Here is a 54,952-nt window from a genome sequence, read left to right on the forward strand (position 1 = left end):
GGGGGGGGGGGGGGGCTCCCCCCGGGCGCGGGGGCCCGGGGGGGGGGCGCGCCGGCGCCCCCCCCCCCCCCGCGACAGCACCTCCACGCTTGCTAAAGTGGAGGCACACCTCCACTGTAGCGGAGGCGTACCTCCGGTTCAACCGACCCGCCCCGGGAGGCAGCCATGACGCCCCAGCCGTTCCCCGTCAGCGACATCGTGGCGTCCCGGCGGCCGCACCGGAAGGACGCCGCCCGCAACTACGACGCCCTCCTGGCCGCCGCACGCGAGGCCTTCGCCGAGCACGGCGCGGAGGCGTCTTTGGAGGACATCGCCCGGCGCGCGGGCGTCGGCATCGGCACGCTCTACCGGAACTTCCCCACCCGCCGCGACCTGTTCGAGTGCGTCTACGCAGACGAGGTGAACGAGCTGTGCCGGGTCGCCGACGAGGCGGCCGGCCTTGAGCCATGGGAGGCGCTCAACACCTGGCTGAACCGCTTCGCGGGCTACATGGTCACCAAACGGGCCGTCCGTGAGGCCCTCAACGACGACTCGGAGATCTTCCAGGCCTGCCGGGAGTCGATGTACGCGGCGGGCGGCCCGCTGTTCGAGCGGGCGCAGCACGCCGGCGAGGCGCGCGGGGACATGACCTTCGTCGACCTGCTGCGGATGGTCGCGGGGATCACCGCGACGGCCTTCGACGACGAGGCCCAGCGGGGGCGGGTGCTGTCCATCGCCCTGGACGGAGTGCGCGCGGTGCGCTGATCGGTCGCTCCCGGTCCGTGATCAGGGGTCGTGAGCAACTCCCCCGCTGCCGCTCCTGCCGCCGCGCGTCACCGCTCCGAGCCCCGGAGCGACCGATCAACACGGTGGAACCCGCTCCCAGCCGGCCCGGCGGCGGCGAGGCCACCGTCCCCTGGCGCGGTCTCCCGCCCGGCTGAGACCGAGAGGACAAGGCCCCACGCCGAGCTCAGCTCGTCGGGCTGCCACCAGGCGATGCAGGCCGCCATGCTCACCGATCGCATCAGTGAGCCGGCGCGGTCGAGGGAGTTCGTCGTGTTCGGCGGTTCGGTGCTGCCCGACCCGATGGGCCCCGGTCATCGGAGAGTTCACCATGACCGATGTCGTCACCGTTTCCAGCCACCTGCGCATTCCCGACGTGCGCACCTACATGTCGGTCGAGGCGGCCAAGGACGTATCGACCCCCGACACCCCGGTGCCGGCCGCGGCCGACGAGCACGGTCGGTCCGCGCAGACCTTCCTCGTCGATGCCGTCGTGCGCTCCGGCGGCAGCGAACGGCGCGCTGTGGCGAGGGGCCGGGACATCTACGCCGTCACCGCGCCACTGGCAGTGGAGGCGGGCCGGCGGGCCTTGCAGCCGTGCTTTGAGAACTCCCAGCCCCGCCCACCGCGGGTTCCTTGTCTGGCCCGGAGCCGGCGTGTGGGGCCGCCTGCCCACCGCGGGTTCCTTGTCTGGCCCGGAGCCGGCGTGTGGGGCCGCCTGCACGAGGCCGTGCTCCACCGCCTCGACGATGTCGACCTCGTCGACGTCTCTCGCGCTGTCCTCGACACGTTCCATGTCAGGGCGCTTCGAACCCGCGCACAGGGATTCGGAGTGAGTGCGGCGATCACCTCGCACGGGTTTCCGGCGAGCGGTGGACCGGCTCGAAGGTCGCACTATTACAGGATGTAGCGTTTCGCGACGCAGAGTGAATTTCGTCAATTCACCCCGATCCAAGAGCGCTCCTATGTGACCTTGCGAGCACGGTCGCCAATTTTCGATGCCGGCCTGGCGAGCTTTCGGGTGCCGTCTTTTCTGTGAACGTCGAATTCGGCGTGAGCCGCTCGCATGGTCGCTGCTACGTGATCGCGTAGATCGGAGCGGCGTCTGGAGAACGGGGGCAACCTGCGGGCCCCGACATGCCGCCCGGCTCGTATTTGCGCGCTCGGCAAGGCCATACAGCGCCCTGAATCGGACAACAGTTACAAGTGCCTTATTAGTGATAAGTGACACATAAGTGAGAAGTCGCACAGGGGCAAGTACTTGTTCTGCGAATGGCCCTGAGGTGGGATCGCACTAGCCGTCAAGTGGAGTCTCACCTTGCAAGGGGATTGGATGCGCAGAGTTCGCGCACCGCACCGCATCGCGGCCACAGTGGCCGGGGTTGCCGCCGCGGGGATCGCCACCCTCACCGATGTCGCACCGATGCCATCTGTCATGTCCGGTTCCTCGGTCGCCGTACCCATGCATTCGGTACAAGGAGCCAAAGCCGTGCCGGCGGTGGCCGGGCAGCGATCGGAGAACATGACCCACAGCTTGCTGACCACCGAGCAGTGCCAGGCGAAGTGGCGGATCTCCTGTTACACCCCGACCCAGTACCGGCAGGCGTACAACCTCAACCCGTTGTACCGGGCGGGAATCACCGGCAAGGGGCGCACGATCGTGATCGTGGACTCCTTCGGCTCGCCGACCATCCAGCATGACCTGGATGTCTACAGCAATCGGTTCGGTATGAAGAACACCCACGTCGACGTGGTCAAGTGGGGCAACGTCCCGCGCTTCGACCCCGCCGACCCCGCCCAGCTCAGCTGGGCCAAGGAGAGCACCCTTGACGTGGAGATGGCACACGCCGTCGCCCCGGACGCGCACATCGTCCTGGTGGAGGCCGGGGTCCCGGGCGGGGACGGCATCGCCGGCCTGCGAGAGATGATGGACGCCGAGAAGTCGCTCATCGACCGTGGTGTGGGCGATGTGATCAGCCAGAGTTTCGGCGCGACGGAGAACAACTTCCCCGGCTTCCGCAGCGGTGACTTCTCCAGCATTCAGAACCTGCGGGACGCCTTCAAGGACGCCGCCAGGCACGATGTGACCGTCCTCGCCTCCTCCGGCGACGGTGGAGCCACCAACGCCACCGCGAACGTCAAATCCAATTACCCGTACAAGGTCAACGCCTGGCCGTCCTCCGACCCGCTGGCCGTCTCGGTCGGCGGCACCCAGCTGCACTTGGACGCCAAGGGCGACCGCGTCGCGCCGGACAGTGTCTACAACGACAACGGCGCGAGCGGCGGCGGCCTGTCCCATGTCTTCGCCCGTCCCCCGTACCAGAACGGGGTCGAGCAGGTGGTGGGCGACCGCCGCGGCACCCCCGACGTTTCGATGTCCGCCGCGATGAACGGCGGCACATGGATGTACTCCAGCTACAACCCGAAGCAGGTCGGCTGGGAGGTCTGCGTCGGCACCAGCGAGGCCACCCCGCTCTTCGCGGGCATCGTGGCCCTGGCCGACCAGGTCGCCGGGCACCGGCTCGGTGACATCCACCAGGCGCTGTACTCGCTGTTCACCCAGTCCTCGTGGAAGCCCTCCACCGGGATCCTGGATGTGAAGGACGGCACGAACAACAGCTACGCGGGAGTCACCGGCTACACCGCGGTGAAGGGCTACGACATGGCGACCGGCGTCGGCACGATCGACGCGGCCCGCTTCGTCCCGGCCCTCGCCGAGGAGGGCTGAGAGCATTCCCGTCCCCGAGGGGCGGACGCCTGCCAACAGACCGCCGGGCCGTGCGCCGGGACGGCGGCATCCGGTTCCTACTTCTTGTGCTGCCGACGCACCATCTCGGCGATCCAGGTGGGCGCGAACGGAGACGTGCAGCCCGGAGAAGCCGGGTAGTCCTTGAGCACCTCCAGGCGCTCACCGATGGCGACAGCACGGGTGCGATGCTCGGCGTGCTCGATCCCGATCTGAGCCAGGCAGTGGTTCATCGCCCACTGCAAGCGATCCGGGGCGTCTTTCATCTCCGTCTCGATGACGTCGAGCAGTCCTGCGAGATCGAGGCCATCGGGCTTCTTCGCCACGCGCTCAGCGGTCAGCGCCCAGCCGGCACTCGCGACCACGGGATCCGGATCGGCGGACCAGGCCAGGCGCAGCTCTTCGGAGTGCGCGTTCTTCCTCACCACGTAATTCACGAGCCAGTCGTGCACCTTCGAGGAGCGTGCCTCGCGCACCATGACGTCCAACTCCTCCCGCTCGAACGCCTTCGGGCGGCAGATCAGGATCGCCAGCAGTCTCGCCGCGGTTTCACCTGTCTCCCAGAGCCGGCACGCGAGTTCATGCTGCGTCTTCAGCCGCTTCGCGAGCGCGCGCAGCTTGCCGAGGTTCACACCATGATCGTCACCGTGTTTCTCGTTCACCGCGCGCAACTTCGGGTCCTCGAGCTCGGCCAGCTCGGCCATCACCTCGCCCACCGTCGTCTCGGCCACCTCAGCCTCCCACGCTCGGCCACTCGACCTTCAGTGAGACGAACCTACCGGTCACCGGACTTCAATGAGATTGATCAGCCTTCACCGAGACGGGACAACACTGTCCTGTGCCACCGAACCTTGAGTGTGTGCCAACGAAATGTGAGTGGCGCGGGCCGCTCGCTGAGATTCGTGGGGAGGATGTCGAGAACGGGCCACCGGCTCCGTCCCAGGGACATCAGCGGCCACCACCGGCCGCCCGCGGAAGAAGGAGAAACCAGCATGGCGATTCAGCGGATGGACAACGTCGGCATCGTCGTCGAGGACATGGATGCCGCCGTCGCGTTCTTCCTGGAACTCGGTATGGAACTGGAGGGCAGGGCGGAGGTCGAGGGTCTCGTCGCCGACCAGTGCACCGGACTCGACGGCGTCCGCTGTGACATCGCGATGCTCCGGACCCCGGACGGTCACAGCCGGCTCGAGCTGGCGAAGTACCGCAGCCCCGCGGCGATCAGCGCCGGGCCGCGCAACAGGCCGCACAACATTCTCGGCACGCACCGCGTCATGTTCGCCGTCGACGACATCGAGGACACCGTTGCCCGCCTGCGCACTCACGGCGCCGAACTCGTCGGCGAGCTGGCACAGTACGAGGACAGCTACCGGCTCTGCTACGTCCGCGGCCCCGAGGGCATCATCGTCGGACTGGCCGAGCAGCTCAGCTGAAGGCCGGCGGGAATCCGGTGCACCCGCAAGCCGTCCGGCCACCACCCTGGACGACCAGATCTCCGTGCCACCCAAACTTCGTTGGCACACGCTCAAGCTTCGATGGCACAGGACAAACACCGGCTCCCTGGATTGCGGTCTTCCACTCCAACCCTGCAATCGAACGCTATACGACCTGCCGTCTGACCTGGCCCGTCTCCGCACTCTGGAGACCTGGCTTGCCCTCACCCCCGACCGGGTACGGCGGCAGACCGCTGAGGTCGAACGCGCGAACAGCAGCGCCGGCCTGGTGAGCAGGCCCGGCCGCCGATACCCGACCGGCTCCTGCGAAAGCAGCCTCGACCGCAGTTCGAGCCCGTCCTGAAGCCGATTCCGCGTGCCCCGCCCCGGGGCGGGCGGGCCCCGTACCCGGCCCAACCGGATGCGCGTGGACAAGGCGTATGCCTCCCGGAAGAACGGCTCCTTCCTGCGCCGACGCGGGATCCGCTGCGCCATTCCGGACGAGGACGATCACGTCCACAATCGCAAGAAACTTCGCTCGAACGGCGGTCGGCCGCCGAAGTTCGACAGGACCGGCTACCGCGAGCGGCACGCGGTCGAGTGCGGTATCAGCCGCCCCCAAGACGCACTGGGCCGTGGCCACGAGGTAGGACGAACTCGCGGTCCGCTACGAGGCGACCGTTCTCGTCGCGGCCATCAACGAATGACTGTGACCGTCGCCGTCCCCGCGGCACGAAAAGCGTCAGCGGTGGCTCAGAACGTTGACCACGCGGCCATTGGGGTCACGAACGAAGAACCGCCGTACTCCCCACTCCTCGTCCTGCAAGGGGTGAACGATCTCCGCGCCGCTGTCCCGCATGACCGCGTAAGCCGCCTCCACGTCGTCGACTTCGACGCTCATATCGGGGGTGACCGGGGCGGTTTTGTCGCTGGTCATAACGCTGACCTGTGCCGTCGGACTGGACGGCGAGGCAAGCGTCGTGATCCAGCCGAGATTCATGACTTCCTCGAAGCCCAGCAGGCCATAGAACTCCCGGCTCTCCTGCGCGGCCTCTGACTGGATGATGGGCATGACACGGCGAACGGCCATCGACGACTCCGGATGAGAACAGACACGGACGCTGGACTCTCCAGGGGTACTACGGCCCGCCCGTCGCCGCACACACTTGCGCAACAAGCCCTGGCGCCAACAGCATGGCGGGCCACGCCACCTGTCGGTGTGGTTCTTTTGTGCGTTTGTTCGGCTGGTGGCCGAGACCGTCCACGATGACCTGGTGGCCGGTGATGATCAGGACACGAAGACCAGGTCCTCTGAGGCCAGATGCAAAGAACCCGTTGCAAGCATTCCTTTGCATCGCTACCTTTGTAAGCATGAACGAGCCCCAGCCGTCACACGTCCGCAACCTCGATGCCCGATCTCTGCGCGGACTCGCACACCCACTGCGCATGCGGCTGCTGGACGCGCTGCGCTTCGGCGGTCCAGCCACCGCTTCTCAACTCGCCGAAAAGCTGGGTGAGTCAAGCGGTGCGACCAGCTACCACCTGCGGCAGCTCGCCCTTCACGGCTTCATCGAGGACGCCCCCGAGCGCGGCAAGGGCCGGGAACGGTGGTGGAAGGCGGTCCACAAGGGCCTTCGCTTCGACGACGCACTGCTCACGGACGCCAACCCCGATGTGCGCGGGGCTGCCGACATGTACCTCCACGAGATCGCCACCACCCAGACCCGGGACCTGTCGACCTGGCTCGGCAACCGCCATGCATGGCCGGAGGAGTGGAACCGCACCTGGGACATGAGCAGCGCGACACTGCGGCTGACGCCCGAACTGACCCGGGAACTCGTCGAAAAGATGCACGCGCTCGTCGACACCTTCCGCGACCGGGCCGCCGACGAGGACGACGCCAACACCGCCCAGGTACGCATCCACACACACGCGTTCCCCCTCACCACGGAATGAAAGGCCACAGCCCGATGCGCCCCGAGATCCACCTCGCCCTGCACCATGTACGCGCCGCCGAGCTCCGTACCGAAGCCGAGGCCTACCATCTCGCCGTAGCGGCCCGGAGTCCCCGGGACCTGCGTACCCGTCTCGGCTGGACCCTCGTGGAAGTCGGCCTGCGGCTGGCCGCCGCCCCCAAGGCGGCAGCCGCCATCCCCTAGCGCCATACGCGACCGCCGCTCCCGTGGGTCCGACGACAGGACCCGGCACCCGGGACGGCTGCAGGTCAATGGTGGCCACAAGGTCCCGGCTGCGGTCCGGCCACCGGCGGCCCTGCCTGGAACGCGGAGGCCGGCCCGTGCGACAGGCATCGTTGACGTCGCCGCTCCGGCAGCCGCTCGCCCACCTCGGCTTGGCCGGCCGCAGCGACCAACTGTTCACTCCAGGACCTTGGCGGCGCCCGAGGTCTGCCTGACGCGCCAGGTCGCGATCACGACGAACAGGCAGGCGCAGCCGTGGGTGGGGCCCACCCGAAGGCCGCGCGATCCGGGACGAGCACCCGCACCCTGATCCGGCGCTTCCGCGAACAGACCGGCACGACCCCGCTCCAGTGGCTCCACCGGGCCCGCATCCGCCAGGCACAGCACCTGCTGGAAACCACGGAGGACTCCGTGGAGCGCATCGGCGGCCAAGTCGGCTTCGGTTCGCCCACCACATTCCGCGACCGCTTCAAACGCACCACCGGCGTCAGCCCGCAGACCTACCGACGCACCTTCAGCTGAACCGACGTCGGCCGTGGCGCAGCGGCCTTCTTGCGCTCCGCGGTTCTCCGGAGGGGTGTCGGCCCATCGGCCCGTGCGGGCCGGATCGTGACGGCCTGTCTCGCAGCTGCGTAAGCCGCGAGCACGGCTTACGCAGCTGTACCGCCTCGACGCCGGCCTGCCGTGGCCCCGACGTGAAAGCGTGTCACCTGCCGGAGCTGAGCCAGTGGTGCAGGGCTTCGTGCACGCTGTCCGGCAGTGCACTGAGCGTCTCGATCGCTTCCCGGTCTCCTGGCCAGGGGGCGATTCCGGCCGTGGTCAGCGCCGCGTACAGGTTCAGGCGCCGCAAGTCGCGAGGATCGATGCGGCAGGCAATGCGGTCTGCGGGGTTGGGCGGCGCCAGCAGGAAGTCATCCGCCGGGGCATGCTCCCACGCTCGATCGGTCGATGCGGTGATGGTCTGCATGATCTCGCTCCGTTCTGCCGTGTGCTTCGTTCGCACGCCTCGCGTCCCTTGGGGCCGAGTGTGCTGTGTGCTTGGTTCGCCACGGACCGGTAGCGAAGAACCCAAGCGTCGCCAGAGGGGCACGATTCAGGCGCCACCGACACGTCCGGCTCGTCGGCGGCGGCCCCTGGCCGAGAGTTCACCGCGCCGGCGGGTTGCCTCTTGCCTGCCGGCACACGCACTCAGCGGTTTGCCGGCATCGGGCACGAAAGCGGAAACACACACATGCTCTCCTGCGGGGTGTGGGCGCAACCCTTCCTCGGCCGCAGAGCGTCAGCAGGGGTTACGCGAAGGCGGTGACGGCCGGATGACCGTGCACCACACCCTCCCCGCCGACACGGCAAGTACGCGCAATACACGAGCGATGTTACAGATCGCCCATAATTCTGCGACTCTCACCTGCATACTCCATCAATGCGCGAAATCCGCCTTTGATGCCCCATCGGGCCACACCACCGCCACGAACACCGCTCCTCGCCCCGAGCCCACCACCCGGCCGACACCCGAAAGTGAGTAACAACCACCCGCTCCACCCACGATGACGGCGACAGCAGCGCCGCAAGCTCATCGGGACTCGGGCTCGGCACCCGAGGTACCGTGCGAGGCGGCCCTCAGAAGGTGAACGTCACTACCGTGGGGGTGCGGGTGCGCAGCAGGTCGAAGGGGCCGTAGGTGAATTCGCTGCGGCCGTCGGCCGGGTCGGTGTGGGAGAGGCAGTCGTTCTCGCCGTCCCAGCTCCAGCTCTCATGGGCGCCGTCGGAGCCCACGCGCGCGCTCGAGCGGGCGATTCTCCGCGTCCCAGGTGAGGCGAGTCGTGGCGTCGAGAGGGTCGATGACGGCGATGATCTGACCGTGCCGGTTGGCGCGATAGACGGTGGCGTTCCCGAGGGAGTCGGTGCAGTGGCGGCGGTGGCGCCGCTCTCGTCCGGATCGGCGTACACGATGCGGGAATTGAGGATGTCGTCGATGCCGCGGGTCGCGGTCACCCGGCGCTGGGCGTCGTACTCGTAGGCGAACGTCGCGTCGTTGGAGTCGCGCCGGCTGGCGATGCGGTGCGCGTGATCGTAGGTCAGGTGCAGCGGGGAATCGACCGCGTTGCGTATGGAGGTCAGGTCGTCACCGGTCTCGTCGTAGGCGAAGGCGCGCAGTGTGCACGAGGTGTTGGACCTCTGCCGCGCCGAGGGGATGACACACGGGGTGCTGAACGGCACCCTGATCGCCTGCGACCGGCCGGCCGGGGCCCGGGAGAACGGCAAACGACCTGTGGTTCTCCCAGAAACACAAGAGATACGGCGGCAACATTCAGTTCCTGGCCGCGCCGGAGGGCACCCCGCTGTGGGTCTCCGGTGCCGAGCCGGGCTCCACCCCGGACATCACCGCGGCCCGTATCCACGTGCTGCCCGCGCTGTACAGGGCCGCCGCCGATGGGCTTCCCACGCTCGCCGACAAGGGCTGCATCGGCACCGGCATCGGCATTCACGCGCCGGTCCGCCGCCCCAAAGGCCGCTGAGAGACCGCCCTGGACCGAGGAACCCGCGCCACGAATGCGCTGATCAGACACGTGAGGGCACGCGGCGATCACCTTGGCCAGTTGCCCGGCGTGGGCGTCCTGCGACGGCTTGGGGGCCCGGTCGTAGGGGAGGTCGTCCGTGTGTCAGCGGTGTGTGGTGGGCAGGGTGCGAGCTGAGTGCGGGTCTCTTGGCGCTCAGCTGTAGTAGGCGATCTTCTCGTCGAGGACCTCCATGGCCTGGCACAGCGCTGCCATCCGCTGCTCCAGGGCAGCACGGCGGTCGCGCAGGAAGGCGACCCGGTCCCGCGGAGGGTGCTCGGCGCGCAGCATGACGACGAATTCCCGCAGGTCCGCGATGCCGAGGCCCGCTTCGCGGAAGCACGTGACCAGGCCGATCCAGAACAGGTCGTCTTCGGTGTACTGCCTGCGCCCGCCGGCCGAGCGCCGGATCGGGCCGATGAGCCCTTCGCGCTCGTAGTGGCGCAGTGTGTCGATGGAGACGCCGGTGCGGTCGGCGGCTGTTGCCGGGGTGAGGGTGGTCATGGGGCTCCTTGGTAACCGTCGCTACCGCGCTTCGGCGAAGCGCGCCAGGTGCTCGTCGCTGAGCCGCACACGGCGTGCGGCGAGTGCCTCCTCGATCTGCTCCACCCGGCTTGCGCCGACGATGGGATCGATCCCCTGCCGCATCAGCCATGCGAGGACGACCTGGTTCCGCGTGGCCGAGAGCTCACCGGCGACGTCGTCCAGGACCGCGAGCACCCGACGGGTCCCGGGGTGATCATAGGCGTGCGGAAGCGGCTTGTCCGTGCGCACATAGGAACCCCACATCAGCGAGCTGTACGACCACACGGTGAGTCCCTCCGACCACGCGAGGTCCAGGTCCTCGGCGGTGAGCATGCGGTGGCCGGCTTCTGGGACGGGGGTGAACGGACGCGGCTGGACGAGTGAGTGGCGCAGTTGCAGGGCCGTCCACGGTTCCACGCGTTGCTCCCGCGCGAGCGACCGGGCACGCTCGACGCGCCAGGCGGCATGGTTTGCCGCCCCGGCCCGCAGGGCCACTCCCTTCGCTACCAGCTCGCCGAAGGCGCCGACCGTCTCCTCCAGCGGCACGGTGCGGTCCTCCGCATGGGCCCAGAGAAGATCGACGTGTTCGACTCCCAGACGTCCCAGGCTCTCCTCCACGCCGGCGTGGACGGCGGGGGCGGAGAGTCCTTCGGCGCTTTCCGGCCAGGAGTGCGGGACCAGCGGGTTCTGCCGGACCTTGGTCGCGATCCGCACCACGTCGCGCACACCCGGACGGTCCCGGAGCCACGCGCCGATGAGGCGCTCGCTGGCGCCGCCGACGCCACGGGGGTCGGTCCAGAAGGAGTAGCAGTTCGCGGTGTCGAGCCAGACACCGCCGCCGGCAACGAAAGAGTCAAGGACCGCGAAGGCCTGGTCAGGGTCGACGCGGGTGCCGAAGTCCATCGTCCCGAGGACGATCTGGTGGTCGGTGATGTTCATGCCACCCATGCTCGGATCTGGAGCGCGCTCCAGGTCAAGAGCAGTTGCGGCAGACGGTCCCGACCCCGACGCCGCGTGCGACGGACGCGCCTCGCGTGCGACGGACACGTGCAGATCAGGTGGCCGACGGAGCTCCGGAGCCGGCGACAACAGGAATGCTTTCCGTGCTGCTGGTGACAGGACGGGCAGGCGCAAGCAAGCCTGTCGGCACTCACATGGCTCCCCACGGCCGGCGTCACGTTCCCCGCCCACCTGTTCGAGCTGATCGTCTCGAGGAGTAGGCGGGTGTTCTGCGCGGCCGTGCACCTCGGAGGGCTACACCGACGGCAGGAGCGCCAGTGCCTCTTTTGCGTTGTGCTCGGCGATGCCCTGCATGAACGCCCGGTCGGGGAAGTCACCGTCGAGGAGACACAGTGGACCGGCCACCAGCGACAGACGCATCGCGAGCATATAGAGGTCGAGCCGCTGCGGATCGAGACCGGGCCGGGCCAGAGCTGCGTACCGCTCACCGAAGCGGAGTTGGAGGAAGACGTGCTCCCATTCGACGTCGAAGTACATCAGGCCCTCGATGTCGATCAGGACGGGGTGCCCGTCGGCGTCTGCCAGGACGTGGTCGGGTCCGAGTTCTCCGTGGATCAGTCCGTATTCCGTGCGAGGACTCACCCGATCGGCCAGTTCCTGTAGAAGGTCACGCAATGCAGCGTCAGCTGCCGCGATGCGGCGGTCGCGCCCCGCCGCCTCCTCAAGGTCCCGCAGGGCGCGGTCGAGGACCCGCCGCTCACAGGAAACCGCGGACATTCGTGGGGACGAAGGCCGTGGGGGCGGCCCGCCTGCGCCCCTTGGAGGAACCGACGCGGGCGGTTGAGGCGGGAGTGTGGATCGGGTGCTCGCACCGGGGTGCCGGTGTCGGTGGTTCGGTGCTCAGGCATCTGCTGGACCAAGCCCGCGCAGATGGCTTCGCGATGGTGTTCGTGAGCACGGGGCCGAATAACAAGGCTGTTCACCGCCTGATCGAGGGCCTCGGTGTTGATCTCGTCCACAACGACGACGCGGTCACCGCTTGGGTGAACCTCGCTGAAGCGCAGAGCAGCTGACTGATGAAGCCCGACCCTGGTCACCGTCCGGGGCGGCAGGACGGGAGCCGTACGCTTTTCCGGAAAGCCGGGGCAACACGGTGTTCACCGTGTTGAGACGATCAGTCCCGCGGTGCTTCGCGGGAAGCGGACTGTCCGTTCCTGCGGGAGGTCCGGGAGTGGGGCAGCGGGCTAGGACGTCTTTCAGGCCCGCTCGATCTTTTCGCTCAGGGCCCGTGGCGTGACGGGTGGGCCGGCCTGCCACCTGTCGCGCTGGCGGCGGCCGGCGCGGGGCGGCAACGCGGTGGGGGTCCGCGTTGAGGGTCAAGGCGTCCAGAATGTCACGGCTGATGCCGGATGGAAGTCGGATCCGACATGGTGCTGAGACGTGCAGGTCGCGCCTGTACCTCGTTCGAATTGGAGCGCCGGCGCCCGGTAGGCCAAGCGCCCGCGGCGGGAACAACCGGTCCGGCCGCCACTGTTGCACGGACCGAGGACCGGCGCCGCACGGGCGGGGAATACGGAGACCACGAGGTCGTCCGCCCCGACAGGATCCGGACCCCGGGAGCGCGGTACGCCCGCCACGCACTCGTACCAAGACGTACTTCCGCAGGAGGACTGCTTCATGGCTGACCGGCCCTTGACGCTCATGGCAGTGCACGCTCACCCCGACGACGAGGCCACCGGCACCGGAGGGATCCTCGCGCGGTACGCGGCGGAAGGCATCCGCACGGTTCTCGTGACGTGTACCGACGGCGGTTGCGGTGACGGACCGGGGGGTGTCAAGCCTGGCGATCCCGGGCACGATCCGGCGGCCGTCGCCTTGATGCGCCGGCAAGAACTCAAGGCGAGCTGTGACGTTCTGAAGGTCAGCGATCTGGAGATGCTTGACTATGCCGACTCAGGGATGACGGGCTGGCCGAGCAACGACGCCCCCGAATCCTTCTGGCAGACCCCCGTAGAGGAAGGCGCCGCCCGACTCGCGGAACTCATGCGGCAGTACCGGCCCGATGTGGTCGTCACTTACGACGCGAATGGTTTCTACGGCCACCCCGACCACATCCAGGCCCACCGCATCACGATGGCGGCGGTGGAGATGACCGCGCTGACACCGAAGGTGTACTGGACGACGGTGCCCCGCTCGATGATGCAGCAGTTCGGTGAGATCATGCGCGAGTTTCATGAGGACATGCCGGAGCCGGATCCTGCCGAGGCCGCCGCGATGGCCGAGATCGGCCTCCCCGACGATGAGATCACCACGTGGGTGGACACCACCGCATTCAGCGGTCAGAAGTTCGACGCGCTGGCCGCGCACGCCAGTCAGGGCGAGAACATCTTCTTCCTCAAGATGGGCAAGGAGAGGTTCGGCGAGTTGATGGGCATGGAGACCTTCGTACGTGTCCAGGACGCCACCGGCGCCGCCGTACCCGAGAACGATCTCTTCGCCGGACTGCGCTGATCCGCCCGTCCGGCTGCGCCCGGGAAAGCCCATCGGCCGCACGGCGCGATCGAGCGCGTCACACACCTGAAGTCTTGTCCACCGGTGGTCGGTCCTTCGAACCGCCCGCTGAGATCCGTGCACGCGGGCACACTTGCGAAGAACTCGTGGAGTGCGACGGATGGCGGATCAGGGCGCAGGCTCAGGCCGAGCAGCTCCGGGGCCAGTACGGGCCGCCCACCCGCGAGCCGTGGAGCGAGCAACAGACCCAGACGTATGAGACCGCGTGGCGTGCCTGGCGGGACGTTGCCCGCGACCGCCCCGACCAGCCGGTACCGCCGACGGCCGGTCGGGGCGGTTGCGCATCTGCTGGCCACCGCCATCGGGGACGGCCGGGACCGTCCTCGATGGCGCCGTTCTGGCCGACGGCGCCTACCGTCTGCGGTCGGCCTGACGCCCCTGCCTCACTTCAGGTGCCGGGTGAAGAACCGGGCCGCGGCGTCCCCCGCGAACTGCGGGACGCCGGTGTGCCCGCCCATATTGGCCTCCAAGGTCTTCTCCTTGGAGGCGAAGGCGTCGAACAGACCCAGGGCCGCGTGCCGGTCGTTCCCTTCGTCGTCCCACTGCAGCAGGACATGCAGCGGAATGGTGACCTGCCGGGCCTCCTCGAACATGGAGCGAGGCACGAAACTCCCCGCGAACAGACCGGCGGCCGAGATGCGCGGCTCGACCACCGCCAGCCGGATGCCGATGGAGATCACTCCCCCCGAGTACCCGACCGGGCCGCTGATCTCGGGCAGTGTAAGGAGGGCGTCCAGGGCGGCCTGCCATTCCGGGACCGCCTTTTCGACCAGCGGGAGGATGAGAGCATCGATGATCCTGTCGTTGACCGGCTCGCCGACCTCCAGCGCCCGGCGCAGGTCGGCGCGGGCCTGCTCGGCGGCGGGCCAACGGGGCCGGTCGCCACTTCCGGGGAGCTCGATGGTGGCCGTGGCGAAGCCCTCCGCCGCAGAGTGCCGGGCCCGGGCCACCAGTCGGGGGTACATCTTGTGCAGTCCGCCGGGGTGGCCGAGCAGGATCAGCGGTGCCGGTGCGCCGGATTCAGGCGTCCACAGGATGCCCGGGATCTCGCCCAGGGTGAATTCGCGTTCGAGGACGCCGTCGTCGAGGCGTTGTTCAGAAGTGAAGTGCATGGTCGTGCCTTTCGGGAGTGCACAGAACGGCGCTCCCGGACGACCTATCGCCCGACCGTGACCCCGGAGGAGAGCACCCATGTCGATACGTTCACGGGTACCACCTCCTCAATCTCTCGCACGGCCTCCGGAAGGCTAGCAGACCAGCGGGAGCAATCTTCGATGACACAAACCTGCGTCCATCAAGGTTCGGACGTGGAGTTCATCGCGGTCAACGGATACACCCCGGAGCAGGTCGAGGCTGCCATCCAGGAGGCGGGCAAGGCCATCACCGCTCACGCCGGCACCGCGTCGCTGGCTGCCTGACCGCCGGACACGGCGGCTGGGCACGGGACCGTGCCGGCCCGGACCTGTTCCCGCCGGCATCGCAGGCCCGACCCGGGCCGTGTGGTCCCCTGGGCTTCCCGCCGGCGCCACCCCGCCAGCGGGAAGTCCGACTTCTTGGGCAGCGAGGCGCCGGGGAGAGCGCTGCGGACCGCGGACGTGGCGGCGACAACGATGTATGCAGCAGCCACCCCATGAGTCGTCAGAGTATTCGGCGGACATGACCGTCGGCCGCTTCACCTCATCGTTTCCACGTGCTGGGCGCCTTCCTCGGCGCCGTGTCGCCCGCGCTGATCGCCCACGCGCCAATCGAGGCCGGCGGGGACTCGCTCATGGTGGTGCTCTGCGCGGCCTTGGGTGTGGCGGCCGGTGTCACGTTCGTGTATGTGGGGTGCTGGAGGCGGGGAGCGCGCTGCCGCCGACGACGCTGATGCTGCTGTGCTCGTCCCGCTCCGGGTCACGCCCCGCCCCTGGAGGGCAAGGCGGTCCGCGGCGGCAACCCATGAGCCGCCCGAGTCACCCGCAGCATGGCGAAGGGACATGCCGGCCGGGCCGGCCGAGCCGCTCGGCATGCCCAGCAGCACCGCATAGATGCCGGGTCCCACGCTCGGTCTTCAGGGCGCCGGTGAGGTTGTTCCAGAAGCCGAAGAGACGGGTGTTGGCCATCTCGAGGATTCCGCCGACGTACGAAGGCTTGGCACGATCCGGAAACAGGTCCGCGGCGGGGGCGTTGGCGTAGGTGCCGTCCTCGTCGCGGGAGTGCGGGCCCACCTCGGCGGCGAGGGTTCCGCGTCCGGCGTCGGCGCTCGCGGCGTCGCGGTCGGTGGCCATGACGCCGGGTCGCGAGGTGATTCGTCGAGGATCAGTCAGAGGGTCTTGATCTGGCCGCCGTCGATGACGATCTCGGCTCCGGTGATGTTGCTCGCCACCGGCGAGGCCAGGAAGAGGGTGAGGTCGGCGACCTCGTGCGCCTCGGTGATCCGGCCGGAGGTGATGCCCATGCTCTGCGGTACGACCACGTCGAGCGCCTCCTGCGCCGTGACTCCGGCGGCCGCGGCGGTGGCGTCGGCGAAGCCGCCCGGAGCGGTCCAGAAGGGAGTGCGGACCGGGCCCGGGGAGACCGCGTTGACCCGGACGCCCCGCGGCGCGAACTCCTCGGACAGCGCCTTGTTCAGGTTGGTCAGCGCCGCCTTGGCCGCGGAGTAGTCCACGACCATGGGGAAGGGCAGCCGGGCGTTGATCGAGCTGATGTTCACGATCGCCCCGCCGCCGTCCTGGACCAGGTGGGGCAGTGCTGCCCGGCTCACCCGTACGGCACTGAAGAAGGTGAGGTCGAAGATCCGCTGCCAGTCGGCATCGCTGACCTCGAGGAACGACTCCCGGGGCTCGGCCGCGCCGACGTTGTTCACGAGGATGTCGACGCGGCCGTATTGCTCCACGGCCTGCTGGACCAGCCGCTCGGCCCCTTTCGTGGTGGACAGGTCGACCGAGACGATCGCGATGTCGTGCTTCGCTGCCAGGGCGTCCAGTTCGGGCGTGGAGGTGCGGCTGCCCGCCACGACCTTGGCCCCCTCGTCGGCCAACTTCTCGACCACGGCCAGGCCGATGCCCTTGCTGGCTCCGGTGACGACGGCGGCCTTGTCCTTGAGGTGCAGATCCATGACATTCCTTTTCTGGATTGATCGATACAAAACAATGGTAGGGTGAGCGGCGAATGAGCGCGGGGTTCGCTGCGCCACTCAGTCCAATGCGCGCATCGCGGTGGTCAGGGCGTCATCGACGAACTGTCGCCCCATGCGGGCCCGGCCGACGACGCGCATGCCCTGAATGAACGTGGTCAGGAACCGGGCGAGCCCCCGCGGGTCCTTCTCGGGTGAGAGTTCGCCCCGCACCTGCGCCCGTTCGAGGACGCCGGCAAGGAAGGACTCGACCTGTCGGATCGCGGTGTTCACGCGGTCGGCCGCCGCGGGCTGGTCGCCGCACTGCGTGGAGGCGTTGACCACGAGACACCCACGCGTCGGGTCGGCCAGGTCCGCCTCGATCATGGAGGCGAGCATCTGTCGGACCGCGGGCCTGAGCTCGGCCGTCTCCTCGAAGATCTTCTCCAGGCCGCTGCCTTGGAGAGTGGTGTAGCGCTCGAGGGCACGGAGGTAGAGCTCCTCCTTCGAACCGAAGGCCGCGTAGAAGCTGCCGCTGCCTATCGACAACTCCTTCAGCAGGTCCTGCAGGGATGTCTCGGCGTAGCCGCGGCGCCAGAACAGATCCATGGCGCGGTCGACCGCCTGGTCGATGTCGAACTCCCTGGTGCGAGCCATGCCGAAAGCGTAGCGCGCTTTATGGATTAGGCAATCCACTATGTTCTGTGTCACGTGGCGGCGGTTCGAGGGCGGTGCCCTCGGCCGGGGTGCCCGGCCCGGCCGGGTCCCGCACAGCGAGGGCACCGGCCGGTGCCGAAGGAGCCCTCGCCCGCCGCCCTGGCGCGCACCCGGGCCAGGACCGCCCTCGAACGCGTCGGCCGCCGGGTATCCGGGCCTTCGTCATGCCTTGGAATCCTTCCTCCCGGCCACTGCTGTCCGGGTCCCTGCTTCCGGCCCTACGGGGTGACGAAGCCGTGGCCGGGAGGGAGGTGCTGGAGCGGATCGCCGCGCGGCGTGCGGAGTTGGACGGACTGGAAGAGCGGCTGGTCAAGCCGTTGGCGGAGGTGCCGGTCGAGCGGGAGGAGCTTGCCGTGGCTGTGCGGGTGTGGCAGCGGATAAGCGAGCAGCTCGCCGACGAGCGGGCCCAGGCTGGATCGCCGGTGGTCCAGGTGGCAGGTCGGGCGGTGTGGCTGGTCCCGGACCGTGCGCCGGGGGTGAACGAGTCCGCGTTGCCGGTGGAGTACCACGTTTCCTGTTGCCGGTGGTGTACCAGCGCATCCTGGCCGCCGTGCGGGGTGCCGCCGGTCCGGTCGCCACCCGGCAGATCGGCGAGGTGCTGGGCTTGGGTACGGGGATGCGGGGCAGGCTGCAGTCGCTGCGCGGGAAGTTGACGAGGCCGGCCGACCGTGGCCGGTGGCACAGCGGCCCGACGGGAAGTTCACCGTCCGCCCTTGATCGATCAACTCGGCGACCGGGACGTAACCGGAGTCCCCCTCCGGCGCTGGCGCGGCGAGTTGTTCGCCCTGCCCGCCGCGAAGGCCCCGCGGCTGGACCGCGCCCTGAAGAAGATCGCACGGCACGGCGGGAAGGTCGTCCCGATCGACGGCACCCTCATCCCCACCCAGCGCCGCACCGGAGAGGCGTCCCGCCCGAACCGCTCCGGCAAGCACCGCTGCCACGGCCTGCACGTGATTGCCCTGACCGACGAGCGGCGCCGGCCGATCTGGATATCGGCTGGCCGGCCCGGCGGCACCCACGACATCACCGTCGCCCGCCGCCACCGGATCCTGGCCCACCTACGCGCCGGCGGCCTCGGCGCCCCGACTGACCCGGGCTTTGTCGGCCTGGACGACGACGGGGACCCCGTGGGCGTCACCGGCTTCGAGGCCACTACCGACAAATGATCTCTACCGCAGGCAGCCCACGACCAGCCCGAGCACCCGGAACAGGGTCACTGAGCCGGGATCGGCTGGGTGAGGTTCACCGGGTTGCCGTCGGGGTCCAGGATGTGGGCGACGCGCTGTCCCCACGGCATGTCGTGGGGGCCGCCGCGGACCGAGCCGCCCAGCGCCGTTACCCGGCCGAGCGTCTCATCGACGTCGTCGACACCGATGCTGAGCAGGATCCGCGACGCCTCCCGGTCCCCCGGGTTCGCCTTGGCCACCAGCCCGAGGTCGGTGTCCCCGATGCGCAGGCCGAGGTAGAAGACCGGGCCTTCCTCCGGCACCCGGAAGATCTCCTCGGCGCCGAACAATTTCGTATAGAAGCCGAGCAGGACGTCGTGGTCGGCAGTCAGGATCACTGGCTGGATGGTGGACATGGCACTCCTGTCGAGAACGGTCGTGTCGCCGGGTAGACCGTTCGAGGACGGTGAACTCATCGGCAAAACCGCCCGGCCAGACGATCTACACCACAGACTGCCGCCCACGACCAGTACGAGCACCCTGAAACGGGGTCACGCCACCACGCCGACCAGCGGGTGAGCGCGAGGCCCAGCAGCCGGTCGGCGCGGTCGCCCTCGGCGAGCCGGTCGCGGAAGCCGGACAGGACGCTGTGGTGGAAGCCGGGGTCTTCCCGCTCCAGGCCGAGGGCGTACTTGAAGTCGAGGCGGCAGCGCACCACCTCGGCGGCCTGGCGGTCCGACAGGTTCAGCACGTACTTGCAGCACGCAGACCGTGGCGAGCTGGGCGGGGGGAGCCCGGGGCGGCCATGGCGCGGGTACCAGGCGGTGAAGTCCTCGTCGTTCCACGGGCCGTCGAGGCGGTCGCGGATCCACATCGCGGTAGTGCCGTGGGGTTGCTGGCGCGGGCGACCCCCGCGGTCAGCGGCGGGATCTCCGATCCGGGCTGGGGCTGGGGCTGGGGCTGGAGGGACATATCGAGCTCCCCGGGAACATGGGCATCATGTTCCCGGGCCTGACGCAAGGTCACGATCGTCAACGGCCCGTCCTCAAGATTCCCGACAAAGTCCCTCAGTGAAGATCCGGCTGGACCTCGGTCAGTCGATGCCTTCGACGATGCGGAAGTCACGCTCGACGCCGTCGGAGAGGGCGACCAGCGCCTCCTGGTAGGCCGCACTCTCGCGTGCCGCGACGGCCTGCTCGAAGCTGTCGAACTCGATCAGGACGGTGCGCTCGGCGATTCCGGCGTCATGCGCCACGACCCGACCGCCACGGACGAAGGTCCGACCGCCCCCGGCCTCGACGGCCAGGCGGGCCAGCTTGTTGTAAGCGGCCAGCTTCTCAGGGTCTGAAATGGTGCGGTAGACGCTGACCCAGTAGCCCTTGGGCATGGAACCTCCAGTGTTGGGATGAGTGCATCTGACTTACGAGTTGGTCTCGGACGAGCGTCGGCGGGCGAGGGCGAGGCTTGTCAGCGTCGTGATCGCCATGGCGCCGATGCCGACCAGCGCCGCGGTGGTGTAGGCGCTGTCGTCGGGGAAGAGGTGGCCGGGGCCGGTGCCCGCGGCGAGGATCAGGCCGCCGATGGCGCTGCCCAGGGCGTACCCGACGCTGCGGACGACGTAGTTGAAGCTCATGGCGCTCGACGTCTCGCTCTTGGGGGTGACGGCCAGGATGACGCCGGGCATCGCGGCCGAGAAGCCGCCGACGCCGAAGCCGAGCACGCCCATCGCCGCGAACAGTTCGGCCAGGTCCGACCGGGCCGCCGCGAACAGGGCGAACCCGCCGCCGACCACGACGGCGCTGCCGGCCAGGAGCAGGGGGTCGGCGATCCGTCTCCGGACCCGCGGCGTGAGCTTGCCGGCGACGAACCCCAGCACCGAGAACGGGATGAGGACCAGCCCGGCGACGAAGGTCGTCAGCCCGAAGCCGTAGCCGGCGCCGTGCGGCGTCTGCGCGTACCGGGTGATGAGCGTGAGCAGGAGGTACATGCCGATCCCGCCGACGAACATGGCGAGGTTCGCGCCGGCGACCGCCGGGTGCCGCACCGCCCGCACATCGACCAGGGGCGTCGTGCTGCGCAGCTCGATGACGGCCCAGACGCAGAGCAGCACCACCGCGACGACGGCGAGGCTCGCCGCCACGGCGAGGTGCCGGCTCCACAGATCCCGTTCGCCGGCGAGGAACAGCACCAGCAGCAGCGCAGCGGCCAGTGCGACCGCGCCTGCCACGTCCACGTGGGCGGAGCGGCCTTCGGGGGCTTCGGGCATGGAGCGCCACGCGGTCAGGAGGGCGGCGGCGGTGACGACCAGGCCGAGGCCGTAGGCGGCCCGTACCCCGCCGAGCTCGGCGAGCAGTGCGGCCAGCGGGTAGCCGACGCCGGCCCCGATGATCGAGACCACCGAGATCAGGGCGATCACGGCCGCGCTGCGCTCCTCAGGGAGGTGGTCCCGGGCCACGCCCATCATCAGCGCCGTCAGTCCGAGCCCGACGCCCTGGGCCGCCCTGCCGGCCAGCAGCCACGCGAACGGCAGCGGCAGTACGGTGAGCGCGCTGCCGGCGACAACAACCGCCAGCGTGGCGAGGATCGTGGCCCGCCGGTGCGGGCCGGCTCCGAGCCGGCCCAGGACCGGCGTGGCGACGGCGCCGCTGAGCAGCGCGACGGTCAGCGTCCACTGCGCGCTGCCGAGCGAGACGTGGAACGAGGTCGCCACGCTGGTGATGAGCGGCGTCCCGAGGCTGGCGACCGCCGCCACGACCAGAGCGATGAACATCAGAGCGGGGACCAGCAGCCGCGCCTCGGAACGCGCCACCGGGAACGCCTTCACCGCGACCCCGCCGACCGGCTGCCCGGTCACTGCTTCGGCCCTTCGCGGTCCTGGCTTTCGAGCTCTGCCAGATGCTTCAGTGCCGGAAGGGCCGCCACCAGCGCCTCGACCTCGTCGCCGGTGAGCTCGCCGATCAACCGCTCGAACGCGTGGACGCCCGCCTGGCGCCGCGTCCGGACATAGGAGGCGCCGGCCTCGGTCAGGCACACCAGCGTGACCCGCTTGTCGGACGCGTCGCCCCGCCGCTCGACCAGGCCGGACTCCTCCATCACCCGGACCAGGGCGGTCATCGCGGGCTGGGTGACGCCCTCGACCGCGGCCAGATCGGTGATGCGCCGCGGGCCGGTCCGGTCCAGGGTGGCCAGGGTGGCGGCGGACGTCAGGCTCATGTCCCGGGGCAGGCGTCTCGCGGCCCTGGTGGCCAGGCCGTAGAGGGCTGCCCCGATGGCGGCGGACGCGCCAGGAGCGGTGTCTTGACGACTCATGCTCGAAGCATAGCATTTTTATATTTATAGTTTATGGAAATGTTTCACTGGCGCCGGCTCTCGGGCTGCGTGCCCCAGCTCGGCGGACGCGCGGCCGACGACCTCCTTGATGGCGGGAGTGTCCGTGACGTCGAGGGACGACACCCAGAACGCGTCGCCGGACTTGGCCACGCGGTCGTCCACGGATCCAGGCCGACGGCTCGCGCCGGCCACCTTGAGCCTCTTTTATTCCTTGACACGAATATTCGTTGCCAGGAATACTTGTTCCCCATGGACGCACTCCTCGCCGCACTGGCCGACCCGGCCCGTTGGCGGCTCGTCAACCTGCTGGCCGAACGACCCCGGCCGGTCGGCGTGCTCGCCCAGCTCGCCGAGGCGCGCCAGCCGCAGACGACCAAGCACCTGCAGACCCTTGAACGCGCCGGTGTCGTGACCTCCCAGCGCACCGGTCAGCGTCGCATCTACGCGCTACGGCCCGGCCCCCTGCGGGACCTGGCGGCCACGCTCAGCCGTATCGCCGACACCACGGAACAGGTCAGCGGCCCGCACGCGACGTACGGCCGCTACGAGCGCGGCCTCCACGCGGAGCGGCTCGCCGCGAAGGAGTCGGGATGGGCCGACGACCGCTCGTTCACGTTCCACCGGTCGCTGACTGGGCGCCCCGAGTCGGTCTGGCGCCACCTGACCGAGGCCGTCCTGCTCGCGCACTGGTGGACTCCCGAGGACCTCCGCGTCTCCGAGCTCGTCTTCGAGGCGCGACCCGGTGGGCGGATCGTCCAGGAGTACCGCGACGCGGAAGACACCGATGGTTCCCACCTGATCGCCGGCCGCGCGGAGGGAGTCGTCGACGACGTACGCCCCGGCGAGCGCCTCGCGTACCGGCTCTCCCCACTGCTTCCTGACGGCCGCCCCGCCTTCACCGCTCACGTCGACATGAGCCTCGGGCCCGCCGAGACAGGATCAGACCTCGACGTCCACTGGCACATCACGGACAGCACGATCGACTCCGCGGACTTCATCGCCGGCATCGAGATCGGAGTCGGCCAGAGCCTGGACAAGCTCGCGGCAACCCTCGCCGCGGACTCGCACGACACCGACAGCACCGACACGAGGAGCATGAAATGACAGAGCAGACCGCCGGCCGCAGAGTCGTCACCAACCTGGCCCTCTCCCTCGACGGCCACTACGCCGCGCCGGACAACCCGCTGGACATGAGCTGGGTGATGCCGTACGCCGTCTCGGACGTCGCCCGCGACCACCTGACGAGCCTCTGGCAGTCGGCCACGACGGCCCTGCTCGGGCGGGTCAACGCCGAGGGATTTCTCGGTTTCTGGCCCACCGTCATCGGTATGGAGGGCGCCGACCCGCGCGACGAGGGCTTCGCGAGGTGGCTCGTCGACACCGACAAGGTGGTTCTCTCCTCGACCCTCGACCAGGCGCCGTGGGAGCGGGCGACGATCGTCGACAAGTCGGCCGCCGAGGTGGTCGGGGACCTGAAGGCAACCGAAGGCGGTGACATTCTCGTGCTCTCCAGCGCCAGCGTCATCAAGGCGCTGCTGGCGACCGACAAGGTCGACCGGCTGGCGCTCACGATCTTCCCGGTCTTCCTCGGCGGCGGGCCCCGCCTCTTCGACGACGGTCTGCCCGCAGGGCAGTGGACACTCGTCAGTCAGGCCGCGGGCGAGCACGGCACGCTGGCCCTCGTCTACGACCGGATCCGCTGAGCCGATCGTTTGGCTCTGCAGGCGAGGTTCCAGCTCGGAGCCAATGCTCCGCCATGCGATCCGTTCATTCACAGAGTGGGTGGGGCCTGGAGGTCCTTCATGCCGTCGGGAGGTCTTCACCGGCCAGATCCTCACCCGCTGCGAAGAGATCATGCACAAGGTCTGCGAGGACTTCGGCGCGGAACTCAAAGAGTTCAACGGCGAAACAGATCACGTGCACCTACTCGTCCGCTACCCGCCGTCCGTCGCTCTGTCCCGGCTCGTCGGCAGCCTCAAAGGCGTCTCCGCACGGCGCCTGCGGCAGGACTTCCCCGACCACATCAACAAGTACCTGTGGGGCGAGCACTTCTGGTCGCCCTCCTGCTTCGCCGGCTCCTGCGGTGGTGCGCCACTGGCCGTGGTCAAGGAGTACATCGAGAACCAGAAGCGCCCGCACTGACCGCGACACCGTCGTGGGAGCTTTACCGAGCGATACCGCGGCGCCCCGCGCCGCCCCGCTCAGGATGCAGTTTCCCCCACCCCTGAAGGGGCGGGGTTCCTTGCAAGATCAGGCTGAAGAACTGCCTGGGCAACCTCGGCCCGTGCAGCATCGACGAGCTCGCCGGGCCGGCCCGCACACGTTTCGAACGCACGCAGTGTCAGCCCAGCCTGCTCGACGGCTTCATCGCCGGGACCGGGCTCGTCCCAGCCCTGCCATGGCTGAGCTGGGTTGGAGGTCGCTTCCCGTATCGGCGGAGATCATTTCCCGCACAGTGGGCTGAGGGCCGCCGCGTAGTGCAGTTACCCAAGGGACGCGAATGGGTTCGAGAACGAGGTCAGGTCGCTCACGCGGACCAGGCTGAGCTCCCTGGGTTCGATCTCAGTGCCGGACAGGACCACTTCAGTGCTCTCGACGCATCCCCGTGCGACCCAGTGACGGTGGCTGCTGTTGCGCCAGAGTTCGAACGCCACGGGTTTCCCGTCTGTGGTGATGATGACGGGTTCGGAGGCCGGCAGGCCGGCCGGGGATTCCTCCGCGGGGTGGAAGTAGATCTCGAAAGCCCGCTGCAGGGCCTCGCTGGTCTCTGCATTGCCGGACGAGGCGGTGAAGACCGTGACGTGCTCGACCTGAGGGTCGAAGTACGGAGAGCCGAACCACAGGTACACATGGATGTCGCCGGTGGCTCGGTTGTAGCCGTGACCCGTGACCTGCCGTGATTCCGGCCAGTTGGCGTCGACAGCGAAGACGCTGAAGCCTTCTGCCGAGCCAGGGGTGCCTTGATCGTTCATGGGATCTCCCGTGTGCTCGTCCATGATCCTGCCACCGCAAGAGAACCGGCGGGAAGTGGGGTCGGCCTTCACGGCTTGGGCCTGGAACTGGTCGGTGCACGCCCTCAGCGGTCTCACCCGGCCGGCCCGGCCGTAAGGTGCCGCCCACCACCCCATGGCTGACGAACCACCAGGCGAACAAGCTCAGATGCCCGTCCCACACACCACCGAAGATCCGCAACCCGGTGGTAGCCCCGGCGTGCCCTCCACCCCAGCCCCGTCTCACGGAGGTGCGCCAGGGCAGCCGTTCGGCGAAGGCCGGACCCTACCCGACGAGGATGGCGACCGCCGCCGTGAGCGGCGTGCCTGGTCCCGTGTGCGGGCGCCACCAGCCTTCAGTGGCGGGAACTGCGACCTGAGCACGTAGCTGTCGTGCTGCAGCCAGCGACCGATCCCCGCCGCCGCGGCGAACAGCAGCAGGGCCGCGCCCGCAGCCACCAGGTCCCGCCGGCGGGGCGTGGCAGGCAGCACTCCCCCGGTCACGGCGGCTCAGCAGGACGTCAGACTTCCGCAAGGACTGATCACCTCCGACCAGTTCGTCGCGCTCGCTCCGCCGCCCAGATCGTCGTGTCCCTGTTCAAGCGGGACGTCCCGACTCAGCCCATGGCCGATGCCTGCAACGCCGTTTCAGCCAAGTTGACCACGGCCGTCCTCGGCGAATTCGACGAACAGGCCGCCAAGGGCGCCGCCCCGACGCCGCCGCCCACACATGGCCTTCCACCAACGGTCTGGCCTGAATCACGATCCGCTTCCCGGCCAATCCGCAGCAGGCCGCATCGCCGTCCCTTCGACCATGGAGCAGGATCGTCCGCAGCCCCCGGCGACTGCGGGCGAACGGAGCCGTGCAGGCCGGCCGTTTCACCCCGTCCCATGCGCGACACCGAAGCCATTCGGCACAACCACCTGACATCAACGAGAGGCGGGCAGTTGTCAACTCACGACCAGCGTCCCTACGTTCTCGACCCCACAGGCCACGACATACAGGCGGAGGGTGCCCGGCTCCGCGCCCGAGGCCCCGTCACGAAAGTGATGCTCCCCGGCAACATCCCGGCGTGGTCGGTCACCAGCCACACCGCCCTCGAACAGCTCCTGACCGATCCGCGGGTCTCGAAGGATCCCCGCCGGCACTGGCCCCGGTTCATCGCAGGGGAGATCACCCCCCAGTGGCCGCTGTACGCCTGGGTCTCCGTCACCAACATGTTCACCGCTTACGGCAGCGACCACCGCAGGCTGCGCCGCCTGGTCACGCCGGCCTTCACAGCCCACCGGACCGCGCAGCTGCGCCCTCAGGTCGAGCGCATCGTGACGCGTGTGCTGGACGATCTTCCTCGCACCGCGGTCAACGGCGTGGTGGACCTACGGCAGCACTTCGCCTACCTCATCCCGGTGCAGGTGATCACGCAGCTGATGGGCGTTCCCGAGGGCTCCATGGCAGCCGGCATCCGCACCTGCGTCGACAACATCTTCAACACGGCACTCAGCCCACAGGAAGCCGCCGACAACTACCACACCACCTACAGCCTGCTCAACGACCTGGTCGAACACCGCAGGAGGCAGCCGGGGGACGACCTCACGAGCTACTTGATCTCTGCCGGTGACAGCAACGAGGCACTGACCGAAACAGAAGTCATCGACACCCTCCTCCTGATCATCGCCGCCGGCCACGAGACCACGGTGAACCTGCTCGACAACGCCGTCTTCGCACTGCTCACGAGGCCGGACCAGCACAACCTCGTCCGCACCGGCAAGGTCGCCTGGACCGACGTCATCGAGGAAAGCCTGCGCGTCGACGCCCCGGTGGCCCACCTGCCCCTGCGCTACGCCGTCGAGGACATCACCGTCGCGGGCACGACCATCCCGAAGGGAGACGCCATCCTGGCCTCCTACGCGGCCGCCGGCCAGGACCCCGAGCACCACGGCCCGACCGCAGGAGTCTTCGACGCGACCCGGGAGAACAAGGACCATGTCGCCTTCGGCTACGGTGTGCACTACTGCCTGGGGGCACCGCTGGCCCGTATGGAGGCGGCCACCGCGCTCCCGGCACTGTTCGAACGCTTCCCTTCCCTCGCACTGGCCCGGCCCGCAGGAAGCATCGAGCCGCTTTCCTCGTTCATTTCCCAGGGACACCGGAGCCTGCCCGTGACGCTCACCCGGGACAGCGACGCGGTGCCACGCACGACGGGCCACCGGGTCGGGCGTCATCACCGTGATGACGCTGACGAGGAAGGGAACACGTCATGCGCATAGCCGTCGTGGGGGCAGGGGGTGTCGGGGCTACTTCGGCGCCCGGCTCGCCGCAGGAGGCCACGAGGTCACGTTCGTCGCCCGCGGCCGGCATCTGAAGGCCATACAAGAACGCGGGCTGCTGGTCCGCAGCCCGTTGGGCGAGCTCAAGGTGCCGGCGACATCGGTGGTGCCGACCATCGCGGAACTGGAACCCGCCGATGTGGTGCTCGTCGCCGTGAAACTGTGGGACACCGAGAACGTCGCGGCCCAGCTGCGCGACGTCGTGGACGCGGGCACCCGTGTCATCTCCCTGCAGAACGGTGTCCGGAAGGACGCGGTGCTGCGCCGGTACCTGCCGGCGGAGGCCGTGTGGGGTGCGGTCTGCTACATCTCAGCCGTCATCGAGGAACCAGGAGTCGTCGCCCACCACGGCACGCTGCAGAAGGTGGTGTTCGGCTCCTACGACAACTCGGACACGCGTCGCGCCGGCGCCTTTCTCGACGCGTGCCTCTCCTCCGGTATCGAGGCGGAACTCAGCTCCGACATCGAACGGGTCATCTGGGAGAAGTTCGTCTTCCTGGTGGGGCTCTCGGCCACGACGACCGCCGTGCGCCAGCCCATCGGGGTGATCCGCTCCGACGCTCACACCCGGGAACTGCTGCGCGGTGTGATGGCGGAGGCCGTGGACGTGGGCCGTGCCGCCGGGGTGGCGCTGGACCCGGGCCTCCCCGATGAGCGGCTCGCGTTCTGCGACACCCTGCCGGCCGCGATGACCTCCTCGATGCACAACGACCTGACGCAGGGCAACCGCCTGGAACTGCCCTGGCTCAGCGGCAGCGTCGCCGACCTCGGCAGCGAGTTCGGGATCCCCACACCACGGAACCGGACGATCGCCGATGTCCTGGCACCCTACGAGCTGGGACAACCGGATCCCGGCCGCTGACCGCGGCGCGGAACCCGGGTCGTCGGATCCCGCCGTCCTCCGGGCATACCGATCTGGCCCCGGAGGACGACGAGATCCGGACCCGGCCTTGCCCAGCCGCCGATCGGTCCGGAGTGGGCGTCGGCGTCCAGCGGCGTTCCGAGGGCGGTGGACCTCGCTCCGGGCCGAGGCTGCTTTTCAAAAGCTCTCCCTGTTCATCGTGGGACACCGCGTCCCAGCACGCCGACCAACGCAAGAGCCTCCACCTTGCCGATGACACCGCAGCCCTGCGCCACCCACTCGCCGTACTCGTCCTGCGCCTGGCCCCAGCCCGACCGGACCGACCGGACCGTGAAGGAGTGACGCACCGCCCTGCCCCGCACCGCGTTCACGCCGTCGCTGCCGGCCTCGCCGACGACGACGGACTGGACACCGGTATCGACTGGGGCTCGGCACGGACTCCACCGCCCACCTCGCAAGGATGCTCACCGACCCCCGGCGCGCACGGCATCGGTCTGGTGCGCACCGCCACCCGGCGGGCACGTCCAACCGTCCTGGGTGAGAGCACCCAACCCGAGAGGTGGGCCATCTCGTACCAGGACGGTGTGGCCCAGAGCATCGCCGGGGCCGCCCTCAAGCGCAGGGGCCGCGGCGGTGGCCGGCCCTGGGAGTCATGGGCGGGTACCGGCTGCGGAAGGGGTCGCGGAGCGCGCCGGGTCCGTCGATGGCTCCGCCATGCGCCGGCGTGGGGTGGGGGCCGGAGGCCGGGGTTGTGTCGGGGTTGTGGAGGGGGAGGCGGTGGTGGCCGGGGGGCGGGTGGGAATGGTCGTCGTAGCCGTCGAGGGGCGGGCGCCGGGGCGCGGGGTGACACCCGCGGGAGCCGGCTCGGCCAGGGTCGGTGGGACCGTGGGGTTGCTCGCGGGTGGCGGGGCGAGGGGAACCGTCGGGGAGGCGGGGTCCTGTTGCGTGGTGCGCGGCCATGGTAGGGCGAGGAGGGCCGCGACCGTGCAGGTCGCGCCGGCTGTGACGGCAGCGCGCAGAATGCGGCGGCGGGCCGCGCCACGGCGGATCTCCTCGTACCGGCCGGGCGGCGGGGCGAGGTGCTGGGAGGGCGGCCGCATGATGACGGCGAGGTGGTCGTCGGGTTCGGCGTCCGGACCGTCGTCATTGTATGTGATCAAGGCTTCTCCTCAGGTGGGCGCGGAGCAGTTCGCGGGCCGCGTGCAGGTCGGCCTTGACGGTTCCTTCCTTGCGTCCGGTCAGCATGGCCACCTCCCGTATCGGCAGGTCAGCGTAGTAGTGCAGGAGGGTCGGTATGCGCAGTCGTTCGGGGAGCGCCTGGACGAGCAGGCGGACCGAGGGGTCGGTCTGCTCGGTGGGTGGGAGGACGGACGCCTCCACGGTGGCGCGCTGGATCGCCTTGCGTTCGCGCTCCAGTTTGCGCCAGTGGTCCCGGACGATGTTGGCGGCCGTGACGTAGAGGAATCCCCGGGGCTCCGACACGGATGTCCAGCGGGCCCAGAGGCGGGTGAACGCCTCCGACGCAATCTCGTGGGCGGTCTCGTCGTCGTCGACGAGGCGGCGGCACCAGCCGGCCAGGCGCGGGTAGAGAGCGGCGAACAGCTCTGCTGCCGCCTTCTCGCGGGACCGTTTCAATGCTCTCCATGGGGGGGTGAGGGCACTCGTCGCGCCCGGGGCGCGTGCAGGGTGCCCGTGGGAAAGATCCCGGACCGACGGAGTACGTTCCATCGGCCCGGGACCGGGGCGGGCGGAGGCAGGTCAGTGGCTCGCGGTGCTCAGCGCGGCGAAGACGATCAGGTTGTCGAGGTAGCCGTCGCCGGTGCGGGGTCCGCCGCATGTGATGAGCCGCAGCTCGGGCCGGTCGACGTCGCCGTAGACCGCCTTGGTCGGAAAGTCGGCCTTGGCGACGGTCCGTACGGAGGTGACGGTGAACTCGGCCGATCTGCCGTTCTCCAGGCGCACCGTGATCCCGTCGCCCCGGCGCAGCCGGTCGAGGTGACGGAAGACGCCGTCCCCGTAGGCACCGACCGTGATATGACCGAGGATGACCGACGGACCCATCTGGCCCGGCGTCGGAGAGTGCTGGTACCAGCCCGCCTGGTCATGCGCGGTGATCGGGGGCACCTGCACGCTGCCGTCCTGGGCCAGTCCGAGTCTCATGACCGGCGTGTCGACGCCGATCTCGGGGATCAGCAACCGCGCCGGGACCGAACGGCCCAGCACGTACGGCTCGTTCGGGGCGTCCGTGGAGGACCGGGCGGACGCGTGCGCGCCGCCGGGGCGGGTGGCCGACGCCCCGTCGCCGCCGTGGCCGGCGCAGCTCACGAGGAGCGAGGCCGGCGCCGCAGTGACGAACGCGCGCCTGGAGAGAGGGGTCATGCCCCGGTCGCCTGTCGGCGGCGCAGGAGGAAGACCGCCGCGCCGCCCACCGCGATGGCGCCGGCGGCACCACCGCCGATCAGCATGCCGTCCGAGCCGGAGCCGCCGGAGCTGGTGGTCACGCCGGTGTCGGGGGCGCCACTGGGAACGACGCCGACTTGGCCGCGCCCCTTGCCCGGCGCGGCGGTCGGCACGGGGGCGGCCGTCCGGCTCGGCTCCCGGGTAGGGGCCGCGCTCGGCTCCGCGCCGGCCGGCGCGCCCGGCCGGGCCGACGGTTCGGAGGCGGAAGAGGAACGCGTGGTCGGGGACGCGCTCGCCCCATGGGCGAACGCGGGCACCGTGCTCGCCAGCACGGCGACGCAGGCGGCTGCCATGGCGCTGAGGACTGTTCGGCGCATGAATCGCTCTCTTTCGTTCGATCGGCCCAGCCGGTGGCCGGGCGGGCTTCATGACGGATCGAGCGGAGAGACGAGACAGGATCAGCACAGGTTGTAAAGGGCCGGCAAAGTCGCGCAGGCCCCGGCCGCGGCAAGCACGCGGCGCCAGGCGCACCGCCCCGCGCTGCCCGACGTCCCCGTCGACGGCGACCTCGACGAGTTCCTGGGAGCGACCCAGGCCGCGGCACCGCTGGATTCAAGAGCGTCGACTCCTTCTCCAGCAGCCTGTCCCGGGGCAGCCTGCCCTTGCTGGAAACCCCGGACGCGCTCACGGAGAAGGGCCGGCGACGAACTCCGCAGAGGGGCACACGCGACAGCTTGTCGTCGGTGCACTACCAGCTTCGGCGGCTGGATGAGAAAGGCGCTGTCGAGCGGGCCCGGCAGTGACGCGGCATCCTGCCGGCGCTGACGTCAGTCCCGGCGCAGTCGCAGCAGCATCGCATCGTGCAGGGGGGCGTCCGGGAACGGGAGGACCTCGCCGAACCACTCGTGGCTCCGTGCCTCGTACACCTGCACCTGCAGTCCGCCCTCGGGCTTGCGGCGCTGTCCGCCGCGCTGGTCGCCGTGCCGTTCGCCGCCGCGGCTGTGCTGGGAAGCGGCGCCGCCCCCGCCCTCTCCCGCCGCCTGGGACCGACTGCGCTGACGGCCGCGGCGCTGGTCCTGGCGGGTACGGCCCTGGCGCTCGTACCGCTCATCGGCACCGGGCCCGGGGGCCGGGCGGCCTTGCCGGTACTGGCGGCCGGGGGCGCGGCGTTCGGCGTGTTCACAGCCGCGGTGTTCGCACTGGTGCTGGCGGGTGTGCGGGGCGTCGCGGCGGGCTCGGTGTCCGGGCTGCTGTGCCCACGGCCCAGCAACTCGGCGGCTCGATCGGGGTGACGGCGGCCGGGCCGGCCTACTTCACGCCGGCCGACGGTGCGAACGCGGCGTTCGGTCACGCGATGGCCTACGAGGCCGCGGTCTTCGTGCTCACCGCGTTGATCGCCCTCCGACTGCGACGGACCGGTTCGAGGCCGGAGCAATCTCGGCCCTGACCACCTTCCGCAACACACAGGTAGACCGCCGGACGTAGCGGTCCGCGCGTCGGCATGCACCGTGTCGACGCGCTCGTCCACCCCGCATCACCACGCCAGGGTGAGGGCGGCGGCTGCGGCCCCCGTGGTGGCGATGCCGGGCAGGGTGACCCTCGCGTGCGCCGCTCCGGCATTTTTCCATGGGGAAGGCGGCACGGCGATACGGTGACGATCACACCCCGGCAGATGACCGACGGGAAGGGGACCCGGAACGATGACGGTTGACGATGCGATAGAGGCCCGGCAGGTAGTCCAGGCATGGCAGCGGATCCAGGCGTGGCTACAGGAGCACGCCCCCGCCTCCTGCGCCGCGCTCCTTCCCGGGGCCGAAGCCGGCCAGATCAGGGCCGTACAGGATGCGGTGCGGGTGCCGATCCCAAAGGCGCTGACCATGCTGTGGCGGACCGTCGGCGGCAGCGTCCTGCGCGGGGTGTTCCTCGGGAACTACGATCTGATCCCCCTGGACCGGGTGGCGGACTTCTACCGCGACCGGATGGCCGACCATGAGGACGAGGAGATCGGCGCGGCGGAAGAGCGGATCCCGCTGTGGAAGCCCGAATGGATACCGGTGTTCTCCAACCACCGGACCTCACAGGCGTTCGTGCTCTACCTCGACGCCACCGGCGGCCTGCTCTACAAGTGGAGCCGGTACGGAGAGAACAACTACGGCACCGACACCGAGGAGCTCGATTCCCTGTCCAGCTACCTGGAAGAGGTCGCCGACAGCCTTGAGTACCCGGCCATGGCCACCCGTGACAAGCCCGGCCTGGTCGACGGTGTACTGGTGTGGCAGTCGGGAATCGAGCCCGGCCAGAAGGACCAGTGGGAGCCGGTCACCGGCTGACCCGGGTAGGAGGGGGCGGAGGCGTGGCCGGTCCGCCCCCTCCTGCCGTTCGCTGCTACACCTTCCGCCACGTGCAGGTCACCGCGACGCCCGAGCAGTGCGCGAAGCCCGGCGTGTCGACGAAGAACCCGTCATCGTCGAGCAGACGCCACACCGACGGCTGCAGCTTCTTGAACGCGCCCTGGTTCTGCGCGGAGTCGATCGCCGCCCGCCCGCAGCGCTCGGTGCCCGAGGGGCCGTTCTTCGCAGTGCGGATGTCGGCGAGGAGACCGAAGTCGTCCGAGCCGTCCCCGACCCCGTTGAACGTCCAGTCGGTGTAGAGCTGCGCGCACTGGTCGCCGCTGGTGACCTGGTTCACGCCGCCGGGGAAACCGCCGCTCTCGTGCGTGGACGCGGGCGCGTACTCGTCGCAGTCGGTCGAGCCCACCACCGAATCGGCGGGGTGCTTGGTCCAGCTGGTCGGGCACACCACACCACGGCTGTCGCCACTGGTCCACGGGTTACCGGTGCTGGGGTTCTTCACCGTGGTGTCCGGGCCCAGGTAGTGCAGCAGGGAATCCCAGCGCTTGGCTCCGGCGTGGTCGGGCATCCGCTCCTGCATCAGCCAGTAGTACGCCCCGGCCGCCGGGTACAGGTTCGTGTCCACCGTGTAGGTCGGCTTGAAGAACGGGAACACACAGCCCGGCGTGACCGCACCGGGGGTGATGTTGTCGCAGCGCGGCGCCAGCTCGCGCACACTGTCCACGCCGCTGGTGCCGAAGTCGGCGGTGGCGCTCGCGGTGTCGCTGGCATCCACGGTCGCCGTGACCGACCAGCCGAGGTCGATCTGCTCCTTGCCCGTGCCGAGCCACTTCGTCACCACCGTCCCCCACCGGCCGGAGTACGTGTTGGTGGGGTCAAAGGTCCAGTGCGCGCCGGCGGTGGGGTTCGCGCCGTCGTCCTGCCACTGCACGGCCGCGCTGTCACAGGCCGAGCATGACGAGTCGAGGTTCCACTTCATCGTCACGCCCTGCAACGCGGGGTCTATGTAGGTGGGGATGATCACGATCTGCTGGTCGAACTCGGCGAAGTCGCTGCCGCTCTCGGCCTTGTTGCGGTACGTCTTCAGCCGCTGCTCGAACTTGAAGTGTGCCCGCCCGATCGCCGGGGCCTCCGGGTCGGAGTCGAAGAAGTACAGGTCGCCTTCGCCGAGATCCTTCAGGCATGCCTCGGTACGGTTCATGTAGTCCAGGCCGTCAGCGGCATCGGTGCACCAGTCGACCAGGTCAACTGCCGGATTCCCGCCGGGGGTGGAGGCGGCGGACTTCGTGGAGAAGTCCTGCGTCGTCTCTCTCGTCCTACCCGGCTCGGGGCGCTTCACCTTCTTCGCCTTCTCGGACTTGTGCATGTCGAAGCACAGCTTCCGGCCCTTCTTGTCCGCCTTCGAGCAGTCCTTCTTGTCGAAGTCGGCGAGGGCCGGCGAAGACGGCGTCGCTCCCTGAGACGACGGGGAGGAGGCGGCCGCGGCGGCCGGGGCCGCGCCCGGGTCGGTGCGGGTGAACTCCACGATCGTCTGTGCCGTGGAATCGATGCCCGAGGACGCCTGAGCCACCGGGAACGTCACGTACGGTTCGATGCGGAACTTGGCCCACGGCGACCAGTTCGTCTCGTACAGGCTGCCGTCGTAGGCCGAGGTGTGCACCAGGTAGTCGGTGCGCGGCTTCAGGCGCCCGTATTCCACCTGCACCTGCGCCGTCGACCCCGACGCCACGAACGGCGACACCAGCACGCCGTAGGTGTTGGCGTCGGTCAGCTTCACCTTCGTCCCCGGCGTGCCGTCGGCGTTCGCCGTGTACACCTCGAACGTCAGGTTCGCCTTGTCGCCGTCCGCGTCAGTGACCGTGTTCCGAAGAATCACCTCCGGCGCGATCACCCGCCAGGTCGTACCGGACTTCTTGAACTGCGGCCCCGCCGACGGGTTCGTACCCGACACCGGCCGCGACCCGGCCGCAGCCGTATCCGGAGACTCCGGGCCGGCCGCAGGCTGCGCCGACGGTGCCGCCGTCGGATCCGGCTTCACCGAAGCCGACGCGGCCGCCGGCACTCCCGCCACCAGCACCAGACCAGCAGCCAGAGCAACAGCCGACCGAAGCCGCCGAGTTGAGCGTTGTATTAACGAAGACACGAAGAACAGTGCCCTTCCTCCTAGGGGAATCGTGCGCGCGTACGAATGCGACAGCACACGAGCGCGGATCCTAAGCGGAAGACCAACGTCCAGGTAAGGGGTTCCAACTCCCGGTAAAGAAAAGGGCGTTGGGGCGCCGAAGGGACGGCATCTAAACCGTCGGATACATCACACGCCGCGTCCAGGTGACGGACCGCGTCAGAAACAGCAGCGGCCACACCCATGTGGGGGTGTGGGCCAACCACTGCTACGGGCTCGGTGGCTCCCGAAGTCGTCGCGGAACGACATCCGCGCCCGAACGCTCACCGTGACCCGGCGGACGGTCTCAAGCGTGATCAGGCCGACCGCTACCGGCCGACGGTTCCCAAGCGGATCCCCCGACGCATCCCGGACGACAAGTACACCAAGGTCTTCGCCGGCCTCTCCCACCGAGATCGTGCCCTGACGGCCTTCTCGGTCACCAGCGGCGCCCGCGCCGGCGCACTGCTGAGCTCGACCCGACACGACGCTCTACCGACCGGCACTTTCTGCTTTCCTGACTGCGTGCCGGACAGCCCGCCCCGGGGAAACGCCCGGCTAGGCAAAGGCGAGCTCCAGAGCCGTGGACAGCAGCCACGCACCGCAGAACCACAGGGCCGCTTGCCTCCCCTTCACCGCCGCCCATGCTCCCGCCCCGGCACCGAACCAGCAGAGCTCAAGGACGGCACGCGCCGCCCCGTGCAGGGGATACACGGCCGAAGGTGCGCCGAACAGCGCCCACACAACGGCGAACAGAGCCACCAGGCATACGGCGAGCACCAGACGCAGCAGGAGGTGCACCCGTCGGGTGAACCCCCACCAACCTGCCGCCGCGTAGACACCGATCTCCAACAGGAACGCCAGGACACCGCTCACCGTGCTCATCGCGCAAGCCACCATGCGGAGGCGAGGTGCAGCACGGCGAAGACGCCGGCGCCGAGCGTCATCCCCAGGTTCCGCTGCCGCGCGCCGAGCGCCGAGTCCCCCACCTGGGCCAGGCCTGCGACCACCAGCATCGGCCAGGCAGCCGCACGGGCATCGGCCAGCAGCACCACCGCGGTTGCCAATCCCAACGGGACTGCCCGTGCCGCGTACGCCCGGGCGTACATATCAGTACCGGCGGTGACCGGCTCGGTGTGTGCGAGGGCGATTCCAGGGCGCAGGGCACCCGCGATGCTCGATCCGGCGCTGATGAGCGCAGCGATCGCGTTGGCGACCACCAAAGCAGTCATTGCTTCCCCCCAAAAAATCATTCGAGCAATGAACGATTTAAAGAAGGTATCATTCTCTTCGTGAGTGATGTCAAGGGAGCAGCGGACCTCCGCGCCACCGTCGTCTTCAACCTGGGCACCCTCGGCGCCCTCGCCACCGACCGCTTCGCCGAACGCATCGAGGAGCTCGGCCTCAAACCCAAGCACGCGGGCTTGTTGGCCGCGTTGGACACGGCCCAGGCGGCGTCCCAGCAGGACCTCGCCCGACGGCTCGGCGTCGCACCCAGCCTGATCGTCGCCCTGGCCGACCAACTGCAAGAACTCGGCGCGCTGGAACGAATCCGCGACGCGCAGGACCGGCGACGCCAGGTCCTCAGCCTTACCACCAAGGGCCGTCAGCTACTCTCCGACTGCGCAGCCGCCGCCCAATCCGTGGACAAAGAGCTGACCTCAGAACTCAGCGACGCCCAACGCGTCGCACTCACGCACGCACTACGCCTCCTCAGCGAACGACACCCGCCCGCCTAGGGGCTGTCCGGCAATCGGCCGACCGCTGCCCGCTGCCCGGCATGATCGAAGCGTGACCCCTGAACCTGGGCGGCCGGGCCGCATGAAGTACGTCCTGTTCGACGTCGACGGCACGCTGATCGACGCGGTGAGGCTGCGCCGGCTTGCACACGCGACGCTGCCGGACAAACCGGCAGGGCCGATGCGCCCCGTGTCTGGTCGCGGTCGTGCACCGTGCCGCATGCGTCGCATGTCCATTCCCGGACGCGCAGGGGCTTGGGGCCGTCCCGTCCTCGCAGGCCGAGCAGACCTGTGAGGACGGGAAAGCACGGTCCACCTTGGCGAAGGTCCGGCCGTGCAGAGCCGGCTTCTACTCCAGCATGCCGACGAACGCGGACCATCCCGCGTCGTGCACGGACTCGGCGAGGCGGGTGCGGCCGAGCCCGGACACCGCGAGGTCTTCCACATACACCGCTTGATTGTCGCGAATGATCTGCGTGGAAGCCTTGTGGTGCCAGTCCCGGCGCCGGTCGGCCACACGCGCGTGCTGGCGTGCGACCTTGATACGAGCCTTTGCCCGGTTCTTCGACCCCTTCACCTTGCGGGACAGCTCCCGCCCAAGGCGCTTGAGCTTCTTCTCCGCCCGGCGCAGGAAGCGCGGGCTGTCGATCTTCCGGCCGTCGGACAGGACCGCGAAGGCGGACAGCCCGAGGTCCACACCGGTCTCCTCCTCCACCTCGGGGAGGAGATGAAGCCATGTCTCATCGGCCTTTCCATCACGGCAATCTCCGTGCCGTGCTGCTCGAACGGGCGGAGGCGGTGCTTCGGGAGCGCGGCACCGACGCGCTGTCCCTGCCTCGGGTGTCGAAGCGGGTGCGTACGACGCACGTGACGCGGGCCGGCTCACCCTGCTGCTGTCCGCGACCGTTCAGGGCATCGCGGCGCTCGTCACGTCCCGGCGGATCACAGCACCTCAGAGCGAGGCGCTCATCGACGACGCGATCGCCCTCTTCCTCTCCGGCGCACGGGCCGCGCGCTAGCTGGACCCCCTTCACCTGACACGGCATCCGGCAGTCAGGGCGCGGAAGGTCCGCGGGCCGCTGGGGGCCGCTCTGGTGGGCGGGAGGCCCTGCACGGGCAGCAGCCGGCGGGCTTCGACCTCGCGACCGTGGATGAGGCCGACCCGGGCCTTCGGAACGTCTTCCCCCGACCCGCGAGTGATCTACCTCCGGCCGGCGCGCGACCGTGCAAGCGGTGGCGCACACGCCGTCCACCGGGGGCGGATTTGTCCGGCGCTCACGCCCGCTACGCCGGCGAGGTAAACGCTGTGAGTTTCGGTTCAGTGTCCTCGCACCGTCCTGGTTGCCGCAGATGAATCGTCTCGCCCTCCGTCTACCGGCCGCCACTGGCTTCGATATGGAACCTCGTGAGTGCGAACAGAATCAGGAGATCGAGTGTCATCATGGGAATGGCCCATGCCGGATAGTGTGGGACGAACATGAACTGGGTGATCAGGCTGATTGCCACCACCGCCGCACCGGCTCCGCGGCCCAGGCTCGTGTCCGCCAAGACCGCCAGGCCAGTGATGACGAGCAGCACACCGACAACGAGGTGGATCACGCCCCAGGTGGTCAGGTCGAACCAGTAGGTGTAGCGGGACGAGGCGGCAAACAGGCTGTCCTGTGCGATTCCGGATACGCCCATAAGAATGCTGAACGACCCGCTGATTGTCATCATGGCCCCAGCAGCCAAGGAGGCACCGCTGAGCGTTTTGCCGCCGCGCTGTCGCTGTGCCTTGTCGGGTACCGCTGTCATGGTCATCGCCTCCCTGCCGGCGTGGTCAGCGACGCGCAGTCGAGTACGCGAAGCCGGATACGCCTCCCTGACAGGATCGCCGTAATCGTTCGGTATCGCGACTGCGATCTCGGGCATGCGACAAGGTTTTCGCCGCCCAAAGGCAGCGGGGCTTGATTCGGCCTGATCCAGAACGGAAGTCCGAGGCGGGGGTGCGCGCTCAAGCAGTTTGTGCCATGACAGCAACTCCATGGCGGTCTCGGCGATCAGGCAGGGAGACGGGCCCACGTCCAGCCAGGCACAGGACTGCCAAACTGACTGCTGCTGGCTGTGGGACTTGACGTTGGTGACACAGGCGAGCCTCGGTGAAACCGGGGTGTCTCGCCGGGGAGTAGTCGGGTAGCGTGCGGGCCATGTCGAGTCCTGAGTCAGACAAGGTGGGGGCTTTCGGTCATGCCGTCAGTCCTCTGAATCACTGAGCTCGTAGCTCTGTCGTCGCGCCGCGTGCTGCGGTCGGCGGGTGTGTCCTTGGGGGCTGGCCGCGGTGACGAGATGTCCTTCTCGTGCCTCTCCTCGCCTCACCTCGGAGCCACTCGATGCCTCTTCCGCTGTACCTGCTTGCCGTGGCGGTCTTCGCCATGGGCACCTCGGAGTTCATGCTCGCCGGCCTCCTGCCGGACATCGCCTCGGATCTCGACGTCACAGTCGGGACAGCAGGCGTGCTCACCTCGGCCTTCGCGACCGGCATGATCGTCGGCGCCCACCTTGTGGCCGCGCTCGCCCGCAACTGGCCCAGGCCCTCCAGTCTGCTCGGGTTCGTCCTCGCTTTCGCGGCAGCTCACGCAGTGGGCGCCATCACCACCAGCTTCCCGGTCCTGTTCGCTACCCGGGTCGTCGCCGCGCTCGCGAACGCGGCGTTCCTCGCCGTCGCTTTGACGGCTGCCACCACGCTGGTCTCGCACGACAAGAAGGGACGTGCGCTGGCCGTGTTGCTGTCGGGCACGACGTTCGCCACGGTCGCCGGAGTCCCTGGCGGCTCGGTGCTCGGCACGTTGCTCGGCTGGCGCGCCACATTCTGGGCTGTCGCCGCCCTCTGCCTGCCTGCAGCTCTGGGCATCCTGAAGGGCGTCCCGGCGGGACGTGTGAAGGAACAGGCGACTGACGGGCCGGCCTTGCGAGCGGAGCTCGCCCAGCTGGCACGGCGGAGGCTGATCCTGGTGATGCTGCTGGGCGCGCTGGTCAACGGCGGCAACCTTCGCCGGCTTCACTTTCCTCGCCCCCGTCGTGACCGACACCGCCGGGCTCAGTGAGCTGTGGATCTCTGTCGCCCTGGTGCTCTTCGGTATCGGTTCCTTCGCCGGGGTCACCGTCGCCGGTCGGCTGTCCGACCAGCACCCCGGCCCGGTCATCGCGGTCGGCGGCCCGCTGCTGCTCATCGGCTGGCCGACCCTGGCCATGCTGGCCGACAGGCCGGTCGCCCTGCTCGCCCTCGTGTTCGTCCAGGGTGCCCTGTCGTTCGCGCTGGGCAGCACCCTGATCACGCGGGTCCTTTACGAAGCCGCGGGAGCCCCCACCATGGCTGGCTCATACGCGACCGCGGCGCTCAACGTCGGCGCCGCCGTCGGCCCCCTCATCGCCGCGACCACCCTCGGCACCGGGGTCGGAAACCTCGGGCCGCTGTGGTCGAGCGGATTCCTGGTCGCTGTTGCGTTGCTCATCGCGTTCCCCCTTCGCACCGTGATCGCGGGCCCGCCGAAGCACCGAGGTGCTCCAGTGACAGATGCGAACGCCCCGTGAGCCGCGGTCGGTGACGTCGATGCCGCGCCGGCCGGCACGAGCTCCCACAGCAGCGACTGGATCGAGGGGAACGCCCGCTCGCATACGGCATCGCCCGCCGGCCGCATCGCGCGCGCCGGCAGCACGTTCGAAAAAGTCAGGACTCTGGAGTGCTCACGAGAGCCCGTACACGCGATTCGCTCGATTCCATCGTCTCGACACTTGAATCGAGCGTGTAGATCCATCATTGTGATTGAAACAAGCATGCTGCCTGCCGTTCACGCAGGGGAGAGAGGTGCTGCATGGACGACACCGACCGGGCCATCCTGCGGGAGCTGCAGGTCGACGGCCGGATCCCGTACGCCGATCTGGGTCCGAAGGTGGGGTTGTCACCCTCGGCAGCAAGGCTCCGGCTGCAGCGGCTGATCGACACCAAGGCGGTCCAGGTCGTCGGAGTGACCGACCCGATGACCATGGGCCGGCAGACGATGGCACTCCTGGGCTTGCGCATCGACGGCGATCCCCGGGCGGTCGCCGATGAACTGTCCCGGCACGACGAGGTCGTGTACACGGTCCTGACGGCCGGCGGCTTCGACCTGTTCACGGAGGTGGTGTGCAGTCAGCCTCGAGATCTTCTGGACTTCATCAACGACGTCGTGCGGCCCGTCGAGGGTGTCGCATCCGTGGAGAACTTCCCTTACTTCGGCATTCACACGCACCGCTTCTTGTGGCATGTCGACTGAGGCATCCGAGCGTCCCAGCCCTGTCTGCCCGCACCAGCCGAGGAACCCGCATGCTGCCCGACGAGTACCGCACGATCGACTTCTTCACCGAGGACGCCCTTCCCGTACCCCGCCTGGCGCAGGCCGAGGCTGAGCTCATCGCCGCCGAACACTTCGGCATCACCGCTCGCGCACAGTCGCTGGGCAGCCAGCAGGACGCCAACTTCCTGCTGCACATCGACGACGGGAGGCCCGCGGCGATTCTGAAGGTCGCCAACCCCGCCTTCGGCACTGTGGAGATCGAGGCTCAGGACGCCGCAGCCGACCTGATAGCCGCGGCCCGCCCGGAACTGCGCATCGCCACCGTCCTGCGCCACCCCGACGGCTCCCCGCGTCGCACGACGGTGGACACCGAGAACGGTCCGGCCGTCGCGCGGTTGCTGCGCTACCTGCCCGGCGGCACGCTCTCGGGACCACGACACCTGTCCCCCGGCACCGTGGCGGCCATGGGCACCATCGTCGGAAAGGTCAGCACCGCCCTGCGCGACTTCCGGCACCCGGGCCTTGACCGCGTGCTCCAGTGGGACCCCCAGCACGCCGATCGCGTCGTCACCAAGCTCGCCGGGCACATCGACGAGCCCGACCGGCGCACCGCCGTCCAGACCGCGACCGCCGAGGCCTGGGCACATGTCCAAAGGCTCGCCGCCGCGCTGCCGTCGCAGGCCGTACACCTGGACCTCACCGACGACAATCTGATCCGCCGTCCCGACGCCCGTCCGCCGATGCCGGACGGGGTCATCGACTTCGGTGACGTGACCACGAGCTGGGCGGTCGGCGAACTTGCCGTGTCCCTGTCCTCGATGCTCCACCACGACGGCGTCGAGCCTCACCACCTGCTCCCGGCCGTCCGCGCCTTCCACGACGTCCGGCCGCTCTCCCCCGAGGAGGCGGAGGCGTTGTGGCCGCTCGTGGTCCTGCGCGCCGCCGTCCTGGTGGCCAGCGGACGGCAGCAGGCCGCCGTCGACGAGGACAACGCCTACGCCAAGGCCGCCCTCGACCGCGAATGGCGCATATTCGAACAGGCCACCTGTCTGCCCCTGCCGGTGATGCTCCACCTCCTCAGGGACGCGACCGGCACGGCCGACGTGCCTTCCCGAACCGCGCAGGCCGACACGCCGGTGCGCCCTCTCCTGCGGGACCTCGCCCCCGGCGACATCACCCTCCTCGACCTGTCCACCGACGGCGATCGCATGGACGACGGGGCCTGGATGGACGCCGGCACCGAGGCCCGGCTGGCGGCCTCCGCGCTCGCGGACGGAGCGGCCGCGGTCGCCACCCGGTACGCCCATGCGCGGCTCACTCGGACACCGGCGCTGTCAGCGGTGTCCACCGCCACGGTGCCCACCGGAATCGACCTCTGGCTCGGCCGGGATGCCGTGGTGCAGGCGCCCGCCGCAGGGAGGGTCCTCGCCGCGGCGCCGGGCCGGGTGGAACTCACCTACGGTGCGCAGGCGCTGTCGCTGTCCTTCACCCCCTCGGTCGAGCCCGTGGTCACCACCGGTGCGACGGTGCAGGCGGGTGAGGGCATCGCCCACCTCGGCTCCGGCGCCTCGGTCCACGTCGCGCTGCGCGCCGCCGACGGCCCTGCTGCCCCGCGCCTGGTCCGGCCCGAGTACGCCACCGGCTGGCTCGCGCTCACCGCCGACCCCGCCCCGCTCCTCGGCCTCCTCGCCGGCTCCGACCGTACGCGCGAGAGGGACCTGCTGGACCGGCGCGACGCCGCGTTCGCCACCGTGCAGGAGCACTACTACGCCAACCCTCCCCGTATCGAGCGTGGTTGGCGCCACCATCTGCTGTCCACCGAGGCCCGCTCGTACCTCGACATCGTCAACAACGTCACCCCGTTGGGCCACGCCCACCCCCGGGTCGAGAAGGCGGTTTCCCGGCAGTTGCGACGGCTCAACACCAACTCACGCTTCCACTACGCCTCGGTGGTGGAGTTCACCGAACGCCTCGCCGGCCTCCTTCCCCACCCCTTGGACACGGTGTTCCTGGTCAACTCCGGCTCCGAGGCGGTGGATCTGGGTCTTCGGCTGGCCATCGGCGCCACCGGCCGCCACGACGTCGTCGCACTGCGCGAGGCGTACCACGGCTGGACGTACGCCTCCGACGCGGTCTCCACCTCTCTCCAGGACAACCCGAACGCCCTGGCCACCCGCCCGAGCTGGGTGCACACGGTGGACTCGCCCAACTCCTACCGAGGCCGCCACCGCGGGGCCGATGCCGTGCGGTACGGGCCCGAGGCCGTCGCGGTGATCGACGAGCTGGCCGCTTCCGACCGCCCGGCGGGAGCGTTCATCGGCGAGACCTTCTACGGCAACGCCGGAGGAGTCGCCCTTCCCGACGGCTATCTCGCCCAGGTGTACGCGGCCGTTCGACGTCACGGCGGCCTGGCCGTCGCCGACGAGGTGCAGGTCGGATACGGGCGTCTGGGGCACTGGTTCTGGGGCTTCGAGCAGCAGGGGGTCGTGCCCGACATCGTCTGTGTCGCCAAGGCCATGGGCAACGGGCACCCCCTCGGTGCCGTCATCACCTCCAAGGAGGTCGCCGATCGCTACCGCGATCAGGGCTATTTCTTCTCCTCCACCGGTGGCAGCCCGGTCTCCAGCGTCGTGGGCCTCACCGTCCTGGACACCCTGCGCGACGAGGACCTCCAGGGCAACGCGGTGCGCGTCGGCGGCCGTCTGAAGCGCCGGCTCGAAGCACTGGCCGACCGTTACGGCATCATCGGCGCCGTCCATGGCACGGGCCTCTATCTCGGCCTCGAACTCGTCAGGGATCGCACCACCCTGGAACCGGCCACGGAGGAGACCGCCGAGCTCTGCGACCGCATGCTCGACCTCGGCGTCATCGTCCAGCCCACCGGCGATCACCTCAACATCCTTAAGATCAAGCCGCCACTGTGCATCGACTCCACCGCCGCGGACTTCTTCGCCGACATGCTCGACCTGGCCCTCGCCCAGCTCGGCCACGGCCACGGCCACGGCCACGCCTGATGACACCCGGGTCGGCGTCGGCGCTTCCCCATTCGGCGCGGCAAGCCGATGCTGCTGACCTTCGCCGGCGGCGCCTGGGGGCGGGAGATCGAGCAGAAGAGCGACGAAGAGGCGGTCTCGTCGGTCCTCGGCGCCCTCCGCAAGATCTACGGCGACTCCGTCCCCGAGCCCGTGGCGCACTGGATCACACGCTGGGGCGTCGACCCCCTCGCCCTCGGCTCGTACTCCTACGTCGCCGTCGGCTCCTCGCACGACGATCACGATGCGATGGCAGGACCCGTCGACGGCGTACTCCACTTTGCGGGAGAAGCGACCTGGGGGCGCGAACCAGCTACTGTCCACGGCGCGCTCCGCTCAGGGCATCGCGCGGCCGAGCGGATCCTCGGTTCACCGATCTCCCTGGCCGAGCTCACACGGGGCGTGAGCCCTTCGAGGTGACGTAGCCGGGACCAGCGGCGGGACTGACCATCGCGATCGCGTACGCCCTGGGAGAGGTGGTGCACTGCGGGAGAAAGCCCCATCCTGATCCGTGTGACGAACGCACCGCCACAGTGCTCGTACGCTATACCGAACGACAGCAGAGAGGTAAGGGTGAGGTTGTGAGCGTCTCCGAGGGTTCGGTCCGGAGCATGCTGGCGGCCAATCTGAGACGGGCCAGGACCCAGCGGGGGCTGTCACTCTCCGAGCTGTCCAGGCGTTCGAAGATCGGCAAGGCGACCCTGTCGCAGCTGGAATCCGGAACGGGCAACCCCACCATCGAGACGGTGTTCAGCCTCTCGAGAGTGCTCGAGGTGCCGATCTCGGACCTGCTGGACACCCGGCCGGCCGGTGAGCTGACAGTGGTGCGCGCCGCGGAGACGGAGGTGCTCAGCGGCGAGGGCGTGGATCTGCGACCGCTGCAGCGGATCGAGTCCGGTGATGCCGTCATCGAGGTCTTCGATCAGCGGGTACGGGCCGGGCGCCGGCAGGAGTCACTCGGCCATGTCGGCACTGAGCACACCATCGTGCAGGCCGGCCGGCTCGGTGTGCGGGTGAAGGACGACGAGGTGGAGCTGGGGCCGGGCGACTATGTGCGCTTCGACGCGTCGCGGCCGCACAGTTACACGGCGCTCGAGGGCGAGGTGCGCTCGGTCCTGCTGCTGCAGTACCGGGCGGAGCAGCGGCTCCACCTGTCCGACACCGGACTCGGCGCTACCCGCCCGGCGGAGGGATAGCTCGCCGCGGCAAGGCCGCTGAACTCTCTTCGGCGTGACCGTTGACAGTCCTCCTGTCCGGTCATACGTTTCCGGTCGTTCGGTTTGACGAACGGGGAGTTCAATGTACGGAACGTCGGCAGTGGTTGTGGGTGCCGGAATCGTCGGCTGTGCCTGTGCTCGCGAGCTGGCCCTGGCCGGATTCGAGGTCACGGTCGTCGAGCGCGGTGCCGCCGCGTCGGCGACCACGGCGCACGGCGAGGGCAACGTGCTCGTCTCCGACAAGGGTCCGGGTCCCGAGCTGCAACTCGCCCAGCTGTCCCGGCGGTTGTGGCCGCAGGTGCTCGCGGCTGCCGCCGAGCGGTCCGCGCACGCGGCGCGGGCGGTGGAATGGGAGCCCAAGGGCGGCATCGTCGTGGCGACGACCGACGCCGGAGCCCGCGAGCTGACCCGCTTCGCCGCCGGCCAGCGCACGGCGGGCGTGCACACCGAGATCCTCGACGCCGACGCGCTCGCCGCGGCGGAACCGTACGTCACCCGTGACCACGCCGCCGCCGTTCGCTACCCGGAGGACGCCCAGGTGCAGCCGGCCGCCGCGGCCGCCGCCCTGCTCACCGAAGCCCTCGCGGCGGGCGCCACCCTGCGCACCGGCTGCGAGGTGCTCGGTGCGCTCACCCGCGGCGAACGGATCACCGCGGTCCGCACCTCGACCGGCCTGCTGGAGGCGGACTGCTTCGTCAACGCCGCGGGCCCCTGGTCCGGCGAGCTCGCCACGCGTCTGGGTGCCCCGGTGGACATCCGGCCCCGGCGCGGCGACGTGCTGGTGACCACTCCCCTGCCGCCGATGGTCTTCCACAAGGTCTACGACGCGGACTACGTGGGAGCCGTCGGCAGCAGCACTCAGGGCCTGCAGACCTCGGCGGTGGTGGAGTCCACCCGCGGCGGCAGCGTGCTCATCGGCTCCTCGCGCCGCCGCGTCGGTTTCGACGACCGGCTGCGCCCCGCGGTGCTCTCGGCCGTCGCCGCCAAGGCGCTGCGGCTGTTCCCGGCACTGGCCGGGGTCCCGGTGATCCGCGCCTACGGCGGATTCCGGCCCTACGTCCCCGACCACCTGCCCGTCATCGGCGCCGACCCACGGCTGAGCGGTCTCTGGCACGTCGGCGGTCACGAGGGCGCCGGCATCGGTCTGTCGGTGGGCAGCGCACGGCTGCTGCGCCAGCTGATGCTCGGTCAGCCGACGGAGATGGACACGACCCCCTTCCGAGTGGACCGCCCCGCCGTGCTGGGCGCCCGCCCGGCCCCCGCACATGAGGAGACGGCATGAGCCCCAGACGTGTCCGCGCCGAGTCCGACGCCGTCGGACGGCAGGAGAGGCCGCTGCGGATCACCGTCGACGGAGAACCCGTCGACGGCATCGCGGGCCAGACGATCGCGGGCGTCCTGCTCGCCTCCGGCCGCCTGGCCTGGCGGCGGGGACCCTCCGGCGCACCTCGCGGAGTGTTCTGCGGCATCGGCGTCTGCTTCGACTGTCTGGTGACGGTGGGCGGCGAGCGCGACGTCCGAGCCTGCCGCCGCCGGGCCCATGACGGCGACGTGGTGACCACACAGGACCGGCGGCCGGAGACCGGCCGGACGACGGGCCCCACGGACCGAAAGCACCTCGGCCGGACGGGAGAGGAGGACAGGTGACGACGCGCCATGTGGTCGTGGTCGGTGCGGGACCCGCGGGTCTGGCCGCGGCGGAGGCCGCGCTCGGGGCCGGCGCCCGGGTCACGCTGATCGACTCGGCGGACCAGCCCGGCGGCCAGTACCACCGCATGCTGCCCGAGGCCTGCGGCGCCGCTCCCCCCGAGCGGCGCCGGCACGGCCGGCGGGCCTTCGACCGGCGCCGCCGCCGGGTGCTCACCCACCCACGGTGCGCCTGGTGGCCCGAGACCTCCGTCTGGGCCCTGGAACGCCCGGACCCGAAAGAGCCCGGAGTCCCGCGGGTGCACGTGGTGCGCGGCCCGGCCGACGGCGGCGGAAGGAGCCGGCTGAGTCTCGACCCCGACGCGCTGGTGCTCGCCGTCGGCGCCCACGACCGCGTCCTGCCGTTCCCCGGCTGGGAGTTGCCCGGGGTCTTCACCGCCGGCGCCGCGCAGGCGCTCGCCAAGGGTGAGCGGGTCGTCGTCGGCGACCGGGTGGTGGTGGCCGGTACGGGACCCTTCCTGCTGCCGGTGGCCGCCTCCCTGCTTCGGGCAGGCTCCCGCGTCCTGGAGGTGCTGGAGGCCAACACGGCGGGCACCCTCGCCCGCGGCTGGGCACAGCGGCCCTGGCAGTTGGCCGCATACGGTGGCAGGGCCGGTGAACTCGCCGAGTACACCGCTTTGTTGCTGCGGCACCGGGTGCCCTGCCGCGTCGGCCGGACGGTCGTCGAGGCACGCGGCGACGGCAGGGTGGAGGAGGTCGTCACCGCCCGGCTGCGTGCCGACTGGTCGGTGGTACCCGGCACCGAGCGCACGGCCCCGGTCGACGCGGTGTGCGTCAGCCACGGCTTCAGCCCGCAACTGGAGCTGCCCGTGGCCGCCGGTTGCACGCTGCGCAGCGCACCGGGCGGCGAGTTCGTGGTCGTCGACGACGACCAGCGCACCAGTTGCCCGAACGTGTACGCGGCCGGTGAGATCACCGGCATCGCGGGTGCCCCGGCCGCACGGGCGCAGGGCGCGCTCGCCGGATGGCTCGCCGCCGGTGGCGCCCCGGACACCCCCGCCCTGCGCCCGCTGCGGCGCAGCCGGGACCAGGGCCGGGCCTTCGCCGAGCGGCTGGCGGGCGCTCACCCCATCGGTGCGGCGTGGCCCGAGTGGCTGCGTCCCGAGACGGTCGTCTGCCGCTGCGAGGAGGCCGACTACGCCTCGCTGTGCCGGGCCGCCGACAACGCGGCGAGCCGCGGCGCGCGGGTCGCCAAGCTTGAGACGCGTGCCGGTCTCGGCCCCTGCCAGGGCCGCATCTGCGGCCCCACGGTCGCCGAGCTCAGCGCCCGGCTGACCGGGCGGCCCGCGGAGCACCCGGCCGAGGGCCTTCCGGCGGCCGGTCCTCACCACCGGCCGATCGCCCAGCCCATCCGGCTCGGCGAGCTGGCCGCCGCTCCCGAACCAATCCCCGACAGCACCGAATCCGACCCCCGATGTACGAAGACGGAGCAGTATTCATGAGCGACACCGAGAAGCAGCACTTGTCCCTCGGCGGCGTCGTGGTGGCCACCGCCCTGCCGTACCGCGAGGACGCCTCCGCCCCGGCCGGCCTGGCCGTCGACTACGACCGGTACGCCGAACACTGCCGCTGGCTGGTCGACAACGGCTGCCACGGCGTCGGCCCCAACGGGTCGCTGGGCGAGTACTCCTCCCTGACCGACGACGAGCGCCGCAGGGTTGCCCGTACCGCAGTCGAGGCGCTCGGCGACTCGGGGAAGTGGTCGTCGGCGTGCACGGCGTCGGTTGGCACCAGGCCCGGCACTGGACCGAGGTCGCGGCCGAGGACGGCGCGGACGGCGTGCTGTGCCTGCCGCCGACCATGTACCGCGCCAACCGCGGTGAGATCCTGGCGCACATCGAGGCCGTGGCCTCCGTAGGCCTGCCGGTGATGGTCTACAACAACCCCATCGACACCAAGGTCGACCTCACCCCTGACCTGCTCGCCGAGATCTCCTTGATCGACAACGTCGTCGCGGTGAAGGAGTTCTCCGGTGACGTCCGGCGCGTTCTGGAGATCAAGGAGCAGGCGCCCGCACTGGAGGTGATCAGCGGCGCCGACGACGTCGTACTGGAGAGCCTGCTGATGGGCGCCACCGGCTGGTTCGCCGGCTTCCCGAACGTCTTCCCTGCGGAGTCGGCCCGCCTGCACGACCTGGCCACCGCCGGCAAGCTGGCCGAGGCCCGCGCCCTGTACGAGCCGCTGGTCGCGGCCTTCCGCTGGGACTCGCGCACCGAGTTCGTCCAGGCCATCAAGCTCGGCATGGAGCAGGTCGGCCGGTTCGGCGGCCCCTGCCGCCCGCCGCGCGGACCGCTGACCCCGCAGCTGCGCGAGCAGGTCCAGACCGACATGGCCCGCGCCATCGCCTCCCTCAGCCAGGAGGCTTCCTGATGCGGTCCGTCCGTACCGTCAGCGCGGTCGACTCGCACACCGAGGGCATGCCCACCCGCGTCGTCACCGGTGGCGTCGGGCCGATCCCCGGCGCCACCATGGCCGAACGCCGCCGCCACGCCGTGGAGAACCTGGACGAACTGCGCCGCTTCCTGGTCGACGAACCACGCGGCCACGCGGCCATGAGCGGCGCGATCCTCCAGCCGCCGACCCGCCCGGACGCCGACTGGGGCGTGCTCTACATCGAGGTCAGCGGATTCCTGCCGATGTGCGGGCACGGCACCGTCGGTGTGGCCACCGTCCTGGTGGAGACCGGGATGGTCCCGGTCACCGAACCGGAGACCACCGTGCGCCTCGACACGCCCGCGGGCCTGGTCGAGGCACGGGTCGCGGTCCGCGACGGCCGAGCCGAAAAGGTCACCCTGCGCAACGTGGACGCCTTCGCGCTCGAACTCGACGCCACCGTGAAGGTGCCCGACCTCGGAGACATCCGCTACGACATGGCCTACGGCGGAAACTTCTACGCCGTCGTCGAACTCGACCAGGTGGGCCTGCCGTTCGACCGGGCCCGCAAGGACGAGATCCTCGCCGCCGGACTGTCGATCATGCAGACGGTCAACCAGCGGAACCGGCCGGTGCACCCGGTCGATCCGCTCATCACCGGCTGCAAGCACGTGCAGTTCCTGGCCCCGGACTCCACTCCCCGGCACTCCCGCAACGCCATGGCCATCCACCCCGGCTGGTTCGACCGCTCGCCGTGCGGTACCGGCACCTCGGCGCGGATGGCACAGCTGCACGCGCGCGGGGAGCTGCCGCTGCACACCGAGTTCGTCAACGAGTCCTTCATCGGCACCCGCTTCACCGGACGCCTGGTCGACACCACCGAGGTGGGTGGCGTGCCCGCCGTCGTGCCCGAGTTCTCCGGCCGGGCGTGGATCACCGGCACCGCGAACTACCTGCTCGACCCGAGCGATCCGTTCCCGCACGGATTCGTGCTCTAGGCAAACCCGTTCGTCTGCACCGGGGGGTCCGCCATGTCCCGCAGCACTCCATTGACGTGCTCCCTGGCCGGAAGTCCGGGGATTCCGGCCTGGGCCGTCGGACCCTTCCGGGGCTTCCTGCTTCAACGCGCTGTGCGGACACGTGTGCCCGGCTCACCGGCACTCGTTCTTCGCGGTTGCGGGTACGACGCCATGAGCACGGCGGCGGAGGAGAGCGCCGAGGCCAAGGAGGTGTGTTCGCGCGCCTCATGGTGCGGTCGAGGCTGTACGGGACGGGTGGTGCCGTACGCCGGTGACGATGAGTGAGACGTTCTGTCCGCCGAAGCCGAAGGAGTTGCTGAGCACGGCCTCCTGGGGGACGTCTCGTCGCTCTGCGACGACATCGAGAGCGATGCCGGGACCGACGCCGGCCGTGGTGATGTTGCGCGTCGGCGGGATGATGCCGTGCTCCACACCGAGGACGGCGATGAGCGCTTCGAGCGCGCCGGCGGCGCCGAAGAGATGGCCGAGCGCCGCCTTGGGGGCTGTCACGGTGGCGCGGCCGAAGACCTCCCCGATCGCGTGCGCCTCGGCAACGTCGCCGACCGGAGTTCCGGTGGCGTGGGCGTTGATGTGGCTGATCTGCTCGGGAGCCAAGCCGGCTTGCGTGAGGGCCTTCCGCATGGTCGAGATCTGACCGGAGCCGTCGGGAGCGGGCGCCGTGATGTGGTGAGCGTCGGCGGCGATGCCGGCGCCCGCGAGCACCGCGTGGACGCGTGCGCCCCGGGCGCCGGCGTGCTCGGCGCTTTCGAGCACCATGGCAGCGGCGCCTTCACCGAGGACGGATCCGCTGCGGTCCGCGGCGAACGGCCGTGACGCTGACGCCGGTTCGGCGGTGTGCCGCGAGAGTGCCTGTGCCTGGGTGAAGCCGGCGACGGTGATGGCCACTCCTGAGACGGATCCCTTGCTGCTGTTCAGCCGCTTCCGGCCGGAGCAGGCCAGGCTGGTCGGTGACGTCGTCAAGGCCCGCGGCCGGCTCACGTACCGGGAGGGGAGCAGTCGAGGTGACAGCGGACGTCACCTTCGTGTACCCGGTCACCCCGGCGGCCGGCGACAGCGGGCGCAACGCCGAGGTGGTCCGTACGATAGTGCGGCGCAAGGTGGTGATGAGCTGGGACGACCCGGCCAAGGTCATCACCGGAGCGAACACCATGTCCCTCGTCTCGTACGCGCTCGACATGACCAACGGCGGGTGCTCCGGCCTCACCGGCTACTTCGTGCCGCCCTTCGGCACCGCCGATGACCAGCCCGCCGACGCTGCCCACCGGATCGATCCGTACGACCGCAGCAGGCCGATCGGCATGAGCAACGGCACGACGTCCACGGGCAACGGCTGCGCGACCGCCACCCGTTCCTGAAGCGTGGCGCGCGTCAGGCGTCCATGGGTTCGGTCGGCGACTCGTTCGACAACGCCCTGGCGGAGAACGTGTGGATGCTGAGCAGGACCGAGGGCCTCCGAGGCCAGGACGGGGGAATCTCACCGAGAGGCCGGTGCTCAACGATGCGCTCACGCCACTCGAGGAGACGAGGCAGACCCAGACGACCCCCTGTCTTTCGTCGCGCCTGACCTGTTGCCGAGCTTCTGGCCACCGTTCGCATCGGAAGAGGAGCCAGAGGAGGGGAAGAGCGACCGTCAGTCGGCGGCGCCGCTCTGCCGGCGGTCGTAGCCATCGCGGCGGGTGAGGACCTCCTCCATGTGGTCCTCCGCCCACTCCTTGATTCCCCGCATGACTCCCTGGAGCGAGCAACCGAGATCGGTCAGCTCATAGGTGACGGTGACGGGCACCGTGGGGGTCACGGTTCTGGTCACCATCCCGTCGCGCTCGAGTGAACGCAACGTCTGCGTCAGCATCTTCTGGCTCACGCCCGAGATCCGGCGTGACAGCTCGGAGTAGCGCATGGGCCGCGGTTCGTCGCCGGAGGCAGCCCCGGGGCGCGGGCCGTCCCCGCCCAGGGCGGCAAGCACGAGGGCGACCCACTTGTCGGAGATCCGCTCCAGGAGCCGGCGGCTGGGACATTCCGCGAGGAATGCGTCGTACTCCGCTTTGGCTTCGGCCCGCCGCTGCGACGCGGTGCTGGTCGGCACGACCCACCTCCGATTCAGTGACTTACGCACTTCTAGGTGCCTACTTTCCCTTGGGAAGTACATACCCCATGGTGGTGCTGCACAACAGCAAGTGCAAGACCACCTCACAAGACATCCACCAAGGAGCAGATGACATGAGTCAGGCGACATCCCGGCGGGCCGTGGTCCGCGTTCCGTCCGGTCCCCGCTCGATCGAGATCATCGACGTCCCCCTGGCCGAGCCGGGGCCGGCGGAGATCCGCGTCAAGATCGCCGCCGCGGCTATCAACCCCGTCGACCTCGGGGTGGCCGACGGCGTCTTTCACCGGCTCGGACTCGTCCACCAGCCGGACTACACCGGTCTCGGCTGGGACTTCGCCGGCACTGTCGATGCTGCCGGACCCGGCGCCGAGCTGCCCGTCGGCACCCGTGTTGCCGGGTTCATCGACGGTTTCGACCGCGACCACGGATCCCATGCCGAGCACCTCGTCGTCGCCGCCGGCAATGCCGCCGTCGTCCCCGACAGCATGGACCTGGTCGAGGCGGCGACTGTGCCGCTCAACGCCACCGCCGCAGCCCAGCTCGTGAACCTCCTCGGTGAGGCGCCGAGCAAGGCTCGGCGCCTGCTGGTGACCGGCGCGGCCGGTGCGGTGGGCGCGCACGTCGCCGTACTCGCCCAGGACCGCGGCTGGCAGGTGACCGGAATGGCCCGAGCGGCCGACGAACCGTTCGTCCGGGGCATCGGCGCCGACTTCGCCACCCGACCCGGGTGGGGCTGGGACGCCGTTGCCGACGCCGGAGCCCTGCAGGAGCACGCCCTTCGGGCGGTGCGCGACGATGGCCGTTTCGTCGGCGTCCAGCCGGCCTCGCGGCTCCCCGAGGAGCGCGGCATCGCGGTCGAGGTCCTGTTCGCACATCCCGACGGAGCGCTTCTCGCCCGCTTGCTCGCACGAGCGGCGACGGGAGAACTGGCGCCTCGCGTCCACGCCGTCGCGCCGCTCGGCGAAGCCGCCGATGCCTACCAGGCGATGGCCAAGGGCAGCGTCCGCGGCCGGATCGTCCTCGTTCCCTGACAGCGCCGCTTCCTCGCGCGACTCCGGCCGTGACCGCGGGTTCCCGGAACCCGGTCGGTGGTCCTGACGCCCGGCGGACCGGCGATCGATGTGCCCGTCGGCCGCCTGGACGCACACGGCGCCGTCAGCACCCACCGCCGGCACATGGCCTCATGGCGTATGGGGAATCCGGCGCGTTGAACTGGGCAAGGATGCCCTATGTCCGATCCTGGGCCGCTGGCTGTCGATGACCATGGCAACCTCCTGGTCTCGTTCACACCCGGCATGGAATGCGTAGGCCCTCTCGGGGCTCCGATGCCCATGGCTCTGACGGCGCTGTGGCACGACGGAGAGGTCGCCATGGTCTACGACCGATTCAGGCAGCAGTGGGAACTTCCCGGCGGTCTGATCGAGCCGGGAGAGAGCCCCCGCCAGGCAGCCGCCCGTGAACTGTGGGAGGAGAGCGGGCAACCACCCGTCACCCCCCTGCGGTTCGCCGGTCATGCCGGATTCTTGCTCGGACCCACGCAGCGTGCGGAGTACGGTGCCCTGTTCGTCGGCCGCGCTCTGAAACGTCTTCCCTTCGAGGCGAATGACGAGATCGAGGCGATGAGCTGGTGGGACCTGACCGCACCACTACCTGGTCATGTCTCGGGCATCGACGCATACCTCGCGCGACTCACCCAACCCACGACGGCCGACTGAGCGTGTTCGTCTGTCCGCTGAGGCGGCGGTGGCAGAGGAGGGTTGCGGCTGTGCCGGCGAAGGCGAGGAAGTGTTCGCCGCTGCATTCGCGGACGGCGGCGTTCGCATGCCCGCCGTTCGGTCGGCGGAGCAGGCCGAAGGAACGCAGGTTCCTGTTGCGATCACTCGGATGACCGGGTGTCGTCGCTCCAGCCGCTGGAGGCGCTGCTCGGGGAGACGCCCGGGTGCTCGTCGTTCACGTTGTCGCCCGTCACCGGGTGTGCCTCAGTGGCCGACGCCCGAGCGCACCGCGTGTCCCACCTTCGCGCGCGGCGCGACGAACGTGTCGGAGCCCCGGGTGGTGATCTGGTCCCGTTCCTCGGGCAGGTCCACCGGCAGGCCGAGCACGATGTGCGCGGCCGGTCCGGGTGACAGGATGACGACCCGTGCAACGCCATGCTTGAGAAAGGTCGGCCAGAACCCGTGGGCTTGGGCGCGACACCGCAGGACTGCACGGCCGTCGTGGCTGTCAGCGCCATCGGTGTGGGATCACGCGCGCCCACCGCTGAGCGTCAGCGGCTCCG

54 protein-coding genes and 9 pseudogenes are annotated in these 54,952 nt (G+C 69.8%); 33 read left to right on the forward strand and 30 right to left on the reverse strand.

Features of this window, described 5'->3' with window-relative positions:
* Positions 1–165 precede the first annotated feature (165 nt).
* From R2S09_RS31035 to R2S09_RS31050, 4 genes and pseudogenes are all read left to right on the forward strand, one after another.
* A complete protein-coding gene (locus R2S09_RS31035) occupies positions 166–744 on the forward strand; it encodes a TetR/AcrR family transcriptional regulator (RefSeq protein WP_306191065.1) in 579 nt (192 codons plus the stop codon).
* A gap of 328 nt (positions 745–1,072) precedes the next feature.
* Positions 1,073–1,354, forward strand: a pseudogene (locus tag R2S09_RS31040) (saccharopine dehydrogenase); the annotation flags it as partial.
* A pseudogene (locus R2S09_RS40685) lies at positions 1,346–1,567 on the forward strand (hypothetical protein); the annotation flags it as partial. The pseudogenes R2S09_RS31040 and R2S09_RS40685, both read left to right, overlap by 9 nt.
* A 717-nt stretch (positions 1,568–2,284) precedes the next feature.
* Positions 2,285–3,490 (forward strand): S8 family serine peptidase, encoded by a 1,206-nt coding sequence (locus R2S09_RS31050; protein ID WP_306191064.1) that lies wholly within the window; start codon positions 2,285–2,287, stop codon positions 3,488–3,490.
* Between the two features lie 77 nt (positions 3,491–3,567).
* Here the strand turns inward: R2S09_RS31050 and R2S09_RS31055 are convergent, their stop codons facing one another.
* Positions 3,568–4,212 (reverse strand): DNA alkylation repair protein, encoded by a 645-nt coding sequence (locus R2S09_RS31055; protein WP_306191080.1) that lies wholly within the window; start codon positions 4,210–4,212, stop codon positions 3,568–3,570.
* A 288-nt stretch (positions 4,213–4,500) separates the two neighbouring features.
* On the opposite strand from R2S09_RS31055, the gene R2S09_RS31060 reads away from it, so the two are divergent.
* Positions 4,501–4,941 carry a VOC family protein gene (locus R2S09_RS31060; RefSeq protein ID WP_306191063.1) on the forward strand — a complete coding sequence of 147 codons (441 nt, stop codon included), beginning with the start codon at positions 4,501–4,503 and terminating at the stop codon, positions 4,939–4,941.
* Positions 4,942–5,683: 742 nt separating this feature from the next.
* On the opposite strand, the gene R2S09_RS31065 is transcribed toward R2S09_RS31060, so the two are convergent.
* A complete protein-coding gene (locus R2S09_RS31065) occupies positions 5,684–6,031 on the reverse strand; it encodes a VOC family protein (protein ID WP_306191062.1) in 348 nt (115 codons plus the stop codon).
* A 281-nt stretch (positions 6,032–6,312) separates the two neighbouring features.
* On the opposite strand from R2S09_RS31065, the gene R2S09_RS31070 reads away from it, so the two are divergent.
* The 3 genes and pseudogenes from R2S09_RS31070 to R2S09_RS31080 all read left to right on the forward strand — a co-directional run.
* Complete coding sequence (locus tag R2S09_RS31070; RefSeq protein ID WP_306191061.1) at positions 6,313–6,897, forward strand: transcriptional regulator; 585 nt, start codon at positions 6,313–6,315, stop codon at positions 6,895–6,897.
* Between the two features lie 14 nt (positions 6,898–6,911).
* The gene (locus tag R2S09_RS31075; protein WP_306191060.1) at positions 6,912–7,100 is read left to right on the forward strand and encodes a hypothetical protein; all 189 of its coding nucleotides are present in this window, start codon (positions 6,912–6,914) and stop codon (positions 7,098–7,100) included.
* Between the two features lie 315 nt (positions 7,101–7,415).
* A pseudogene (locus R2S09_RS31080) lies at positions 7,416–7,661 on the forward strand (helix-turn-helix domain-containing protein); the annotation flags it as partial.
* Between the two features lie 184 nt (positions 7,662–7,845).
* On the opposite strand, the gene R2S09_RS31085 reads toward R2S09_RS31080, so the two are convergent.
* From R2S09_RS31085 to R2S09_RS40695, 3 genes and pseudogenes are all read right to left on the reverse strand, one after another.
* On the reverse strand, positions 7,846–8,106 hold the full coding sequence (locus tag R2S09_RS31085; RefSeq protein ID WP_306191059.1) for a hypothetical protein: 261 nt from the start codon (positions 8,104–8,106) through the stop codon (positions 7,846–7,848).
* Between the two features lie 783 nt (positions 8,107–8,889).
* On the reverse strand, positions 8,890–8,991 hold the full coding sequence (locus R2S09_RS40690; RefSeq protein WP_399145081.1) for a hypothetical protein: 102 nt from the start codon (positions 8,989–8,991) through the stop codon (positions 8,890–8,892).
* 170 nt (positions 8,992–9,161) lie between these two features.
* Positions 9,162–9,356 (reverse strand): annotated as a pseudogene (locus R2S09_RS40695) (hypothetical protein); the annotation flags it as partial.
* 50 nt (positions 9,357–9,406) lie between these two features.
* Between R2S09_RS40695 and R2S09_RS31095 the strand changes: the two are divergent.
* The gene (locus R2S09_RS31095) at positions 9,407–9,655 is read left to right on the forward strand and encodes a transposase family protein (protein ID WP_372337785.1); all 249 of its coding nucleotides are present in this window, start codon (positions 9,407–9,409) and stop codon (positions 9,653–9,655) included.
* A gap of 195 nt (positions 9,656–9,850) precedes the next feature.
* Here the strand turns inward: R2S09_RS31095 and R2S09_RS31100 are convergent, their stop codons facing one another.
* The 3 genes and pseudogenes from R2S09_RS31100 to R2S09_RS31110 all read right to left on the reverse strand — a co-directional run.
* Positions 9,851–10,198, reverse strand: coding sequence for a MerR family transcriptional regulator (locus tag R2S09_RS31100; RefSeq protein WP_316744600.1), 348 nt, complete (start codon positions 10,196–10,198; stop codon positions 9,851–9,853).
* Between the two features lie 21 nt (positions 10,199–10,219).
* Entirely contained in the window at positions 10,220–11,158 is a 939-nt protein-coding gene (locus R2S09_RS31105; RefSeq protein ID WP_316744601.1) for an aldo/keto reductase, read from the reverse strand.
* A gap of 315 nt (positions 11,159–11,473) precedes the next feature.
* Positions 11,474–11,953, reverse strand: a pseudogene (locus R2S09_RS31110) (phosphotransferase); the annotation flags it as partial.
* 5 nt (positions 11,954–11,958) lie between these two features.
* On the opposite strand from R2S09_RS31110, the gene R2S09_RS31115 reads away from it, so the two are divergent.
* Entirely contained in the window at positions 11,959–12,252 is a 294-nt protein-coding gene (locus R2S09_RS31115; RefSeq protein WP_316744603.1) for a GNAT family N-acetyltransferase, read from the forward strand.
* A 604-nt stretch (positions 12,253–12,856) separates the two neighbouring features.
* The gene (locus R2S09_RS31120; protein WP_306191054.1) at positions 12,857–13,690 is read left to right on the forward strand and encodes a PIG-L family deacetylase; all 834 of its coding nucleotides are present in this window, start codon (positions 12,857–12,859) and stop codon (positions 13,688–13,690) included.
* Positions 13,691–14,133: 443 nt separating this feature from the next.
* Here the strand turns inward: R2S09_RS31120 and R2S09_RS31125 are convergent, their stop codons facing one another.
* The 4 genes from R2S09_RS31125 to R2S09_RS31140 all read right to left on the reverse strand — a co-directional run bounded on the left by R2S09_RS31125 (position 14,134) and on the right by R2S09_RS31140 (position 17,501).
* The gene (locus R2S09_RS31125; RefSeq protein ID WP_316744604.1) at positions 14,134–14,862 is read right to left on the reverse strand and encodes an alpha/beta hydrolase; all 729 of its coding nucleotides are present in this window, start codon (positions 14,860–14,862) and stop codon (positions 14,134–14,136) included.
* A gap of 840 nt (positions 14,863–15,702) precedes the next feature.
* Complete coding sequence (locus R2S09_RS31130; RefSeq protein WP_316744605.1) at positions 15,703–16,017, reverse strand: hypothetical protein; 315 nt, start codon at positions 16,015–16,017, stop codon at positions 15,703–15,705.
* Positions 16,018–16,052: 35 nt separating this feature from the next.
* Complete coding sequence (locus tag R2S09_RS31135) at positions 16,053–16,847, reverse strand: SDR family NAD(P)-dependent oxidoreductase (RefSeq protein WP_306191051.1); 795 nt, start codon at positions 16,845–16,847, stop codon at positions 16,053–16,055.
* 78 nt (positions 16,848–16,925) lie between these two features.
* Complete coding sequence (locus tag R2S09_RS31140; RefSeq protein ID WP_306191050.1) at positions 16,926–17,501, reverse strand: TetR/AcrR family transcriptional regulator; 576 nt, start codon at positions 17,499–17,501, stop codon at positions 16,926–16,928.
* A gap of 773 nt (positions 17,502–18,274) precedes the next feature.
* Between R2S09_RS31140 and R2S09_RS31145 the strand changes: the two genes are divergently transcribed.
* Positions 18,275–18,727: a transposase family protein gene (locus R2S09_RS31145; RefSeq protein ID WP_316744606.1), complete on the forward strand. Its 453-nt coding sequence runs from the start codon at positions 18,275–18,277 to the stop codon at positions 18,725–18,727.
* A 47-nt stretch (positions 18,728–18,774) separates the two neighbouring features.
* Here the strand turns inward: R2S09_RS31145 and R2S09_RS31150 are convergent, their stop codons facing one another.
* From R2S09_RS31150 to R2S09_RS31170, 5 genes are all read right to left on the reverse strand, one after another.
* Positions 18,775–19,143 carry a VOC family protein gene (locus R2S09_RS31150; RefSeq protein ID WP_316744608.1) on the reverse strand — a complete coding sequence of 123 codons (369 nt, stop codon included), beginning with the start codon at positions 19,141–19,143 and terminating at the stop codon, positions 18,775–18,777.
* Positions 19,144–19,199: 56 nt separating this feature from the next.
* Positions 19,200–19,601: a transposase gene (locus tag R2S09_RS31155; protein WP_316744609.1), complete on the reverse strand. Its 402-nt coding sequence runs from the start codon at positions 19,599–19,601 to the stop codon at positions 19,200–19,202.
* Positions 19,602–19,820: 219 nt separating this feature from the next.
* The gene (locus tag R2S09_RS31160; RefSeq protein ID WP_306191046.1) at positions 19,821–20,114 is read right to left on the reverse strand and encodes a DUF1330 domain-containing protein; all 294 of its coding nucleotides are present in this window, start codon (positions 20,112–20,114) and stop codon (positions 19,821–19,823) included.
* 33 nt (positions 20,115–20,147) lie between these two features.
* The gene (locus R2S09_RS31165) at positions 20,148–21,581 is read right to left on the reverse strand and encodes an MFS transporter (RefSeq protein WP_316744611.1); all 1,434 of its coding nucleotides are present in this window, start codon (positions 21,579–21,581) and stop codon (positions 20,148–20,150) included.
* The gene (locus tag R2S09_RS31170) at positions 21,578–21,940 is read right to left on the reverse strand and encodes a MarR family winged helix-turn-helix transcriptional regulator (RefSeq protein WP_014173936.1); all 363 of its coding nucleotides are present in this window, start codon (positions 21,938–21,940) and stop codon (positions 21,578–21,580) included. The genes R2S09_RS31165 and R2S09_RS31170 overlap by 4 nt, the downstream gene beginning before the upstream one ends.
* A 366-nt stretch (positions 21,941–22,306) precedes the next feature.
* Between R2S09_RS31170 and R2S09_RS31175 the strand changes: the two genes are divergently transcribed.
* Genes R2S09_RS31175 through tnpA form a run of 3 tightly spaced genes read left to right on the forward strand, consistent with a single transcriptional unit; the run spans position 22,307 to position 24,199 of the window.
* Positions 22,307–23,161 (forward strand): metalloregulator ArsR/SmtB family transcription factor, encoded by an 855-nt coding sequence (locus tag R2S09_RS31175; RefSeq protein ID WP_306191044.1) that lies wholly within the window; start codon positions 22,307–22,309, stop codon positions 23,159–23,161.
* Entirely contained in the window at positions 23,158–23,760 is a 603-nt protein-coding gene (locus tag R2S09_RS31180; RefSeq protein WP_306191043.1) for a dihydrofolate reductase family protein, read from the forward strand. Before R2S09_RS31175 ends, R2S09_RS31180 begins: the two co-directional genes overlap by 4 nt.
* Positions 23,761–23,803: 43 nt before the next feature.
* Positions 23,804–24,199, forward strand: coding sequence for an IS200/IS605 family transposase (gene tnpA, locus R2S09_RS31185; protein WP_306191042.1), 396 nt, complete (start codon positions 23,804–23,806; stop codon positions 24,197–24,199).
* Between the two features lie 341 nt (positions 24,200–24,540).
* On the opposite strand, the gene R2S09_RS31190 is transcribed toward tnpA, so the two are convergent.
* Complete coding sequence (locus R2S09_RS31190) at positions 24,541–25,053, reverse strand: hypothetical protein (protein WP_306191041.1); 513 nt, start codon at positions 25,051–25,053, stop codon at positions 24,541–24,543.
* Between the two features lie 885 nt (positions 25,054–25,938).
* Here R2S09_RS31190 and R2S09_RS31195 point away from each other — a divergent pair.
* Complete coding sequence (locus R2S09_RS31195) at positions 25,939–27,315, forward strand: cytochrome P450 (protein ID WP_316744613.1); 1,377 nt, start codon at positions 25,939–25,941, stop codon at positions 27,313–27,315.
* The gene (locus R2S09_RS31200; RefSeq protein WP_316744614.1) at positions 27,278–28,237 is read left to right on the forward strand and encodes a 2-dehydropantoate 2-reductase; all 960 of its coding nucleotides are present in this window, start codon (positions 27,278–27,280) and stop codon (positions 28,235–28,237) included. The genes R2S09_RS31195 and R2S09_RS31200 overlap by 38 nt, the downstream gene beginning before the upstream one ends.
* Before the next feature lie 194 nt (positions 28,238–28,431).
* Here R2S09_RS31200 and R2S09_RS31205 read toward each other — a convergent pair whose 3' ends face one another.
* From R2S09_RS31205 to R2S09_RS31220, 4 genes are all read right to left on the reverse strand, one after another.
* Positions 28,432–28,584 (reverse strand): hypothetical protein, encoded by a 153-nt coding sequence (locus R2S09_RS31205; RefSeq protein ID WP_316744615.1) that lies wholly within the window; start codon positions 28,582–28,584, stop codon positions 28,432–28,434.
* Positions 28,585–29,380: 796 nt separating this feature from the next.
* Entirely contained in the window at positions 29,381–29,872 is a 492-nt protein-coding gene (locus tag R2S09_RS31210; protein ID WP_306191038.1) for an RNA polymerase sigma factor, read from the reverse strand.
* Between the two features lie 123 nt (positions 29,873–29,995).
* A complete protein-coding gene (locus R2S09_RS31215) occupies positions 29,996–30,616 on the reverse strand; it encodes a class F sortase (RefSeq protein WP_306191037.1) in 621 nt (206 codons plus the stop codon).
* The gene (locus R2S09_RS31220; RefSeq protein WP_306191036.1) at positions 30,613–31,014 is read right to left on the reverse strand and encodes a sortase-dependent protein; all 402 of its coding nucleotides are present in this window, start codon (positions 31,012–31,014) and stop codon (positions 30,613–30,615) included. Before R2S09_RS31220 ends, R2S09_RS31215 begins: the two co-directional genes overlap by 4 nt.
* Positions 31,015–31,497: 483 nt before the next feature.
* Here R2S09_RS31220 and R2S09_RS31225 point away from each other — a divergent pair, with 483 nt between their 5' ends.
* Complete coding sequence (locus tag R2S09_RS31225) at positions 31,498–31,929, forward strand: hypothetical protein (protein ID WP_316744617.1); 432 nt, start codon at positions 31,498–31,500, stop codon at positions 31,927–31,929.
* A 408-nt stretch (positions 31,930–32,337) separates the two neighbouring features.
* Positions 32,338–32,967 (forward strand): SMI1/KNR4 family protein, encoded by a 630-nt coding sequence (locus R2S09_RS31230; protein ID WP_316744619.1) that lies wholly within the window; start codon positions 32,338–32,340, stop codon positions 32,965–32,967.
* A gap of 55 nt (positions 32,968–33,022) precedes the next feature.
* On the opposite strand, the gene R2S09_RS31235 is transcribed toward R2S09_RS31230, so the two are convergent.
* The 3 genes from R2S09_RS31235 to R2S09_RS31245 form a co-directional block, all read right to left on the reverse strand.
* Positions 33,023–35,188 (reverse strand): hypothetical protein, encoded by a 2,166-nt coding sequence (locus R2S09_RS31235; RefSeq protein ID WP_306191033.1) that lies wholly within the window; start codon positions 35,186–35,188, stop codon positions 33,023–33,025.
* A gap of 519 nt (positions 35,189–35,707) precedes the next feature.
* Complete coding sequence (locus R2S09_RS31240; protein WP_316744621.1) at positions 35,708–36,034, reverse strand: YrdB family protein; 327 nt, start codon at positions 36,032–36,034, stop codon at positions 35,708–35,710.
* The gene (locus R2S09_RS31245) at positions 36,031–36,381 is read right to left on the reverse strand and encodes a hypothetical protein (protein ID WP_306191030.1); all 351 of its coding nucleotides are present in this window, start codon (positions 36,379–36,381) and stop codon (positions 36,031–36,033) included. Before R2S09_RS31245 ends, R2S09_RS31240 begins: the two co-directional genes overlap by 4 nt.
* 60 nt (positions 36,382–36,441) lie before the next feature.
* Here R2S09_RS31245 and R2S09_RS31250 point away from each other — a divergent pair, with 60 nt between their 5' ends.
* Positions 36,442–36,888: a MarR family winged helix-turn-helix transcriptional regulator gene (locus R2S09_RS31250; protein WP_306191029.1), complete on the forward strand. Its 447-nt coding sequence runs from the start codon at positions 36,442–36,444 to the stop codon at positions 36,886–36,888.
* On the opposite strand, the pseudogene R2S09_RS31255 reads toward R2S09_RS31250, so the two are convergent.
* A pseudogene (locus R2S09_RS31255) lies at positions 36,885–37,612 on the reverse strand (RNA-guided endonuclease TnpB family protein); the annotation flags it as partial. The gene R2S09_RS31250 and the pseudogene R2S09_RS31255 sit on opposite strands and share 4 nt — an antisense overlap.
* Positions 37,613–38,259: 647 nt before the next feature.
* Positions 38,260–38,799, reverse strand: a complete 540-nt coding sequence (locus R2S09_RS31260) for a hypothetical protein (protein WP_316744624.1) — start codon at positions 38,797–38,799, stop codon at positions 38,260–38,262.
* A gap of 458 nt (positions 38,800–39,257) precedes the next feature.
* On the opposite strand from R2S09_RS31260, the pseudogene R2S09_RS31265 reads away from it, so the two are divergent.
* The 10 genes and pseudogenes from R2S09_RS31265 (at position 39,258) to R2S09_RS31310 (ending at position 50,528) form a co-directional block, all read left to right on the forward strand.
* A pseudogene (locus tag R2S09_RS31265) lies at positions 39,258–40,458 on the forward strand (Cmx/CmrA family chloramphenicol efflux MFS transporter).
* Positions 40,459–40,739: 281 nt separating this feature from the next.
* The gene (locus tag R2S09_RS31270) at positions 40,740–41,180 is read left to right on the forward strand and encodes an Lrp/AsnC family transcriptional regulator (protein WP_306191026.1); all 441 of its coding nucleotides are present in this window, start codon (positions 40,740–40,742) and stop codon (positions 41,178–41,180) included.
* Between the two features lie 50 nt (positions 41,181–41,230).
* Positions 41,231–44,215 (forward strand): aminotransferase, encoded by a 2,985-nt coding sequence (locus R2S09_RS31275; protein ID WP_316744627.1) that lies wholly within the window; start codon positions 41,231–41,233, stop codon positions 44,213–44,215.
* 48 nt (positions 44,216–44,263) lie between these two features.
* The gene (locus R2S09_RS31280; protein ID WP_316744629.1) at positions 44,264–44,653 is read left to right on the forward strand and encodes an FAD-dependent oxidoreductase; all 390 of its coding nucleotides are present in this window, start codon (positions 44,264–44,266) and stop codon (positions 44,651–44,653) included.
* 191 nt (positions 44,654–44,844) lie between these two features.
* Positions 44,845–45,429 carry a helix-turn-helix domain-containing protein gene (locus tag R2S09_RS31285; RefSeq protein ID WP_306191023.1) on the forward strand — a complete coding sequence of 195 codons (585 nt, stop codon included), beginning with the start codon at positions 44,845–44,847 and terminating at the stop codon, positions 45,427–45,429.
* Between the two features lie 103 nt (positions 45,430–45,532).
* On the forward strand, positions 45,533–46,732 hold the full coding sequence (locus R2S09_RS31290; protein WP_399145077.1) for an NAD(P)/FAD-dependent oxidoreductase: 1,200 nt from the start codon (positions 45,533–45,535) through the stop codon (positions 46,730–46,732).
* Positions 46,729–47,097, forward strand: a complete 369-nt coding sequence (locus tag R2S09_RS31295; RefSeq protein WP_306191021.1) for a (2Fe-2S)-binding protein — start codon at positions 46,729–46,731, stop codon at positions 47,095–47,097. Before R2S09_RS31290 ends, R2S09_RS31295 begins: the two co-directional genes overlap by 4 nt.
* Complete coding sequence (locus R2S09_RS31300; protein WP_316744632.1) at positions 47,094–48,599, forward strand: FAD-dependent oxidoreductase; 1,506 nt, start codon at positions 47,094–47,096, stop codon at positions 48,597–48,599. Before R2S09_RS31295 ends, R2S09_RS31300 begins: the two co-directional genes overlap by 4 nt.
* A pseudogene (locus tag R2S09_RS31305) lies at positions 48,596–49,527 on the forward strand (dihydrodipicolinate synthase family protein). The gene R2S09_RS31300 and the pseudogene R2S09_RS31305 overlap by 4 nt, the downstream one beginning before the upstream one ends.
* Positions 49,527–50,528 carry a proline racemase family protein gene (locus R2S09_RS31310; protein ID WP_316744634.1) on the forward strand — a complete coding sequence of 334 codons (1,002 nt, stop codon included), beginning with the start codon at positions 49,527–49,529 and terminating at the stop codon, positions 50,526–50,528. Before R2S09_RS31305 ends, R2S09_RS31310 begins: the two are co-directional and overlap by 1 nt.
* A 246-nt stretch (positions 50,529–50,774) precedes the next feature.
* Here R2S09_RS31310 and R2S09_RS31315 read toward each other — a convergent pair whose 3' ends face one another.
* The gene (locus R2S09_RS31315) at positions 50,775–51,449 is read right to left on the reverse strand and encodes a beta-ketoacyl-[acyl-carrier-protein] synthase family protein (RefSeq protein WP_399145083.1); all 675 of its coding nucleotides are present in this window, start codon (positions 51,447–51,449) and stop codon (positions 50,775–50,777) included.
* A 4-nt stretch (positions 51,450–51,453) separates the two neighbouring features.
* On the opposite strand from R2S09_RS31315, the pseudogene R2S09_RS31320 reads away from it, so the two are divergent.
* Positions 51,454–51,925 (forward strand): annotated as a pseudogene (locus R2S09_RS31320) (hypothetical protein); the annotation flags it as partial.
* A gap of 275 nt (positions 51,926–52,200) precedes the next feature.
* Here the strand turns inward: R2S09_RS31320 and R2S09_RS31325 are convergent.
* Complete coding sequence (locus tag R2S09_RS31325) at positions 52,201–52,653, reverse strand: helix-turn-helix domain-containing protein (protein WP_306191017.1); 453 nt, start codon at positions 52,651–52,653, stop codon at positions 52,201–52,203.
* A 134-nt stretch (positions 52,654–52,787) separates the two neighbouring features.
* On the opposite strand from R2S09_RS31325, the gene R2S09_RS31330 reads away from it, so the two are divergent.
* Together R2S09_RS31330 and R2S09_RS31335 are read left to right on the forward strand one after the other, a co-directional pair.
* The gene (locus tag R2S09_RS31330) at positions 52,788–53,705 is read left to right on the forward strand and encodes a zinc-binding dehydrogenase (RefSeq protein ID WP_306191016.1); all 918 of its coding nucleotides are present in this window, start codon (positions 52,788–52,790) and stop codon (positions 53,703–53,705) included.
* Positions 53,706–53,999: 294 nt separating this feature from the next.
* Positions 54,000–54,389: an NUDIX hydrolase gene (locus tag R2S09_RS31335; protein ID WP_316744637.1), complete on the forward strand. Its 390-nt coding sequence runs from the start codon at positions 54,000–54,002 to the stop codon at positions 54,387–54,389.
* A gap of 264 nt (positions 54,390–54,653) precedes the next feature.
* Here the strand turns inward: R2S09_RS31335 and R2S09_RS31340 are convergent, their stop codons facing one another.
* Positions 54,654–54,776 (reverse strand): hypothetical protein, encoded by a 123-nt coding sequence (locus R2S09_RS31340; RefSeq protein ID WP_316744638.1) that lies wholly within the window; start codon positions 54,774–54,776, stop codon positions 54,654–54,656.
* Positions 54,777–54,952: the final 176 nt, after the last annotated feature.

The organism is Streptomyces sp. MK7 (assembly GCF_032658145.1).
GTDB classification, from domain to species: Bacteria; Actinomycetota; Actinomycetes; order Streptomycetales; family Streptomycetaceae; genus Streptomyces; species Streptomyces spiralis.

Bases quoted from the DNA above. Each gene is read 5' to 3' on its own strand.
- R2S09_RS31195 (WP_316744613.1), top strand. From the start codon at position 25,939: ATGCGCGACACCGAAGCCATTCGGCACAACCACCTGACATCAACGAGA.
- R2S09_RS31150 (WP_316744608.1), bottom strand. From the start codon at position 19,143: ATGTCCACCATCCAGCCAGTGATCCTGACTGCCGACCACGACGTCCTG.
- R2S09_RS31140 (WP_306191050.1), bottom strand. From the start codon at position 17,501: ATGGCTCGCACCAGGGAGTTCGACATCGACCAGGCGGTCGACCGCGCC.
- R2S09_RS31330 (WP_306191016.1), top strand. From the start codon at position 52,788: ATGAGTCAGGCGACATCCCGGCGGGCCGTGGTCCGCGTTCCGTCCGGT.
- R2S09_RS31050 (WP_306191064.1), top strand. From the start codon at position 2,285: ATGACCCACAGCTTGCTGACCACCGAGCAGTGCCAGGCGAAGTGGCGG.
- R2S09_RS31230 (WP_316744619.1), top strand. From the start codon at position 32,338: ATGACGGTTGACGATGCGATAGAGGCCCGGCAGGTAGTCCAGGCATGG.
- R2S09_RS31170 (WP_014173936.1), bottom strand. From the start codon at position 21,940: ATGAGCCTGACGTCCGCCGCCACCCTGGCCACCCTGGACCGGACCGGC.
- R2S09_RS31260 (WP_316744624.1), bottom strand. From the start codon at position 38,799: ATGCCCGAGATCGCAGTCGCGATACCGAACGATTACGGCGATCCTGTC.
- R2S09_RS31120 (WP_306191054.1), top strand. From the start codon at position 12,857: ATGGCTGACCGGCCCTTGACGCTCATGGCAGTGCACGCTCACCCCGAC.
- R2S09_RS31075 (WP_306191060.1), top strand. From the start codon at position 6,912: ATGCGCCCCGAGATCCACCTCGCCCTGCACCATGTACGCGCCGCCGAG.
- R2S09_RS31335 (WP_316744637.1), top strand. From the start codon at position 54,000: ATGCCCATGGCTCTGACGGCGCTGTGGCACGACGGAGAGGTCGCCATG.
- R2S09_RS31060 (WP_306191063.1), top strand. From the start codon at position 4,501: ATGGCGATTCAGCGGATGGACAACGTCGGCATCGTCGTCGAGGACATG.
- R2S09_RS31200 (WP_316744614.1), top strand. From the start codon at position 27,278: ATGACGCTGACGAGGAAGGGAACACGTCATGCGCATAGCCGTCGTGGG.
- R2S09_RS31065 (WP_306191062.1), bottom strand. From the start codon at position 6,031: ATGGCCGTTCGCCGTGTCATGCCCATCATCCAGTCAGAGGCCGCGCAG.
- R2S09_RS31285 (WP_306191023.1), top strand. From the start codon at position 44,845: ATGCTGGCGGCCAATCTGAGACGGGCCAGGACCCAGCGGGGGCTGTCA.
- R2S09_RS31245 (WP_306191030.1), bottom strand. From the start codon at position 36,381: ATGACTGCTTTGGTGGTCGCCAACGCGATCGCTGCGCTCATCAGCGCC.
- R2S09_RS31215 (WP_306191037.1), bottom strand. From the start codon at position 30,616: ATGACCCCTCTCTCCAGGCGCGCGTTCGTCACTGCGGCGCCGGCCTCG.
- R2S09_RS31100 (WP_316744600.1), bottom strand. From the start codon at position 10,198: ATGACCACCCTCACCCCGGCAACAGCCGCCGACCGCACCGGCGTCTCC.
- R2S09_RS31155 (WP_316744609.1), bottom strand. From the start codon at position 19,601: ATGTGGATCCGCGACCGCCTCGACGGCCCGTGGAACGACGAGGACTTC.
- R2S09_RS31190 (WP_306191041.1), bottom strand. From the start codon at position 25,053: ATGGACGAGCACACGGGAGATCCCATGAACGATCAAGGCACCCCTGGC.
- R2S09_RS31160 (WP_306191046.1), bottom strand. From the start codon at position 20,114: ATGCCCAAGGGCTACTGGGTCAGCGTCTACCGCACCATTTCAGACCCT.
- R2S09_RS31240 (WP_316744621.1), bottom strand. From the start codon at position 36,034: ATGAGCACGGTGAGCGGTGTCCTGGCGTTCCTGTTGGAGATCGGTGTC.
- R2S09_RS31275 (WP_316744627.1), top strand. From the start codon at position 41,231: ATGCTGCCCGACGAGTACCGCACGATCGACTTCTTCACCGAGGACGCC.
- R2S09_RS31310 (WP_316744634.1), top strand. From the start codon at position 49,527: ATGCGGTCCGTCCGTACCGTCAGCGCGGTCGACTCGCACACCGAGGGC.
- R2S09_RS31055 (WP_306191080.1), bottom strand. From the start codon at position 4,212: ATGGCCGAGCTGGCCGAGCTCGAGGACCCGAAGTTGCGCGCGGTGAAC.
- R2S09_RS31180 (WP_306191043.1), top strand. From the start codon at position 23,158: ATGACAGAGCAGACCGCCGGCCGCAGAGTCGTCACCAACCTGGCCCTC.
- R2S09_RS31085 (WP_306191059.1), bottom strand. From the start codon at position 8,106: ATGCAGACCATCACCGCATCGACCGATCGAGCGTGGGAGCATGCCCCG.
- R2S09_RS31035 (WP_306191065.1), top strand. From the start codon at position 166: ATGACGCCCCAGCCGTTCCCCGTCAGCGACATCGTGGCGTCCCGGCGG.
- R2S09_RS31280 (WP_316744629.1), top strand. From the start codon at position 44,264: ATGCTGCTGACCTTCGCCGGCGGCGCCTGGGGGCGGGAGATCGAGCAG.
- R2S09_RS31105 (WP_316744601.1), bottom strand. From the start codon at position 11,158: ATGAACATCACCGACCACCAGATCGTCCTCGGGACGATGGACTTCGGC.
- R2S09_RS31125 (WP_316744604.1), bottom strand. From the start codon at position 14,862: ATGCACTTCACTTCTGAACAACGCCTCGACGACGGCGTCCTCGAACGC.
- R2S09_RS31135 (WP_306191051.1), bottom strand. From the start codon at position 16,847: ATGGATCTGCACCTCAAGGACAAGGCCGCCGTCGTCACCGGAGCCAGC.
- R2S09_RS31290 (WP_399145077.1), top strand. From the start codon at position 45,533: ATGTACGGAACGTCGGCAGTGGTTGTGGGTGCCGGAATCGTCGGCTGT.
- R2S09_RS31220 (WP_306191036.1), bottom strand. From the start codon at position 31,014: ATGCGCCGAACAGTCCTCAGCGCCATGGCAGCCGCCTGCGTCGCCGTG.
- R2S09_RS31270 (WP_306191026.1), top strand. From the start codon at position 40,740: ATGGACGACACCGACCGGGCCATCCTGCGGGAGCTGCAGGTCGACGGC.
- R2S09_RS31175 (WP_306191044.1), top strand. From the start codon at position 22,307: ATGGACGCACTCCTCGCCGCACTGGCCGACCCGGCCCGTTGGCGGCTC.
- R2S09_RS31130 (WP_316744605.1), bottom strand. From the start codon at position 16,017: ATGGCCACCGACCGCGACGCCGCGAGCGCCGACGCCGGACGCGGAACC.
- tnpA (WP_306191042.1), top strand. From the start codon at position 23,804: ATGCTCCGCCATGCGATCCGTTCATTCACAGAGTGGGTGGGGCCTGGA.
- R2S09_RS31070 (WP_306191061.1), top strand. From the start codon at position 6,313: ATGAACGAGCCCCAGCCGTCACACGTCCGCAACCTCGATGCCCGATCT.
- R2S09_RS31295 (WP_306191021.1), top strand. From the start codon at position 46,729: ATGAGCCCCAGACGTGTCCGCGCCGAGTCCGACGCCGTCGGACGGCAG.